Source organism: Paenibacillus thermotolerans (assembly GCF_028745515.1).
GTDB classification, from domain to species: domain Bacteria; phylum Bacillota; class Bacilli; order Paenibacillales; family YIM-B00363; genus Paenibacillus_AE; species Paenibacillus_AE thermotolerans.
Genome location: NZ_JAQZSG010000003.1, coordinates 230,687 through 288,357, shown reverse-complemented (window position 1 = coordinate 288,357; position 57,671 = coordinate 230,687). Strand labels below are relative to the sequence as shown.

At 54.9% G+C, this 57,671-nt stretch carries 50 protein-coding genes (2 of these 50 running past the window's edge); 39 read left to right on the top strand and 11 right to left on the bottom strand.

Annotated features, from left to right (window positions below; genetic code table 11):
- The 4 genes from PT964_RS04750 to PT964_RS04735 all read left to right on the top strand — a co-directional run.
- Positions 1-1,014, top strand: the 3' portion of a protein-coding gene (locus tag PT964_RS04750; RefSeq protein ID WP_274362183.1) for a peptidase. 261 nt of this gene lie to the left of the window's left edge; only the last 1,014 of its 1,275 coding nucleotides appear in the window; its start codon lies beyond the left edge, outside the window; the stop codon is at positions 1,012-1,014.
- Positions 1,011-2,375, top strand: a complete 1,365-nt coding sequence (gabT, locus tag PT964_RS04745) for a 4-aminobutyrate--2-oxoglutarate transaminase (protein WP_274362182.1) — start codon at positions 1,011-1,013, stop codon at positions 2,373-2,375. Before PT964_RS04750 ends, gabT begins: the two co-directional genes overlap by 4 nt.
- A 25-nt stretch (positions 2,376-2,400) precedes the next feature.
- Positions 2,401-3,819, top strand: a complete 1,419-nt coding sequence (locus tag PT964_RS04740; protein WP_274362181.1) for an aldehyde dehydrogenase family protein — start codon at positions 2,401-2,403, stop codon at positions 3,817-3,819.
- 502 nt (positions 3,820-4,321) lie between these two features.
- The gene (locus PT964_RS04735) at positions 4,322-4,696 is read left to right on the top strand and encodes a VOC family protein (RefSeq protein ID WP_274362180.1); all 375 of its coding nucleotides are present in this window, start codon (positions 4,322-4,324) and stop codon (positions 4,694-4,696) included.
- A gap of 70 nt (positions 4,697-4,766) precedes the next feature.
- On the opposite strand, the gene kamA is transcribed toward PT964_RS04735, so the two are convergent.
- Both kamA and PT964_RS04725 read right to left on the bottom strand, forming a co-directional pair.
- Positions 4,767-6,170, bottom strand: a complete 1,404-nt coding sequence (kamA, locus tag PT964_RS04730) for a lysine 2,3-aminomutase (protein ID WP_274362179.1) — start codon at positions 6,168-6,170, stop codon at positions 4,767-4,769.
- An 83-nt stretch (positions 6,171-6,253) separates the two neighbouring features.
- On the bottom strand, positions 6,254-7,705 hold the full coding sequence (locus tag PT964_RS04725; protein WP_274362178.1) for a sigma-54 interaction domain-containing protein: 1,452 nt from the start codon (positions 7,703-7,705) through the stop codon (positions 6,254-6,256).
- Positions 7,706-7,856: 151 nt separating this feature from the next.
- Here PT964_RS04725 and PT964_RS04720 point away from each other — a divergent pair, with 151 nt between their 5' ends.
- The 6 genes from PT964_RS04720 (at position 7,857) to PT964_RS04695 (ending at position 12,707) form a co-directional block, all read left to right on the top strand.
- Positions 7,857-8,630, top strand: coding sequence for a threonine/serine exporter family protein (locus PT964_RS04720; RefSeq protein WP_274362201.1), 774 nt, complete (start codon positions 7,857-7,859; stop codon positions 8,628-8,630).
- A gap of 12 nt (positions 8,631-8,642) precedes the next feature.
- The gene (locus tag PT964_RS04715) at positions 8,643-9,071 is read left to right on the top strand and encodes a threonine/serine exporter family protein (protein WP_274362177.1); all 429 of its coding nucleotides are present in this window, start codon (positions 8,643-8,645) and stop codon (positions 9,069-9,071) included.
- 103 nt (positions 9,072-9,174) lie between these two features.
- Positions 9,175-10,284: a glycosyltransferase family 4 protein gene (locus PT964_RS04710; protein ID WP_274362176.1), complete on the top strand. Its 1,110-nt coding sequence runs from the start codon at positions 9,175-9,177 to the stop codon at positions 10,282-10,284.
- A gap of 42 nt (positions 10,285-10,326) precedes the next feature.
- Positions 10,327-11,337: a phosphotransferase gene (locus tag PT964_RS04705; RefSeq protein ID WP_274362175.1), complete on the top strand. Its 1,011-nt coding sequence runs from the start codon at positions 10,327-10,329 to the stop codon at positions 11,335-11,337.
- 86 nt (positions 11,338-11,423) lie between these two features.
- Complete coding sequence (locus PT964_RS04700) at positions 11,424-12,410, top strand: phosphotransferase family protein (RefSeq protein WP_274362174.1); 987 nt, start codon at positions 11,424-11,426, stop codon at positions 12,408-12,410.
- Positions 12,411-12,476: 66 nt separating this feature from the next.
- Positions 12,477-12,707, top strand: a complete 231-nt coding sequence (locus tag PT964_RS04695) for a hypothetical protein (protein WP_274362173.1) — start codon at positions 12,477-12,479, stop codon at positions 12,705-12,707.
- Positions 12,708-12,756: 49 nt separating this feature from the next.
- Here the strand turns inward: PT964_RS04695 and PT964_RS04690 are convergent, their stop codons facing one another.
- From PT964_RS04690 to PT964_RS04665, 6 genes are all read right to left on the bottom strand, one after another.
- A complete protein-coding gene (locus PT964_RS04690) occupies positions 12,757-13,008 on the bottom strand; it encodes a hypothetical protein (RefSeq protein ID WP_274362172.1) in 252 nt (83 codons plus the stop codon).
- Positions 13,009-13,075: 67 nt separating this feature from the next.
- Positions 13,076-13,615 (bottom strand): hypothetical protein, encoded by a 540-nt coding sequence (locus PT964_RS04685; protein WP_274362171.1) that lies wholly within the window; start codon positions 13,613-13,615, stop codon positions 13,076-13,078.
- A 13-nt stretch (positions 13,616-13,628) separates the two neighbouring features.
- Positions 13,629-13,937 carry a hypothetical protein gene (locus tag PT964_RS04680; RefSeq protein ID WP_337995006.1) on the bottom strand — a complete coding sequence of 103 codons (309 nt, stop codon included), beginning with the start codon at positions 13,935-13,937 and terminating at the stop codon, positions 13,629-13,631.
- Positions 13,938-13,979: 42 nt separating this feature from the next.
- Complete coding sequence (locus PT964_RS04675) at positions 13,980-14,387, bottom strand: hypothetical protein (protein WP_274362170.1); 408 nt, start codon at positions 14,385-14,387, stop codon at positions 13,980-13,982.
- Positions 14,384-14,608 (bottom strand): hypothetical protein, encoded by a 225-nt coding sequence (locus tag PT964_RS04670; RefSeq protein WP_274362169.1) that lies wholly within the window; start codon positions 14,606-14,608, stop codon positions 14,384-14,386. Before PT964_RS04670 ends, PT964_RS04675 begins: the two co-directional genes overlap by 4 nt.
- 37 nt (positions 14,609-14,645) lie before the next feature.
- Positions 14,646-15,089 (bottom strand): Hsp20/alpha crystallin family protein, encoded by a 444-nt coding sequence (locus tag PT964_RS04665; protein ID WP_274362168.1) that lies wholly within the window; start codon positions 15,087-15,089, stop codon positions 14,646-14,648.
- 88 nt (positions 15,090-15,177) lie between these two features.
- On the opposite strand from PT964_RS04665, the gene PT964_RS04660 reads away from it, so the two are divergent.
- Complete coding sequence (locus tag PT964_RS04660) at positions 15,178-16,284, top strand: serine hydrolase domain-containing protein (RefSeq protein ID WP_274362167.1); 1,107 nt, start codon at positions 15,178-15,180, stop codon at positions 16,282-16,284.
- On the opposite strand, the gene PT964_RS04655 is transcribed toward PT964_RS04660, so the two are convergent.
- On the bottom strand, positions 16,281-16,445 hold the full coding sequence (locus PT964_RS04655) for a hypothetical protein (RefSeq protein WP_274362166.1): 165 nt from the start codon (positions 16,443-16,445) through the stop codon (positions 16,281-16,283). The two genes, PT964_RS04660 and PT964_RS04655, sit on opposite strands and share 4 nt — an antisense overlap.
- A gap of 184 nt (positions 16,446-16,629) precedes the next feature.
- Between PT964_RS04655 and PT964_RS04650 the strand changes: the two genes are divergently transcribed.
- The 7 genes from PT964_RS04650 to PT964_RS04620 all read left to right on the top strand — a co-directional run bounded on the left by PT964_RS04650 (position 16,630) and on the right by PT964_RS04620 (position 23,223).
- Positions 16,630-17,247: a 3-keto-disaccharide hydrolase gene (locus PT964_RS04650; protein ID WP_274362165.1), complete on the top strand. Its 618-nt coding sequence runs from the start codon at positions 16,630-16,632 to the stop codon at positions 17,245-17,247.
- A 128-nt stretch (positions 17,248-17,375) separates the two neighbouring features.
- Positions 17,376-18,164: an MgtC/SapB family protein gene (locus PT964_RS04645; protein WP_274362164.1), complete on the top strand. Its 789-nt coding sequence runs from the start codon at positions 17,376-17,378 to the stop codon at positions 18,162-18,164.
- Positions 18,165-18,253: 89 nt separating this feature from the next.
- Positions 18,254-18,985 (top strand): phosphonate ABC transporter ATP-binding protein, encoded by a 732-nt coding sequence (locus PT964_RS04640; protein WP_274362163.1) that lies wholly within the window; start codon positions 18,254-18,256, stop codon positions 18,983-18,985.
- Positions 18,986-19,006: 21 nt separating this feature from the next.
- Positions 19,007-19,657, top strand: coding sequence for an SGNH/GDSL hydrolase family protein (locus PT964_RS04635; RefSeq protein WP_274362162.1), 651 nt, complete (start codon positions 19,007-19,009; stop codon positions 19,655-19,657).
- A 440-nt stretch (positions 19,658-20,097) separates the two neighbouring features.
- On the top strand, positions 20,098-20,568 hold the full coding sequence (locus tag PT964_RS04630; RefSeq protein ID WP_274362161.1) for a DUF3892 domain-containing protein: 471 nt from the start codon (positions 20,098-20,100) through the stop codon (positions 20,566-20,568).
- Between the two features lie 109 nt (positions 20,569-20,677).
- Positions 20,678-21,658, top strand: coding sequence for a hypothetical protein (locus PT964_RS04625; RefSeq protein WP_274362160.1), 981 nt, complete (start codon positions 20,678-20,680; stop codon positions 21,656-21,658).
- A 416-nt stretch (positions 21,659-22,074) separates the two neighbouring features.
- On the top strand, positions 22,075-23,223 hold the full coding sequence (locus PT964_RS04620; RefSeq protein ID WP_274362159.1) for a glycosyltransferase family 61 protein: 1,149 nt from the start codon (positions 22,075-22,077) through the stop codon (positions 23,221-23,223).
- On the opposite strand, the gene PT964_RS04615 is transcribed toward PT964_RS04620, so the two are convergent.
- Positions 23,192-24,178, bottom strand: coding sequence for an NAD-dependent epimerase/dehydratase family protein (locus PT964_RS04615; RefSeq protein WP_274362158.1), 987 nt, complete (start codon positions 24,176-24,178; stop codon positions 23,192-23,194). The two genes, PT964_RS04620 and PT964_RS04615, sit on opposite strands and share 32 nt — an antisense overlap.
- Positions 24,179-24,377: 199 nt before the next feature.
- On the opposite strand from PT964_RS04615, the gene PT964_RS04610 reads away from it, so the two are divergent.
- Positions 24,378-25,736 (top strand): UDP-glucose dehydrogenase family protein, encoded by a 1,359-nt coding sequence (locus PT964_RS04610; RefSeq protein WP_274362157.1) that lies wholly within the window; start codon positions 24,378-24,380, stop codon positions 25,734-25,736.
- 2 nt (positions 25,737-25,738) lie between these two features.
- On the opposite strand, the gene PT964_RS04605 is transcribed toward PT964_RS04610, so the two are convergent.
- On the bottom strand, positions 25,739-26,671 hold the full coding sequence (locus PT964_RS04605; protein WP_274362156.1) for a 1-phosphofructokinase family hexose kinase: 933 nt from the start codon (positions 26,669-26,671) through the stop codon (positions 25,739-25,741).
- 119 nt (positions 26,672-26,790) lie between these two features.
- Here PT964_RS04605 and PT964_RS04600 point away from each other — a divergent pair, with 119 nt between their 5' ends.
- From PT964_RS04600 to PT964_RS04505, 20 genes are all read left to right on the top strand, one after another.
- Positions 26,791-27,399 carry a carbohydrate-binding family 9-like protein gene (locus PT964_RS04600; RefSeq protein WP_274362155.1) on the top strand — a complete coding sequence of 203 codons (609 nt, stop codon included), beginning with the start codon at positions 26,791-26,793 and terminating at the stop codon, positions 27,397-27,399.
- Between the two features lie 35 nt (positions 27,400-27,434).
- Positions 27,435-28,478 (top strand): SGNH/GDSL hydrolase family protein, encoded by a 1,044-nt coding sequence (locus PT964_RS04595; protein ID WP_274362154.1) that lies wholly within the window; start codon positions 27,435-27,437, stop codon positions 28,476-28,478.
- 13 nt (positions 28,479-28,491) lie between these two features.
- Positions 28,492-29,550, top strand: a complete 1,059-nt coding sequence (locus tag PT964_RS04590) for an aldose epimerase family protein (protein ID WP_274362153.1) — start codon at positions 28,492-28,494, stop codon at positions 29,548-29,550.
- Between the two features lie 450 nt (positions 29,551-30,000).
- Complete coding sequence (locus tag PT964_RS04585) at positions 30,001-32,649, top strand: family 78 glycoside hydrolase catalytic domain (protein WP_274362152.1); 2,649 nt, start codon at positions 30,001-30,003, stop codon at positions 32,647-32,649.
- Positions 32,650-32,684: 35 nt separating this feature from the next.
- Positions 32,685-33,701 carry a LacI family DNA-binding transcriptional regulator gene (locus tag PT964_RS04580; protein WP_274362151.1) on the top strand — a complete coding sequence of 339 codons (1,017 nt, stop codon included), beginning with the start codon at positions 32,685-32,687 and terminating at the stop codon, positions 33,699-33,701.
- An 11-nt stretch (positions 33,702-33,712) separates the two neighbouring features.
- Positions 33,713-35,833, top strand: a complete 2,121-nt coding sequence (locus PT964_RS04575) for an alpha-L-rhamnosidase C-terminal domain-containing protein (RefSeq protein WP_274362150.1) — start codon at positions 33,713-33,715, stop codon at positions 35,831-35,833.
- A gap of 129 nt (positions 35,834-35,962) precedes the next feature.
- The gene (locus PT964_RS04570; protein WP_274362149.1) at positions 35,963-37,372 is read left to right on the top strand and encodes an ABC transporter substrate-binding protein; all 1,410 of its coding nucleotides are present in this window, start codon (positions 35,963-35,965) and stop codon (positions 37,370-37,372) included.
- An 86-nt stretch (positions 37,373-37,458) separates the two neighbouring features.
- A complete protein-coding gene (locus tag PT964_RS04565; protein ID WP_274362148.1) occupies positions 37,459-38,580 on the top strand; it encodes an ABC transporter ATP-binding protein in 1,122 nt (373 codons plus the stop codon).
- Entirely contained in the window at positions 38,574-41,501 is a 2,928-nt protein-coding gene (locus PT964_RS04560; RefSeq protein ID WP_274362147.1) for an extracellular solute-binding protein, read from the top strand. Before PT964_RS04565 ends, PT964_RS04560 begins: the two co-directional genes overlap by 7 nt.
- Positions 41,498-42,460, top strand: a complete 963-nt coding sequence (locus tag PT964_RS04555; RefSeq protein ID WP_274362146.1) for a carbohydrate ABC transporter permease — start codon at positions 41,498-41,500, stop codon at positions 42,458-42,460. The genes PT964_RS04560 and PT964_RS04555 overlap by 4 nt, the downstream gene beginning before the upstream one ends.
- The gene (locus tag PT964_RS04550; protein WP_274362145.1) at positions 42,461-43,336 is read left to right on the top strand and encodes a carbohydrate ABC transporter permease; all 876 of its coding nucleotides are present in this window, start codon (positions 42,461-42,463) and stop codon (positions 43,334-43,336) included.
- A gap of 14 nt (positions 43,337-43,350) precedes the next feature.
- A complete protein-coding gene (locus PT964_RS04545) occupies positions 43,351-45,414 on the top strand; it encodes a YIP1 family protein (protein ID WP_274362144.1) in 2,064 nt (687 codons plus the stop codon).
- Entirely contained in the window at positions 45,407-47,692 is a 2,286-nt protein-coding gene (locus tag PT964_RS04540) for a DUF5696 domain-containing protein (protein WP_274362143.1), read from the top strand. Before PT964_RS04545 ends, PT964_RS04540 begins: the two co-directional genes overlap by 8 nt.
- Positions 47,689-48,615 carry a carbohydrate ABC transporter permease gene (locus PT964_RS04535; protein WP_274362142.1) on the top strand — a complete coding sequence of 309 codons (927 nt, stop codon included), beginning with the start codon at positions 47,689-47,691 and terminating at the stop codon, positions 48,613-48,615. Before PT964_RS04540 ends, PT964_RS04535 begins: the two co-directional genes overlap by 4 nt.
- A gap of 6 nt (positions 48,616-48,621) precedes the next feature.
- Positions 48,622-49,611, top strand: coding sequence for a carbohydrate ABC transporter permease (locus PT964_RS04530; protein ID WP_274362141.1), 990 nt, complete (start codon positions 48,622-48,624; stop codon positions 49,609-49,611).
- Positions 49,612-49,662: 51 nt separating this feature from the next.
- The gene (locus tag PT964_RS04525; protein WP_274362140.1) at positions 49,663-50,616 is read left to right on the top strand and encodes a ComEC/Rec2 family competence protein; all 954 of its coding nucleotides are present in this window, start codon (positions 49,663-49,665) and stop codon (positions 50,614-50,616) included.
- Between the two features lie 45 nt (positions 50,617-50,661).
- The gene (locus PT964_RS04520; RefSeq protein WP_274362139.1) at positions 50,662-51,426 is read left to right on the top strand and encodes a glycerophosphodiester phosphodiesterase; all 765 of its coding nucleotides are present in this window, start codon (positions 50,662-50,664) and stop codon (positions 51,424-51,426) included.
- 118 nt (positions 51,427-51,544) lie between these two features.
- Entirely contained in the window at positions 51,545-55,591 is a 4,047-nt protein-coding gene (locus tag PT964_RS04515) for a hypothetical protein (protein WP_274362138.1), read from the top strand.
- A gap of 90 nt (positions 55,592-55,681) precedes the next feature.
- A complete protein-coding gene (locus PT964_RS04510; RefSeq protein WP_274362137.1) occupies positions 55,682-57,376 on the top strand; it encodes a glycoside hydrolase family 71/99 protein in 1,695 nt (564 codons plus the stop codon).
- Between the two features lie 37 nt (positions 57,377-57,413).
- A protein-coding gene (locus PT964_RS04505; RefSeq protein WP_274362136.1) for a sugar phosphate isomerase/epimerase family protein crosses the window boundary here: on the top strand, positions 57,414-57,671 show its start. 504 nt of this gene lie beyond the right edge of the window; 258 of the gene's 762 nt are visible here — the first part of the coding sequence; the start codon lies at positions 57,414-57,416; its stop codon lies beyond the right edge, outside the window.

Sequence of the window (57,671 nt, the reverse complement as noted above, 5' to 3'; positions counted from 1 at the left end):
GGCGGCAGCGGCGGGCGCAGCATGATTCTGAACGGCCATATCGACGTCGTCCCGGAAGGCAATCGAAGCGATTGGCGCGGCGATCCGTACGGAGGGGAAGTGGCGGAAGGAAGGCTGTACGGACGCGGCGCATCGGATATGAAGGGCGGCACCGTGTCTCTGCTGTTGGCGATCCGTGCGATTCAGGCGGCCGGGATTCGATTGAAGGGAGACGTCATTTTTCAAAGCGTCATTGAGGAGGAGAGCGGCGGCGCGGGCACGCTCGCCGCCGTTGCGAGAGGTTATAAAGCGGATGCCGCCCTCATTCCCGAGCCGACGAATATGCGGATTTTCACGAAGCAGCAAGGCTCCATGTGGTTCCGAATCCGCGTGCCGGGCCGTTCCGCGCATGGCGGGACGCGCTATGAGGGCGTCAGCGCGATCGAAAAAAGCATGCTCGTCGTCGAACATATTCGGGAGCTCGAAACGGCTAGAAATGCGAGGGTGAACGATCCGTTATATGCGGGCAATCCGATTCCGCTGCCGATCAATATCGGCGTGATCGAAGGGGGCAGCTGGCCTTCCTCCGTTCCGGACGTCGTGAAGCTGGAGGGGCGGATCGGAGTAGCGCCGGAAGAAACGCTGGATAACGCGAAAGCGGAGATGGAGCGGTGGATGGAAAAGCTGGCGGAGAAGGACCCGTGGTTTTCGGAGCATCCCTCCGTACTGGAATGGTTCGGAGCGCGGTGGGTGCCGGGCGGCTTGGATCCTGGGCATGAGCTGCTGCAGCTGTTGTCGAGCCGTTACCGGGAGGTGCTTGGCGGCGCCCCTGTAATCGAAGCTTCGCCGTGGGGAACGGACGGCGGATTGCTCTCGCGTGCCGGGGGTACGCCTTGCATCGTATTCGGACCGGGGCTGACGCAGGTCGCCCATTACCCGAACGAATACATCGAGCTGGACCGGATGTTCGAAGCTGCGGAAATTATTGCGTTAACGCTGATTGATTGGTGCGAAATGGAGGCGAGCGGGGGATGAATGCAAGGCGGAACGGGAAACAATCCATCGATATGAAAACGGAGCTGCCGGGACCGATCGCAAGAGAGCTGCTGAACAGGCGGATGGAGCATGTTCCTCGAGGACCGTTCAATACGGTTCCGACGTTCGCCGCTAAGGGCGAAGGCGCGATGCTTACGGATGTTGACGGCAACACGTTCATCGATTTTGCCGGCGCGATCGGCAGCTTGAATGCCGGCCATTGTCCGCCGAAGGTGATCGAAGCGTTGAAGTCGCAGCTCGAGCAATATTTGCATCCGTGCTTTCATGTCGTCATGTATGAACCGTACATCGCGCTGGCCGAAAAGCTGAATGAGCTCGCCCCGGGCAGTCATAAGAAAAAGACGTTCTTTCTGAACAGCGGCGCGGAGGCGGTGGAAAACGCGGTCAAAATCGCCCGCAAGTATACGGGCCGCAAAGGAATCGTTTCGTTCGAGCGCGGATTTCACGGCAGAACGTATATGGCGATGTCGCTCACAAGCAAGGTAAAGCCTTATAAAAACGGCTTCGGCCCGTTCGCCCCCGATACGTATCGGCTTCCTTATCCTTATTATTACCGCTCGCCCGTGACGCCGGAGGAAACGGATGCCCGCCTGCTGAGCGCCTATGAAAGCTTCTTTCTGTCGGAGGCGCCGGGCGAGGAGATCGCCGCTTTTATTATGGAGCCGGTTCAGGGAGAAGGCGGCTTCGTCATTCCGTCGGAACGCTTCGTGCGGGGAGTGAAGTCGCTGTGCGAGCGGTACGGCATCCTGTTCATCGCCGACGAGGTACAGACCGGGTTCGGGCGTACCGGGCGATTGTTCGCGATGGAGCGGTTCGGCGTCGTGCCGGATCTGATGACGATGTCCAAGTCGATTGCCGCCGGATTGCCGATTAGCGCCGTTACGGGAAGGGCGGAAATGATGGATGCCCCGGGCATTGGCGAAATCGGCGGCACGTTCGGCGGAAGCCCGCTCGGCTGCGTTGCGGCGCTTGAGGTGATTCGGATGCTCGAGGAGGAAGGGCTGGTCGAGCGAGCGGAGACGATCGGCCGGCGGATTACCGATCGGTGGTTGAAACTTCAGGAGGAAATCGACGCCATCGGAGACGTTCGGGGGCTCGGAGCGATGTGTGCCGTTGAATTCGTGAAAGACCGGCTGACAAAGGAGCCGGATCAAGAGCTGACCGCCAAGGTGTTGAAGGAGGCTCATCGCAGAGGTGTAATACTTATGAGCGCGGGGATTTACGGCAATGTCGTACGGATGCTTTGCCCGCTTGTCATTACCGACGATCAGCTGGAGGAAGGCTTGGATGTGATGGAGCAGGCCGTAAGAGCGTGCATCGGCACAGGACTTCCTTCATAATAAAGTGCGGGGAGATGACGCGCATATGAAAACACATTTATATATCGGCGGGGAATGGGTCGCCGCCAAACGGTATCGTCCGCTGATTGCGCCGTACGGCGGGGATACGATCGCCGAAGTCGCCGTTGCGGAAGCGGCGGAGGTCGAGCTTGCGATCGAAGCGGCGGAGCGCGCTCGGCCCGCCATGTCCCGCATGCCCGCGCATGAACGTGCATCCGTGCTGGAACGCCTTGTTGCTCTACTTCGTGAGAACGCCGACGAGCTGGTGCGGCTGATCGCTCTGGAGGCCGCCAAGCCTATCAAATCGGCAAAGGCGGAAATCGAGCGGACGATCGTGACGTATACGTTCGCGGCCGAGGAGGCGCGGCGAATTCACGGCGAGACGATTCCGATGGACGCCGCGCCTGGCGGCGAGGGCCGTGTCGCTTATACGATGCGCCGGCCGCTCGGCGTCGTCGCCGCGATCACGCCGTTTAATTTTCCGATGAATTTGGTGGCCCACAAAGTGGGCCCCGCCATTGCGGCCGGAAATACGGTCGTGCTGAAGCCGGCGGGACAGACGCCGCTTACCGCGCTAAAGCTGGCGGAGCTGCTCGCGCTGGCCGGACTGCCTGCCGGCGCGCTCAACGTCGTCACGGGCAGCGGCGGCGCGATCGGAGATCTTCTCGTTACGGATCCGAGGGTGAAGGCGGTCACGTTCACCGGTAGTCCGGAGGTGGGGAAAGCGATTCTCGCCAAAGCGGGCTTAAAGAAGGTCACGCTGGAGCTGGGCTCCAATTCCGCGCTGATCGTCGATCAAGGCGTCGACCTCGACGCTATGATCGAGCGCGCGGTGACGGGAGCGTTCTCGTACGCCGGACAGGTTTGCATTTCGCTCCAGCGGATTTACGTGCACGAGTGTTTGTACGAAGAGTTCGTCGAAAAGTTTGCGGCTTGTACGCAGAGGCTGCAGGTCGGCGATCCGCTCGATCCGCAAACCGACCTGTCGGCGGTCATCAGCGCTCATGATGCGGAGCGGGCGATGGAATGGATCGACGAAGCGATCCGGCTCGGAGCCAAGGTGGCGGCGGGCAACCGGCGGGAGGGCGGCATTGTGTACCCGACCGTGCTGCTTCAAGCGGACCCGGCTGCCAAGGTTTCCTGCCGGGAGGCATTCGCTCCCGTCGTCATCATCAACAAGGTAAGCTCGGTGGAGGAAGCGATCCGCGAGGTGAACCGGTCGAAGTACGGCCTCCAAGCGGGCATTTATACGGAAAATATACGCACCGCGCTGTATGCGGCGGAGGAGCTTGAGGTCGGCGGCGTCATGATCAACGACATTCCGACGTTCCGCGTCGACCATATGCCGTACGGCGGCGTGAAGGAAAGCGGCCTCGGCCGGGAAGGGATCAAGTACGCCGTACAGGAGATGACCGAGCTGAAGCTCGTCTGCTTCCGGAAGTGAACTTCAAACCTGCGTAGCTGTCAAAAACTGAGCTTAATTGCTTCAATAGACTCAAAAAGTGAGTTTAGCCGTCTTTTCGATGAGCCAAATACGGTTTCGGGCGGATGATAGGCTCAAAAAGTGACTCTAAATGGGTAGAAGACGTCCGCCTAAACAAAATAAACTCAAAATTTGATCCTAGCTGTTTTTATAAGTTCAGTTTTTGATTGTAGAACGCGGATAGTGAAGTTTCACCGCACTATTTAGGTGAAACTAGCGTCCCGCGGCAGGATAGTGAAGTCATACCGCCTTATTTCGTCGATCTCACAGCAAAAGTGCGAGGAGAAGCGGAGGTAGTGAGGTAGTTAAGAGAAGTGACCAGCGCCAAATAGAGATGCCATACCGCCACTTCGTACAAAGCGGCAAGCCATAAACGGCTTGCCGCTTTATAACGCATGCAGTATTATGAAACTGAGTTTTACCAGACGGAACAATATCACAAATAAAGGAGCGAACCAAAACCATGACCTTCAAATTTTCCGGCATCGATCATATTCAGCTCGCGGCTCCGGAAGGCTGCGAAACCGAAGCGAGGCAATTTTTTTCCGGACTGCTCGGCTGGCCGGAAATTCCGAAGCCGGAAAGCTTGCGGAAGCGCGGCGGCGTTTGGTTCCAATGCGGCGTCCATCAGGTACACATCGGAGTACAAAAGGACTTCGTTCCGGCGACCAAAGCTCATCCGGCGTTTCACATAGAAAACCTGCATGAGCTTCGCGACTTCCTTCTTGCCAAAGGCATCCAAGTCATAGAGGACGACGCGCGCGCGGATGAGGGGGTCAGCCGGTTTTATTTAAACGACCCGTTCGGCAACCGCCTCGAATTTCTCGAATGGCAGTAACCGATTACCGGTAACCTGCAACCTGCAACCTGCAACCGGTAACCGGTAACCGGCAACCTGTAACGGTCAATCAGCTTTCCCGCTGGGCATTCTTCGTACGCTCCGACTCGATCAGACGCTGCTTCATCTCATCCCGCTTCTGCCGGCGGTCCTTCAGCGACGCGTGTTCGGGCGCTTCCTGAAACAGCCGCCTTCTTCCGAGCCGCTGCAAATTTTCCGGCACCAGATTGAACCGCTCATCCTTCATCAATGCGATGATGCCGGTGCTTTCCGGCTGCTTCTCGATGCCGTATATTTCGTTGAAATATTCGTCCGCGCGCCCGGGCACATAGTTTTGCGGCTCCGGGTAGCCGACGATGACGCCTTCGTAATTGCGCAAAATCACTTTATCCTGGCTTTGCGATATCAAATAGTTCGGCTGCAGCGCGATTTTCCCGCCGCCTCCCGGCGCATCGACAACGAAGGTAGGCACCGCATACCCCGACGTATGCCCGCGGAGCGACTCGATAATTTCAAGCCCCTTAGAAACCGGCACGCGAAAATGCCCGATCCCCTCCGACAAGTCGCATTGGTAAATGTAATAAGGGCGGACGCGGATTTTGACCAGCTCGTGCATCAGCTTTTTCATAATGTGCGTGCTGTCGTTAATGCCGGCGAGGATGACGGACTGGTTGCCGAGCGGCACGCCGCTGTCCGTCAGCATTTCGCAGGCTTTCTTCGCTTCCTCCGTAATTTCGAGCGGATGGTTGAAATGCGTATTCAGCCATACCGGGTGGTACATTTTCAAAATCCGGCACAAATTTTCCGTAATGCGCTGCGGAAACACGACCGGCGCCCGAGTGCCGATGCGAATAATTTCGACGTGGGGAATCGCCCGCAAATTTTTCAGAATATACTCCAAAATATGGTCGTTGATGAGCAACCCGTCCCCGCCGGATAGGAGCACATCCCGTACCTCAGGGGTTCGCTCGATATACGCGATGCATTCGTCAAGCTGCTTCTTCGGCACGCCCATACCGATTTGACCGGAAAAACGCCGCCGCGTACAATACCTGCAGTACATCGAGCACTGGTTCGTCACCAGAAACAGAACGCGGTCCGGATAACGGTGAGTCAGTCCCGGAGCGGGAGAGTCTTCATCCTCGTGCAGCGGATCCTCAAGATCGTATTTCGTCTTCATGAGCTCCGCCGATACGGGCACGGACTGCATCCGAATCGGGCATCGCGGATCGTCCGGGTTCATCAGCGACGCGTAGTAGGGCGTAATGTTGAGCGGAATCGTCTGCGTCGATATACGTACGCCTTCTTCCTCATCCGGCGTCAAATTCACAACCTTCTTCAAATCGTCCAACGTCTTGATCGTATGCGTCAACTGCCACAGCCAATCGTTCCACTGCTCGTCGGACACATCCTTCCAAAGCTCGACCTGCTTCCAGTGGCGCTTGCTGCTAAGAGGAACATGCGCTTCATTCATCTAAAAACACCTCCGGCATAAATAGCTTCCCGTTCTTACAGATAATAAGAAGCAAAAAGCGTGCCAAGAGGCGAACTGTCGCGTCAAACAGGCTTCTCGATCCCGTACCGCTGCATCTTGTATTGCAGCGCCTGCCGCTTCATCCCAAGCTGCTGCGCGGCCAGCGTTATATTATAACGATGGCGCCGCAGCGCATCGACGATCGCTTCGCGCTCCAGCTGCCGAAGCATCTCGGCCAGACTTCCCGCAGGTTCCGGTATCGCTTCTTCCTCGCCGCGGCTCGGGCGGGCGGGCGGCTGCAAGCTTTCATTCCGAAGAAATACGGGCAGATGGCGCTCCTCGATGCGTTCGCAATTAATCTCCATCATGTTGTAGGTGGATTCGATCGCATGGCTCAGCTCCCGTACGTTGCCCGGCCAATGATAGGCGAGCAGCCGGTTCATGGCCGCGTCCGAAAAGCCCGATATTTTCATGCCGAACATCGGATTGAACCGGTCGACAAAATGGTGCGCGAGCAGCGCAATGTCGTCCTTGCGATGCGCGAGCGGGGGAAGAAGCACGCTTACGACATTCAACCGATAAAACAAGTCATAACGCAGAATGCCTCGCTCCAGCGCTTCCTTCGGTTCCATATTCATCGCGGCGATAATTCTTACGTCGACATGCTGCTCCGCCATGCCGCCGATGCGGCGGACCATCCCGTCCTGAAGCACGCGCAGCAGCTTCGCCTGCAAAAATAAATCGAGGCTGTTGATCTCATCCAGAAATAAGGTGCCGCCGCGCGCTTGTTCGAACAATCCGGCACGGTCGATCGCGCCGGTAAAGGCGCCCCGGGCGGTTCCGAACATGATGCCCTCCATCAGCTCGGCGGGAACGGCCGCGCAATTTTGCGCGATGAACGGCTTACCTTTGCGCGCGCTCGCATTGTGGATGCTTTGGGCGATCAGCTCCTTCCCCGTGCCCGTCGCACCGCAAATAAAGACGGGCGAGCTCGTTCGGGCCGCTTTTTTGGCGATCGCGACGGCATCCAAGAAACTTGTGCTGCGGCCGATCAAGTCACTGAAGGAATACCGGGCGGTTCCGGCGTTTTTTTTATCTTTGGGCAGCTGCTGCGACTCGTATAACTGGTGCCTGAGATCGAGGATTTGGTCGTGAAGATGAACGATGCCGGTAATATCTTTCGCCACCTCCATGGCGCCGGCGATCGTATCCCCTTCAAAGAGCGGGTAGGTGCGGTTGATGGTCGTGATCCGCTTGCCGAGCACGTTGACATACGTTTGAAGCTTCTCCGGCTGCTCCTTGCCGGTATGAAGCGCCTTGGCGAGCGTGCTCGTTTCGGCCGTCAGCGACGGGTATAGCTGGGGAATTTTCCGGCCGATCACGTCTTCCCGCTGCAATCCGTCGATTTCCGCCATTTTCTCGTTGTAAAAGACGGTCACGCCTTCCCGGTCGATCAAATGGACGCCGATATCGATCATATTCAGCATCCGCTCCAAATCGATTGCCTTGTAGTTTGGGCGCTCCTGTTCGGACAATGATGATCACCTGCCTTCCTAAGAAGCCTCATAATAAAAATATGTGCGTAACGACCAAAAAAGCAGCGGAAAACGACGGTTCATCTTTCATGGCGATAACGTGGTATGATGATGGATGAAAAATATGAAATTTGGCGGAAAGATGATGCGAATGAACCCCGAAACGGACAATCGGAAACAACACGATATGAACGAAGTGATCGATGTATGCATGCTCGCCGGCAAACTGATGCTCCAAAACGGCGCGGAAACGTACAGAGTCGAGGACACGATGGCTCGAATCGCCGGAGCGTTCGGGATGAGCGAGGCTCACAGCTACGTGACTCCGACAGCCGTACTGTTCTCGATCGAAGGAGCGGAGCGGACAAGGCTGGCGCGGGTGTCCGACCGGACGATCCGTCTGGATAAGGTGACGCAGGTGAACGGGATTTCCAGAAATATCGCAAGCGGAGACTTAACGCTCGAAGAAGCGCGCGAATTGCTGAAACAGGTGGAATCCGACCGCAAAAGCTACCCGCTTTGGATAAGCAGCGTCACGGCCGGCATCGCCAGCGGCTGCTTTTTGATTATGTTCGGGGGCATATGGGCCGATTTTTTGCCGGCAACCGTAGCTGGGAGTCTCGGATATGTAACCTTGATCCAAGCTCAGCGATACACTCATATTAAGTTTTTTTCGGAGTTTACCGCTTCGCTGCTAATCGGTTTGCTTGCCGCTCTGTTTGTGAAGGCGGGTGCCGGCATGCAATTCGATAAAATCGTCATCGGGTCCGTCATGCCGCTAGTGCCGGGGTTGCTCATTACGAATGCAGTGAGAGACCTCATCGCGGGACATCTGGTGTCCGGCTTATCGAAGGGGGCGGAGGCGTTTTTGACCGCTTTCGCGATCGGTGCCGGAATTGCGGTTGTCCTGAACTGGTTCGGGTAAGGGGGAAGCGGAATGGATTCGATTGTTGTGCATGCCGTCACCAGCTTTATCGCCTCGGCCGCATTCGGACTTCTTTTTTATGCGCCGCTAAAATCTCTCGTGCATTGCGGGTTTATCGGAATGATGGGGTGGATGACGTACGTTTTTAGTTCGATGGCCATAGACCCGATTTCCTCTACGCTGGCGGCGTCCTTCGTCGTTACGATTATCGGCCATGTATTTTCGAAGGCGTATCGGACACCGATTATCGTCTACAGCGTGTCCGGCATCATTCCGCTCGTGCCCGGCGGCCTAGCTTACGATGCGATGCGCCAGTTCGTGCAGAAGGCGTATTCGGAGGCGCTCGTGACCGCAGCTCAAGCGTTCCTGATCTCCGGATCGATCGCCGTAGGGCTGTTGTGCTCGGAAGTCATTCATCAGGCGCTCAAACATCGCCGCTGACGCTTTACATTTACAATATTTTAACACGGGTAGGCCTTCTCACAGTTGTTAAGTCCCTTACGTACATACGTTATTACACAGTACTGATTGGGAGGCCGTTTCAGTGGTCAATAAAAGTTCGCCGACCGTATGGGTGATGACAACCGAGTACGCGCCTTCGATCATTGGCGGACTCGGTACGGTCGCCACCGAATTGACGAAAACATTAAAGAAGCTGAATGTTAACGTTACGGTAATTTCAAGCAAGAAGGCAGGGAAAGTAAGCTTAACCGGCAGAAACGGGGTCAATATCGTTCGCATCCCGCTACGTCCCCCTTATTTTCATCGGGGGACGAAATCTTTTAACGGAAGCCAAATAGAAAGCATTGCGCAAAAATACGGCCTGAAGAAGCCGGATCTGCTCCATATTCATAGCCTTGAATATGCAAATGCGGCACTGGCCTTAAAACGCAAATATCAAGTTCCGATCGTATATACGTGCCACTCCTTAATCCGGCCCCGCTCTCCACGCAACAGCCTTCAGAACTCGCTAATTCGCAACGCAAAGGTTATCGTCTCGCCGAGCCGCTGGCTAAAGGGCAAAATCCGAAGCAGATATCCCGCTCGCATCGCCGCTAATACCGTTGTCATCCCAAACGGAGTCAGGCCGGTCTCCAGCAGAGCGTCTGCGCCGCCTTATCGCTTGCTGTTTGTCGGAAGACTCATCAAAGAAAAAGGAATTGAGCCGTTAGTACGCTCCATTTCCATACTGGCGAGAAGAGATAAGCGCGTAAAGCTGACGGTCGTCGGAAAAGCTTTGCCGCGGTATCGAAGTCGATTGCAAGCGATCGCCCGAAGAATAGGAATCCGTTCGAGGGTCCGATGGTTAGGTTTTCAGCGGCATGGCAAGGTCCAGCGGCTCTACGCCTCATACGGTTCCGTCGTTGTGCCCAGCAAGGAAGAATCGTTCTGCCTGGTAGCGCTGGAGGCGATGGCGAACGGAATTCCGCTCGTTGCCACCAGAGCCGGAGGGCTCCGGGAATTCGTGAACAGGCGGAATGCGCAGATCATTGAGGCCGTGCAGCCGAATTCGATCGCAAGAGCGGTTCAAGCGATGTGGGATCATCCGGAACGTACCCGCATAAGGGTGATTCGGGCTAGAAATACGGCTAGAAGCTTTAACTGGAGGCTCATGGCTCTTGCATATAAACGGCTTTTTCAAAAGCTGACGTAATATAACCTTCTCAAGCAGCAAAAAAAGGTGAGTGAGGCGGGTGTGAGTACGCTTAAGCGGACGGTTAGGATCGTTAAAGGGTTCGGCGTCAATGCGAAACGGATATCGCACATTCAGAAGGAAGTGTACCGTGTCGTTCTTCGGGATGGTAAATCGTATTGTTTGAAGCGGATGCCCATGTCCGCGCAAAACCTTCAATGGGTGGATCACGCGCTGCAAAGCGTTCGGAGGAACGGTTATCGCCGGATCGCATGGCGTAACGCCCGTACGAAGGAAGGACGCCGAATATCGGTTCGGTCTGGGAGCGCGTCATATGTACTTGTTCCTTGGATATCGGGGAGATGGCCGAACGTTCATTCCAGACGGGAAATGTTTGCTTGCGGGGCCGCCATCGCCAAGTTTCATAACGCCGGAGGAGCATTTCGCCGCCCGAGAAGCGGCGCGATCAATATGCTTGGCAGGTGGTCTGCGATGTTTCGCGGACGATATGCAACCGTGGCAAGGCTTGTGCGAAGAGCGTCCCGCAGCGGAAGCAGTCGGCCGACGGACAAATTTCTAACAAAGCACGGCAAGGAAATATTGTCTTACGCCTCGAAAGCGTCGTCGCTGCTGAGGCAACACCGGTATCGTAACCTGTGCCGGGCCGGAAGCCGAACCGTTGTGTTATGTCATGGAGACGGGGGACCGTCGAACTTCATAAAGAATGCTAAAGGGCTGCACTTGATCGATTTTGAAACGCTCAGAATCGACTTGCGCGCTTACGATCTATATCGTCTTATTTATAATTCGTGTCATACTCATCGATGGAAATTTTCGATCGCCCGGGACATCCTGGACGGATATCAGAGCGTAACGAAGCTCGAACGAGCGGATTTTGCGATGCTGCGCGCTTTGCTGCGGTTCCCGCGCACCGTATTCCTTTCGCTGCTGCACAATGCGAAAGGAAGCAGCCGAACACAAGCGGCAACCGTCAGAGAAATGACGCGGGCGCTGCGAGCGGAACGGGGAATGGAGGCATTTTGCAGGAAACTAGATCGCTACGCACGGAAATAAGAAAATCGTTCTGGACAAGAAGCATCGGATCGGAAACAATGGAAGCAGCTAAACCATTAGGGAGAAAAGACGACGCAGGGGGCCAAATGCAAAGCAACGAATCGTTATTCGCATCGATTGTGGATGAGCATGGCCGGTTGATCGACGGTGCGGTCAGGCTAAGAGAACCGATATATAAGGGACGAAACGGCAAATATGTCGAACGAGTCGTCGTAACCGCCGGAGACCGGCTGCTTCACGCGATTTTTAAACCGCTCACGAATGAGGGAAGCGTCGGCAAAGAGGTTTGGGCGTACCGGCATCTGCTGCCTCATCTGCCTTCCATCCGTTATCCGAAGCTGCTCGCCGCGGCGGACCATCACGAGCCGCAGCGGTACTGGCTGCTGTATGAGGATTTGGGCGAGCTCATCCATAGCTTCGACGTCAGCGTATTGGCGGCCGCGGCAAGGTCGATTCCGGCTTGGCATACGCTTCCTATCGAACGGGCGCCTACGGAGCTGGAAGGGCATACGCCGAAGCTGAGCGACGGCGTGCAGCGAATGCTGCTGGGCGAAGATCGGGGCGCATTCGTCCGCTTATTGTCGGAGCATGGGGTAACAAACGCCGAGATCCAATATTTTTTCGGGGTACATGTACGGAGAGATCCCGAAAGCTATTCGCGTGAAACGGTTGTCAGCCACGGAGATTTAAATCCGCTGAACATTGCCGTTGCGGATGATGGGCTGATTTTTTTGGACTGGGAGTACGTGCACCGCAATAGCGTGTTTTGGGACTTATATAACGTGATGGATATTACTAGCCCTTCCTACCGGCGGCCGGTGCTCGACAGAGCTTCGCGGTTGAGCGTGCTGAACGCATATGTAGAGGGCAGGGAGCGATACGGGAAGCCGATATCCGATATAGCTTGCTTTATCAGGGATTATTATTCTTACTGCTTATCTTACAGCGCTTGGCTTCTGCTGTTAATCGACCGCGATCTGAAAGTCGGAAGGTTCAACCGCGAGGCTCTGCAGCGGCAGCACGAGGAAACGGCCGCCATATTGCTGCACATGCTTCACGAGCTTGCCGAATAGGCGGACATATAGAACCCATCCTGCATATGGTAATATGACTAGGAAAAAGGGGAAGGATGTGCGCCGATGGACGCTGAACGACAGCAGGAGCAGCCGATATTCGATTCGATGCGCAAAATGTTTCCGTACATTACCGACGAATATTGGTCGCTGATTATGGGGATGAGCCATATTCGCGGACATATGGATTGGAATGAATACGGCAAGCTGCTCGCGAATCAACCGTGGATCGGCTCCGACGAAGGAAAAGAGCTGATCGAGAAATACGTGCAGACGATCATGAAGCAGTACTTATAAGAAAACGAAAGCTCCAGATATCGAATCTGGAGCTTTCGTTATTTATTTGCTACAATGCTTGATTTTGCAACGATGTTGACGGTTGCGCTTCGGAAATCGGGCTGTCGACAACGTCATTATCGAACAAGTTTGAAACGTAGCCCGTTGCCAAGTTGTTGCCGAACAATTGGCCGTTTCCGAAATTTGATTTTCCGCTCTGATTCCAGCCGGGTTGAGAGTTTTCTCCAACCGAAATAATGTTGCCTCTATTCATCGCATTGACATTGATTGCCCCTGCCGCTAATGAGATAAAAACAGCCAACGCTGCACCCCCTTGAAAAAGCCTATATCGTAATGTATTCCTCCTATTCGAAGGGGTGACCGCAACTTTACGTTTCCGGAGATTGTCTTTGGCTGCGAATGCGTATGTTTTTATCGGCGCTCCCTGAATGCACGATGTCCCCTTCGAACTCGAACGGGGCGTCCACCAGGTCGTCGTCGAAGACAATGTTTGCAATCTGCGTATACCGGTTGCGGCCGATGCCTTTCCCGTTGCCGTAATTCGTTTTTCGCGAATTATTCCAGCCGGGCTGTTTGTTGTCGCCGATATCGATGGCGGAACCGGATAGGACAGCGTTTGCATTAACAGACTCGAAATCAACGGCGCACTGCTGCGCCATCGGCTGCTCCATTAATTGGATATGCCGCAAATCGTCTATTTTGGTGTCAATGACGTCCGAGTCGTACACCACATTGACGGAACGGGAGAGAGAGGCGTTTGTCAGCGAGCCGAAGCCTTCGTTCGTTTTGCCGATGCTGCTCCAGCCGATCGCTTGATTGGCGCCGATAAATATTCCCGAGCCGTCTTCTACCAAATTTACGTTCAGCTTATTAAATATGACGCACGCTTGCTGGGGGGATACAACCATTTCGGACCCTCCTTTATTCGGCTCCGCCGATCTCAGGCTCGGTTGTAACAGGCTGAGCATTGCCTGCTGATGCTATTAATTTTTGCAGCCACTCGGGCACTTCGGAATCGGAAACGTTGAGCATATCCAGAAAATCCGCATCGTTGAGCAGAGAACGTATACCGGAAACAAAATTGCGGTCCCCGCTGACGGAGCCGAAGCCTTGCGTCAGCTTCTGATGGCTCTCGAAGTTCGTCGGCCAGTTGTTGCCCATATTGATGCAGGCGGCATTTTCAACCGAGCCGATCCGAATCGAACCGATAACAAATTGGGGAGAAAGCAAAGAAGAAATACGGGCCACCTCCGATCGCAGCGAAGCTGCCGGTCATTTTCTAAGCACACGATAGCCAGACGGCGTTTGTTGAACTGCCGGTTCGGCGGAAGGCGTAGGGGAAGAAGCGGCGGTTTTGGAGGCCGGGGCGGACGGTTTTTGATTCGGATACGAAGGTTCCTTCGCATCCCCGGAGCCCATCTTGGTGCCGAAGTTGTTTCCCAAGTTCAATGAGCCGCTAAGCTGCTCAATATCCAAGCTGTCCAAACGATACTCCATCTTCTCTAAGACGGGCTGGTGGATATGTACGTTTTCAATGATGATTTGCGGTGACTTTGCCGCCAGCCGTTCGATCGTCTCTTCGATTCGTTTGTAGTGCGCATCCAAGCTTTGCAGCCGCAGGTCGATTTCCTTCCATTTTTCCGGTTCCGGCTGCCGCTTTTTTCTAAACCAGGATTTCATAAAAGGTCAGACTTTCTCATAAACTGCATATCGATTTGATCGCGGTCATCCAGAACCGAACGTTGCCCCGAAACCCGGCTGTCCTGTCCGCTTACGGTGCCGAAAGCCTGATTGTGCTTGGAAATATGCTTGAAGCCAATCAGCTTGTTGGAACCGGAAAATAAACCGGAGCCGCCCGAGATTTCTTTAATTTGCAGTTCCTGAAACCGTATACGCACCATTTGCCATCACCTTATTGGGCATTTTTTCGCTGGAATCTTAATTAAAGTCGACGATTACGCCGGATGGGTGAACAGGCTCCTCGATTTGCAGCTCGACGGTCAGCAAGCCCCGGCTGTATTTTGCGGCAATGCCGCTGCTGGAAACCGGCTTAGGCATCGGCAGCGTCCGGCGGAAATGTCCGAAGAAGCGCTCGTTTTTCGTTATTCGGTGCTCGGTAACCGGGTATAGGCGCGGAATGTCCCCTTCGATTTCCAGCGTTTGCCCAGCGAGCGAAATTTGCAGCTGATCGGGAGATTCCAGACCCGGAATTTCCGCAATGACATACACCTTGGCCCGCGTGTAATAAATATCGATATTCGGACCTTTGTTCGGAATAAGCTCGGCGATATCGTCCCAAAACTGCTCCCCTAGCACCTCGGCTGCCTCATGATGAAATTTTTTTACGTCGTAAGCCGGCTTCGGCTGTTTTTTTTCCCCCAACGGTCGATCACCACGCTTTTTTGGGTTCCAATACAGTTTATATCCGAATCGGAACGAATAGAATCGGACTTTTCGCGGGGAGCAGGAAATGAACGTTCGGCTAAAGAAAGTACTAATGGAAACGGGAAAGGAAGGCATGTTTATGGATGCGGCATTTCGCCTGATCGACAAAGAAATCGAACGCGGCAACATCCCCGGCGGCGCCGCCGTTATCGGAGCGGGAGGAAAGGTTTATGAATATTCCGCCGGATACGCCGTGTGCACCGAACACGACAACATCGCCGCGGTCATGGACACGATCTACGATTGCGCTTCTTTGACCAAAGTCGTCGTTACGCTGCCGCTGCTGCTCATTTGCTTGGAGAAAGGGCTTGCCAGACTGGACGATCCGGTCGCATATTTTCTTCCGAAGTTTGCGGAGCGCGGGAAGGACGGCATTACACTCAAGCAGCTGGCGACGCACACCTCGGGACTGGCCCCATACTATAACATGCATTCTGAGGGCTGGACGCGGGAGACGATCCTTGATTTTATTTTGGGACTGGAGACGGAATATGTCCCGGGAAGCAGCATGGCATACAGCGATCTCGGTTTCATTTTATTAGGTGAGATCGTTGCGCGTTTGCTTGATATGCCGCTGCATGAAGCGGCCGAGCGGTACGTATTTGAGCCGCTCGGAATGAACGATACGATGTACCGTCCGCAAGCCGGGTTGAAACCGCGAATCGCCGCAACGGAATATGTGGAACGGTTATCGGCCTACCGGTGGGGGAGCGTGCATGACGAGAACGCCGGCGCCATGGGAGGCGTCAGCGGTCATGCGGGGTTGTTTTCGACGGCACGGGATATTGCCCGCTACTGCGAAATTTGGCTGAAGCGGGAGCGGCGCGACGTGCTGTCTCCCGCAAGCAAAGCGGCGGCGGTTGCAAACTGCACCAAGCATATCCCGGGCGCAAGCCGCGGACTCGGCTGGGTGCTGAAGAACGATGTATGGGATGCGTCCGGCGATCTTTATTCCGCCCATAGCTTCGGTCACACAGGCTTTACCGGAACGAGTCTATGGATTGACCCGAACCGCGATCTTTACGCCGTATTGATGACGAACCGAGTGCACTTCGGGCGGGATAAATCAATCGCCAGGCTGCGCGCCTGCTTCCATAATGCGGCCGCAGCCGAATGTGTGCGGAAATGTTAGCGGTTCGGAGTGGAATCGGCCGGTTCTTCTTGCTCCGGCTTTACCAATATCGTTTCTTCGTCAAACGCGGTATGCTTTTTTTCGATTCGCATAAATTGCTCCAGCATGTTCTCTTCCTTCGATTCGTATAATTCCAATACGGCGTCCAAAGTAAGAAACATAGCAGATTCGGCTCCTCTCACCGGGACATTTTCTAGAAAACCCTTACATGCATATTTTGCCGCAGATGAGCTAGTGGCAGCTATGATGATTCTCACAGTCCGATCGGCAAGGCTTCGGCTATTGCCAATCGTTTCTTGAACGCTTACAATCACTTACAAATACATACCGTGGGAGGTTAGCGCCTTGCATAACCGGTTGTCGCAGGAGGAATTGGAGCAAGGGTATAAGCTGTTGTTTGACGGGCAGTCGCTGGAAGGCTGGGGAACAACGAACGGTTCCGACGGCTGGGGCGTGGAGGACGATTGCATCGTTTGCCTTGTAAAAGGCGACGGATACGTTTACACCCGCGAGAAATACGAAAATTTCGTTCTAAAGACGGACTATCGTATCGATCCGGGAGTGAACAGCGGCATCTTCTTCCGATGGTCCGACCTAACCGACCCTGTCAATACGGGCTTGGAGATGCAGGTTCTCGACACCGCGCATAAGGAGGAAGCGGGAATCCACGATTGCGGCGCTTTATACGATTTGGCCGTACCGTCCGCGAATGCCGCACTCCCGGCGGGTGAGTGGAATCATGTGGAGATCGTGTGCGAAGGGAGCCGCATTCGGCTTCATCTGAACGGGACGTGTACCGTGGATGTGGACATCGATCGATGGGCGGAGGTCGGGAAAAACCCGGACGGAACGCCGAACAAGTTCGCCTATGCCTGGAGCGGCATGCCGCGGCTTGGACATATCGGCTTTCAGGATCACGGCGGAAAAGTGTGGTACCGGAATATTAAGCTTTTACCGCTGTAAGAGCGACAAACCGCCGCGACCGTTCGGCGGTTTTCTTATTCGTTATGAACCAAACAACTTTTACCTTATTATGAAAAGTATATAATGTTGGATAACTGCGCTGGCGTAACAGCGTCACACCATACAGCTTGAAGACTGAGGAGGGGATTGCGCTGTTAACTGTAAATCCGGAGGTATGGCAAATCAGCTACTGGGAGCTGACCGTACGCATTTTGTTTGCGCTCGTGATCGGCGGCTTGATCGGGCTTGAACGGGAAATGGGAGATCATGCGGCCGGCTTTCGCACTCACATTCTCGTCTGCCTTGGCTCGGCGCTAATCATTTTACTATCGATCTACGGATTTTCGGAATTTGCAGCCGAGGCGAATGTTCGCATGGATCCTGCGAGGCTGGCGGCGCAAGTTGTCAGCGGGATCGGCTTTCTTGGTGCGGGGACGATATTGCGAACGGGCACTACCGTTTCCGGCTTGACGACGGCGGCGTCGCTGTGGGTTGTCGCCGCGCTCGGCCTGGCGGTCGGCGCCGGCTTTTATTACGGAGCGTTCATAGTGACGGTGCTCGTATTTATCAGTTTGTTTTTGTTGAATAAGCTGGAGCAGTCGTTTACGAAGAAGAAAAAGGAGATTGAAATTACGGTCGCGGTAACGGATTTAACGGCATGCATGAATCCGGTAACGGAAAAGCTGCGGTCCAAGGGCGCGGTAATCGAGCAGTTGGCTGTAGAGGCGGTGCCCTCCATAGACGGCGAGACGGAAGCTTCCTTGCAGCAAATCCGGTTTCACCTGCTGATCGGAAAGCCGAATAAGCTGCCGACGGTCATAACGGAGCTGTACGCCATCGCCGGCGTTCAGCGGGTAGAGTCGCAAATTTTGGAGACGAAAGTGCCGAAGACGGTCAAGCTTCCGTTCTTGAAGTAAAATCATGCATGAAAAACAAGGAAATTTCCCCGGAGCCATCGAATAACTAAAACAAACAAGACGTTTACAAAGACGAAGGAGCTTTACTCATGCTTACTGTAAAAGAGCTGGTTAAAAAATACGAGGACAATACGGTACTTCGACAGATCAGCTTTCAAGCCGATGCCGGCGAATTTGTCGCGATTGTCGGCGGAGGCGGCAGCGGGAAGAGCACGCTGATCCGATGTCTGGCTTTGAAAGAACGCCTGGACGGAGGAGAGCTGATATACAACGGCGTCCATGACTCGGGAAAGTCGTGGTTCACTCGTTGGAAATGGATGAAGGATTGGGCTTATATCGATCCGACTCCGCAGCTGAATCGCAATCAAACGGCTTTCCGCAACGTATTGAGCGGACGGTACCGGCAATTTTCGGCCTGGAGGCTGCTTCTTGGAGGCAAGCCTTCGGAGGACGAATACGAACGGGCGATGGATTACCTCCAGAAGGTAGGGCTGCTTGACCAAGCGTCTCAAAAGCTAGGCACGATGAGCGGCGGCGAGGCGCAGCGCGTAGCGATCGCCCGCGCGCTATGCAGGGGTGCGAAGGTGATCGTGGCGGACGACCCGGTGTCGAATCTCGATCCGCGGTCCGCCGAGCGAGTGCTTGAGGACTTGGGCAAGCTTGCCCGCGAAGAGGGCATTCTCGTGCTGTGCGCCTTGCAAAACATCGAGCTTGCGGAGCGGTATGCGTCACGGATCATCGGCTTGCGCGACGGGAAGGTCGAACTGGATGTCCGCGGGCGAAGACTTACGGGCGGCGAGAAAATCAAATTAGGCTTATAAACGTATGGGGAGGCAAATGGGATGAAACTGGCGAACAACGATAAGCTGTTATTTATCGGAGACTCGATCACCGACTGCGAACGCAAGCGGCCGATTGGGGAGGGCTTGTTCCAAGGGCTTGGCAAAGGCTACGTTTCCTTCGTCGATGCGGTATTGAATACGCTCCATCCGGAGTTGGCGATTCGGGTCGTCAATATGGGAACGAGCGGAAATACGGTCCGCGATCTGAAGGAGCGCTGGAACGCGGATGTCATCGAATTAAAGCCGGATTGGCTCGCGATCATGATCGGGATCAACGACGTATGGCGTCAGTACGATCAACCGTACATTACCGAATCCCATGTTTATATCGAGGAATATGAATCCACCCTCCGCACGTTGATCGAACAAACCCTGCCGCTTGTTAAAGGGATCGTTCTGATGACGCCGTTCTATATCGAGCCGAATAAGGACGACGCGATGCGGGCAACGATGGACCGCTACGGCGCCGTCGTCAAACGGATTGCAGACGAGAAAGCGATCCTTATCGTCGATACGCAGGACGTATTCGACGAGCTGACAAAGCACATGTACGCGGCAACCATCGCATGGGACCGCGTGCATCCGAACGCGACCGGCCATTTCGCCATCGCGCGCGCATTTTTGAACGCGATCGGAGTTGCGTGGAAGTAAGGTAACGTTGGATAATTTTACCCATCGCATGGGTATCCTAAGGGCGATAGCAGACGATTCGCGAAAGGAGTCCAAGCGATGCAGCAGTTTCAACAGTTCNACAACAGCAACAACAGCAACAACAGCAACAACAGCAACAACAGCAACAACAGCAACAACAGCAACAACAGCAACAACAGCAACAACAGCAACAACAGCAACAACAGCAACAACAGCAACAACAGCAACAACAGCAACAACAGCAACAACAGCAACAACAGCAACAACAGCAACAACAGCAACAACAGCAACAACAGCAACAACAGCAACAACAGCAACAACAGCTTCAACAAGGACCCGCCAAACGGTACGAAAACGCAACCGAGCCGACGCATAACGGAAACTTTGCTTGGAACGGGCAGCCGATCCCGCAGATTCAGCCTGTCCAGCAGCAAACGTTCATGCCGCAAGCCCGAAATTACGGCACACAGTCGTTTCAGGGAGGCGGAGGCATGCCTGTCCCCGGCTCGTCCGGCAATCCGTATGCGGAGTACGGCAGGCGCAATACCGGGATCAACAACGCCGATGCCCGTAACGTAGGGTTTCAAGGAGGCTATACCGGTTACGGACCTGAGGGCCAGCCGGTGCAATACGGAACGTTCATGAGGGACGGCACTCAATACGGCGCTGGGCCGCACACGATCGACCCGAACAAGGCGATCATCAGAGCGGTTCATTATGAGAACGGCGGAATCAGCGCCGTTCAGTTCCAAGACGGAACGGTGGTCGGCATCGCGCACGCCATCGCAATGGCGGAAGCGGGGCTCATCGAAGATGTGAATACGGGGAGAAACCGCGAGGGCCAAAAGACGCTCCGGTCGTACCCGGACGGCGATCCGAGCAACAACCTTTCGAATTTGCCGAGGTTTTAGCGATACATAAGACCGTGAGCGGTTTTTGCGCCCGCGGTCTTATTTTTTTGGTATAATTTGAGAGGCTGCACGGCGCCGCCAATCCGCTGAAAAGAAGGTTGTTGCCCTTATGTCAATTCCTATGTTATTCGGGCCTTACGGCTGGAGCCCGGACATACCGGACAATGTGAAGGAATACGGTGTCAATGCCTTATGGTTTCACGGCTTTAACGAAGAAGCGTTCGACCGCTGCAGCCGGCTGGAGCTTGCGGCTTGCGTTGAATTCAAGACGTTCAGGGCAAGCTTCGAGGAGCACCCGGAGCTAATCCCGACCGGACCCGACGGGCGGCGAATCCGATACGGCAGATTAGTTCAAGGTATTTGCATGTCGCAGCGCGACTATTTGCAGCACATCGAAGAGGCGTTGATCGAAGGAGTTCGAAGGTACCGTCCAAGAGGGATATGGCTCGATTATTTAACATATGCCGGCTGGTTCGAAACCTCTGAGCCCGATTTGCAGGAAAGCTGCTTTTGCGGCGAATGTATCCGCGACTTCTGCGAAGCCTCCGGTATTGACGCCGGGACCCCGGATGAAATACTGCAGCGATATGAGAAGGAATGGCATGAGCACAAATGCCGAAAAATAGCCTTTTACGCCGGCCGGTATGCGGAAATCATCCGTACGGCGATTCCCGATTGTGTCGTCGGCGCTTATATGTGCCCTTGGACACCGCAAGAGTTCGGCGGCGCGCTAACGGGCATATTTGCGCAAGATTATGAGCTGCTTGCTCCGTCGATCGATGTTTTCACCCCGTTAATTTATTGCAATAAAAGCGGCAGGAATCCGCATTGGGGCAAGGAGTGGCTGGAGTCAAGCGGGGAATTCATTAGCGGCAGGAAAGCGCAATTGATTCTGGATGCGCTGGATTTTCCCGACAGCCTGCATCAAACCGCCGATTCAAAAGTGCCCTCGTACGGCATTCAGTTGTACGGCGGGGCGCGGATCTTCCATGACTCCCACAGTGCAATGCGGTTTAAGCAGGCAGTTGAGCGAATAACGGAATCCATTGACGAAATTCCGATAGACGTAAATCAAGCGGTCTCCGAATAGGAGGCCGTTGTTCTTTGGGGTTAGGCCGCTCCACGCTACGTCCTGCGGTGCCAACGGACGCCACAGACGCTAAATCGCCATTTTGCCCGCCGCCATCTCGCTAACGGCCACCACAGACGCTAAACCCCGATTTTAGGCGCTTTTCCCGGCTTTTTCGAGTAAATAACTGCTGTGGTGTCCATTAAAGCTGCAAACTCCATTCAAAACGCCGAATAACTTCATCCGTGTCCGTAAGATCGATCCGCGCTAACCATCCCTTTTGCAACGGACGCCGTAAGGCGTGGTTCTTAAAAGGGCATCAGCCCGTTTACGTTGTGCCATGGCAAATGACCAGTTGAAAAGGCGTTTATCCGCATAGCATATCCTAGGCGAATGTGACCGGGAATTGTAATCGGAACCGGGGAAGGAGTGAATCGATGGGAGGCAAAGAAAGAAGCGGGGGAAAGCCCACAGGCAGGATCACGGCCGCGGAGTGGGCCGAGTCGGTGCGGCAAGACAAGCGCAACTATATGAGACGATTCAACTACGGTGAAATCGAAAGCTTCTCCGAAGCTAAGGCATTGGAAGAAACGGAAACGGCCGTTCGGCAGCTGCAAAGCCGCGACGTTCCTTCGCCGCCGGCATTCGTCGTCGTGATGCGGGACGGAAGGGTATGGGGGAAGGACGGGGTCGTCATAACACCGGAAAAACGGGTATTGTTTGACGTATCGTTGGAATTTCGAAGTAATTATTTAATGCGCGGGCGGCATTCGATATTTAAAAAATGGAAGGAGTACGATCTTCAAGAGACGGATGATACGGTAGGGGTCGCGGCCAACGCGGGGAGCGACAATTATTTTCACTGGCTGCTCGACACGCTTCCCAGAATCGAGCTGCTTCGCAAGTGCGACAGAACGATCGATAAATATTTGTTTCGAGGCGAAGGGTGGAAGCCATTCCATAATGAACTGCTTGATCTGCTCGGAATTCCGGCGGAAAAGAGGATGTTTACGAACGATACTTTTTATTTGAAGGCGCGGCGCTTGGTCGTCCCTTCCCTTGCCGGCCGTTTTACGTGGGAGAACGGATATCCGCAGCCGATCGCTTATGCCAAAAGGGCGGTTGATTTTCTTAGAAATGAATTGCTTGGCCGACTGGACATTTCCGAAAGTGAGAAAGGCCGACGTCTCTTTATCAGCCGAGCGAACGCCAGTCGACGAAAACTCGTTAATGAAGACGAGATTTATCGGATTGTCCGCCCGTTAGGCTTCCGGCTCGTAAGCAGCGAAAGCATGCCCGTTGCGGAGCAGATCAAGCTGTTCGCTTCCGCTGAAGCGGTCGTCGCACCGCATGGCGCCGGCCTGGCGAACATCGTATTCTGCAGACCGGGCACCAAGGTGATCGAGCTGTTCTGCCGCAACTATACCCCGGGCTATTTCTGGATGCTCAGCAACCATGCGTCCCTCGATTATTATTATTTAACCGGCGAAGAGGCTCGTTTGCCGAAGCATCGTTGGGAAGGGGCCGTAGATTATCGGATTGACCCTCGGAGGTTCAAGGACGTGTTGAAGAAAGCGGGGCTCTGACGGATGCTCTTTTGGAACGGTAAACTTCAATCGTGAGCCGCAAACCTTCCTCAAGTCCTACGACGGGCGACCATCCGAGCAGCTTTCTTGCTTTCGCGATGGAAGGACACCGCTTCTTGGGGTCGTCCGGCGGAAGCGGGAGATGGACGATCCGGCTTGGACTGCCGGTCAGCTCCTTTACCTTGCGCGCAACCTGCAGCACCGAATATTCGCTCTCATTGCCGATATTAATAATTTCCCCGTTGGCCTCGTCCCGTTCCATCATGAGCCGCAAACCGCGAAGCGTGTCGTCGATGTAACAGAAAGAGCGGGTTTGCGTTCCGTCGCCGTAGACAGTAATATCGCTTTCCGTTAACGCTTGCGTTATGAAGTTGGAAATAACCCTTCCGTCGTCGTTGCGGAGGGCGGCGGAGTACGTGTTGAAAATTCGGGCAACCTTGACCGGAACACCGAACTGCTTGTAATATTCATAGCAAAATACTTCTCCCATCCTTTTCGACTCGTCATAACAAGCTCTCGGACTCCATGTCTTGACATTCCCGCAATAATCCTCGGCTTGCGGATGAACCTCGGGATCTCCGTAAGCCTCGCTCGTGCTCGAAAACAGTATTTTAGCCCCCGTTTTCCGTGCGAGCTCCAGCATGTTTTTCGTTCCCTTCGTATTGGCCGCTACGGTTGCGAAAGGATCCGCTTGGTACAGCTTGGGCGATGCGGGGGAGGCCAGATGGTATATTTGTTGGACGCCGGTCAATATCGGGTTGTGAAGCACCCGGTCCTTTGTAATGTCGCAGTATATGAAACGAAACGAATTGCTCGCGAGAAGGTCCCGGAGATTGTCGATTTTTCCGCTCGACAAATTGTCCGCGCCGACCACCTCGCAGCCCGACGAGACCAGTTCTTTCGCGAGCTGGGAACCTAAAAATCCGGCTACTCCCGTAACAAATACTTTGGTCAACGGAACCGTCTCCTCATTTGTATTTTAACATCAGGGTATGATTCCGCGGTTTCTCCTGTATAAACGATTGTCCCATCGCCTGTAAAAAAGCAGAATTGTTTAGGTAAAAGCTTAATTCGGTTCTTAGTACAAACTTTACAATTTCCGTGCGTATATCGTTATATAATTGAATAGCAGCTAGTTTAAGGGGGGCGACACAATGAATATCGTTTGTATCGGTTCCGGATACGTTGGAACTGTTACGGCTTGCGCATTTGCCTCCTTGGGACATCATACGACCGTTATCGATATCGACAAGCGGAAGGTTGACATGATCAATCAAGGGAAAAGCCCGGTCTACGAGCCGTTTCTTAATATGTTATTAGCAAAGTCCATACCGGAATATTTACAGGCCTCCGTCGCCTTCGATGCCGTTAAGCGGGCCGATCTCGTCTTTATTTGCGTCGGTACGCCGGCGGGAGAAGACGGATCGGCCGATTTGTCGTTCATCCGCTCCGCCGCGGAGAGCTTGGCCGCAAATCTCGATCCCGGTAGGTTTACGGTCATCGCTACAAAGTCGACGGTTCCCGTCGGCACCGGGGAGCTTGTGTCCTCCATCGTGGGGCGCGTGTCCGGGCTGAAGGAAGGAACGCATTTTGCGATTGCCGGCAACCCCGAGTTTTTGCGGGAAGGGCGGGCGGTAGAGGATGTGTTTTTCCCGGACCGCATCGTAGTGGGGACGAAGGATACAAGGGCCGGCGAGCTGCTTCGCACAGCGTATCGACCGTTTGTAAGCCGTAGCTACCCTTCGTTTATCATGGAGCTGTTCGAGGGGAAGAGTCGGGAGACGGTTTATTTTGAGACGGACCCCAAGAGCGCCGAATTGATCAAATATGTATCCAATGCGTATCTTGCCGTTAAGGTGAGCTATATCAACGAAGTCGCAAGGCTGTGCGACGCGCTCGGAGCGAATGTCGCGGACGTGAGCAGAGGGATGGGGCTGGACGCTAGAATCGGCGAACAATTTTTGCAAGTATCGCCAGGGTGGGGCGGAAGCTGCTTTCCGAAGGATACGCAAGAGCTGCTCGCATCCAGCGTCCGCTGCGGGAGGCCGATGGAAATCGTGAAAGCCGCCATCGATTCGAACGAACGGATGCGGCAGTACTGCGTAGAGAAGCTGAAGTCGAAGCTGGGCGCGCTGAACGGGAAGATGATCGGCATCCTTGGGTTAACCTTTAAGCCGGGCACCGACGACGTTCGGATGTCCCAGTCCTTTTCAATCATAAGTCAGTTGCAGGAGGCGGGGGCTCAAGTATCCGTCCACGATCCGCTTGGCATGGAGCCGTTTCGCAAGAGCTACGGGCAGCTTCCGGTCGTATATTGCCATGACGCGGAAGCGGCGGCGGCCGGGGCGGACGCGCTGGTGCTCGTTACGCATTGGGATATGTACCGCAGTCTGAACTGGAGCGCGCTGCGGGAGTCGATGAACCGCGCTTATGTGCTCGACACCCGCAATTTTTTGGACGGCGAGAAGCTTCGGGCGCTCGGATTCGAATACGAAGGAGTCGGCATACCGTAATATTATACCGGCTCGACCGCTGCGAGCGGCAGCAGCTTCGCCAACATATCCAAGCTGACTTGTCCGGCTTGCTCGGACAAGGCGTTGGCCGCCGCTGCAGCGCTCGCTTGCCGGAATACGTCCGCGAATGGCGCCGTCCGCTCGAAGCCGACCGCTGCGGCGGCCGTAAAAGCGTCTCCGCAGCCGACCGTGTTGACGGCGTTCACCTTCGGCGTTCGAACGCGATAGCACGAACCGCGGTAGCCGATGATCGATCCGGCGGCGCCGAGCGTGACTGCTGCGCATTCGATGCCGAGGTCCATCAGCATATGAACGCCGCGTATGACGGCATCTTCGGTGAGCTGCGCGTCCTTCACCAAGATTTTGATTTCGTCTTCATTCGGTTTTATGAAATACGGCTTGGCCTCGATCGCCTTGAGCAACGGGACGTTGCTCGTATCTACAAACGCAGCCCGGCCTTGTTTTTTTACGATGGCGACGAGCTCGGCGTAAAAATCGTCCGGGACGCCTTTGGGGATGCTTCCGGACATGACGACGATTTCGGATTGTCCCGCTGCCGCTTCGATCTTCTCCCGCATCAGCTGCAGCTCGCCGCTTGAAATAACCGGCCCCGCCTCGAGAATTTCGGTGGATGTGCCTTCGGCGCCGGAGATAATATTCAAGCAAAGCCTCGATTCTCCGCCCTCGGTTCGAACGAAGTCGCTGCGAATGCCGAGCTTTTCGACTTCCTCCGCGATGAACTCTCCGTTCTTGCCTCCGACGAAGCCTGTGGCGGTCACTTGAGCGCCTAACGCAAGCGCAACCTTCGCCACATTAATCCCTTTGCCGCCGGGCACCGAATGCATCGTTCGCGTCCGGTTCACTTTGCCGAGCTGAAAATCGTCGATATAGTACGTTTTGTCGATTGCGGCGTTCAACGTTACGGTTGTTATCATTCCGTTCCCTCGTTCCTCAATTCATATAATGACAATTATACACTTCTGAGGGAAAATAGAGATTCAAGGAATGAAAATAATGGGTTGCGAATGGAATAGTCGGGGAACGGAGGCGAAGTATGGAGTTAAAAAGCTATTCGTGCACTCTGGTGGAGCCGTTGGAAGGCGGAGTGCCGTGGGGGCGGATCGAACCGATGGCGCTATCGGGAGTCGTAGCGGGAGAGAGCCCCAGGCTGCGCACGGGGGTCAAAGCGTGCTGGACTAGAGATGCGCTGCATATTCGATTCGAATGCGAGGACGATCATATCGTCGCCGGCATGACGAATCGCGACGACCCGCTGTACGACGAGGACGTCGTCGAAATTTTCATCGACGAGCGGGGGACCGGGGAGCGGTATATGGAGCTGGAAATCAGCCCTAGGAACACGATATTCGACGCAATGATTTCGAACGATTTGAAGGGCAGCATCCAGGTCGATACGGGCTGGGACGCGGAAGGGCTTGAAACGTCCGTTACCGTGGATAACGATATATATGTGTATGACGTTGTCATTCCGTTCGTCAATTTTCATGCGAAGCCGGACGTCGGAACGAGCTGGCGTTGGAACGTATACCGCATCGATGCGGATCCGCAGGGTCGGCGGCATTTCTGGGCGTGGGCGCCTACAGGCGCAATCGATTATCATTTGACTTCGTTTTTCGGGCGCCTATTTTTTGTTTCCGCTTAATAGAGCGGTAGAAAAATAAGAAGGGAAGTGAGTGTATGACCGATTCGGCGGATGTCGTGTGGTATTCCCCTAAGGAGAAGCCGTTTCGAATATCCGGGTTTGCATGGTTCGAGCAAGAGAAGGCGTACCGAAGACTTCCGCGCGAGCCGAAGGAAGCGCTTCCGGCAGCCGTGGATTTTTTGGCGAATTGCACTGCAGGCGGGCAAATCCGGTTTCAAACGAATTCCAGCCGGCTCTCCGTGAAGGTTCGGCTCAGCGGCGCCGCGGACATGAATCACATGCCCGCCACCGGGCAATGCGGCTTTGATTGCTACATAGGAGCAATTGGGGAAAAAATGTATTGCAATACGACCAAGTACGACCATACCCAGAAAAGCTACGAGTTTATCATGTTTCAAAACATGGACCGGGGATTGCAGCCCGTTACGCTGTACTTCCCGCTGTATATGGGAGTCGAAGAGGTGCTTGTCGGACTTGACGCGGGCGCGGAGGTCGCGCCGCCGCCGCCCTATGCTTCCGACAAGCGGGTTGTGATTTACGGCACCTCGATTACGCAAGGAGGCTGCGCCTCCCGGCCGGGCATGGCGTATTCAAATATACTTAGCCGCAAGCTTCCCGTTGAGTTCATTAATTTGGGCTTTTCCGGCAGCGGCAAAGGGGAGGCGGAAGTCGCCCGCACGATTGCGGACATCCCGAATCCGTCGCTGCTGGTGCTGGATTACGAAGCGAACTGCGTCAGTCCGGAATTGTTCCAAAGCACGCTGCCGGAATTTGTCCGAATTTACCGGGAGAAGCATCCGGATGTGCCGATTATTGTGCTTTCTCAAATTCGCTTCGGCGGGGAGGCGTTTGACAGCGGCGTGCGCGAGCTTCGTTTGAAGCGAAAGCAAATTCAACTCGAGACTGTCGGAGCATACCGCGAGCGGGGAGACGCGAACGTGTTCTTCGTCGACGGCGAGCCGATGCTGGGCGACAGCTACAATGAATGCACCGTTGACGGCGTGCACCCGACCGACTTGGGGTTCTTCCGGATGGCGGAATATTTGGAGCCGGTGCTTCAAAGCCATTTAAAACGATAAGGAGAGTGTACTCATGGGTATTACAGTGAGAAATTTCGGAACGACACCGGACGGACGGCAAATACATATTTACAGACTTACGAATCGTGCCGGAACTTCGGCGGAAATTGCAACGGTCGGAGGAGCGATCGTCACCCTTCATGTGCCCGATCGGAACGGTAGGCTTGACGATGTGACGCTGGGCTTCGACAACGGCGCCGATTACGTCCGCAACGGACCGTACCTTGGCGCATTGGTCGGACGCCATGCCAACCGGATTGAGGATGCGGTCTTCGAACTGAACGGCGTAGAATACAATCTCGCCAAAAACGACGGCAACAACCATCTGCACGGCGGGCTGACCGGCTTCAACAAAGCGGTGTGGGAGGCGGAAATCGTCGAGGCGGAGCAGGGGGAAGCGCTTCAACTGAAATATCGCAGCGTCGATATGGAGGAAGGGTATCCCGGAAACCTTGACGTGAAGGTGACGTATGCGCTGACAGACGAGCATGCGCTGATCATCGATTACGAGGCGGTTTCGGATCGGGATACGGTAATCAATTTGACGAACCATGCTTATTTCAATTTAGCCGGGCACGCTTCGGGGACGATCGAAAACCACGAGCTGGCGATTGACGCGGATCGGTTTACGCCTGTGAACGATGAATGCATTCCGACCGGAGAAATAAGAGACGTGGCGGGTACGCCGATGGATTTCAGAACGCCGAAGCGGATCGGTCCGGGTCTATCCAGCGACGATGAGCAAATTAAAAACGGCGGTGGCTATGACCATAACTGGGTACTGAAAGTAAACGGCGCGAGGCCGGAAAAGTTTGCGGAGCTATATGAGCCGGGTTCCGGTCGCGTAATGGAAGTTTTTACGACGAAGCCCGGAGTACAGTTTTATTCCGGAAACTTTCTGGACGGCTCCGAGACCGGCAAGGACGGGGCCGTTTACGGAAAGCGCAGCGGTCTGTGCCTCGAGACGCAATTTTTTCCGAATGCTATGAAGCACAAGCATTTCCCTTCGCCGATCTTGCGTGCGGGAGAGCTTTACAAGCATACGACGATTTATAAATTCGGAGTGAAGTGATTTAGGAAGCCGGGTCCGCGTACGGGCCCGGCTTTCCGCTTGTTCCATCGCGCACAAGGCGAAAGCTTTGTCAGCAACATTGACTCATTTGACAGCCTGCAGCGACTCATTTGTCAATATCGCTGACAATCGGCTCCGTTTGTCAATGTCGGTGACAATTTCTGGTCCGGTTTTTGTATACAAAACGTTTTTGGTCATTAACAATCGGTGACGACGTTATGCGGCGATCCAAGCTGTGATATTTTTTACATTTTTATTTCTCCAGCGTATTGACAACGCTTTCACTTTGGTAGTATCTTCTAATCGTAAACAAAAACGTTTTTGTAGAACGTTTTGTTTGCAGTGCAACCCTCTTACTACACCCCAGACCCCGCAGCTTGATCCGTATTTTAATTCAAATTTTCCTTTTTTTGATATCAAAAACGTTTTTGTAAATTTGGAGGAACATTCATGGATGCTAATCGCACGGCGCGAATTCTTTCCTTGCGGGTCAACGACCACACCGCCCCTATGGGGGTCGACGGAGAACGCATCCGATTTTCCTGGCTGCCGGACGGCGTGCCGAACGGAGTCTCGATTCGCTGCTCGCGCATCGTCGTCGCATCTTCGGAAGATCGACTGCATTCCGGGGAAGCCGACGTTTGGGACGGGGGCGAACGCCCGGGAAGCTTCGTGCATCTGGATTACTCGGGTCCGCGATTGCGAAGCCGCACCCGGTATTGGTGGAAGGTTTATGTCTCGCTTTCTTCCGGAGAGGTGCTTGAATCAGAAGCGGCGCGTTTTGATACCGGCTTGGACTCCGACGACTGGACGGCCGAGTGGATTTGGAGCTCCGAAAGTGTCGGCATCAACGACCACGCTTATATACGCAAAGAGTTTGTCTTGGAGAAGCCCGTTGCAAGGGCGAAGCTGTATTACTCGGCACACAATACGGCCCAGGTGTTCATTGACGGCATCCGAATCAACGGCTACGGCTCTCCGGCGCCGACGAATCCGTACAAGCGAAAGTATTATCTGGCATATGACGTAACCGCCCTTTTACATCACTCATCTTTCTGTATTTCGGCAGTGGCTCAATATCTCGGTGGCAGCGGCCAAAACTATGTGAACGGACTGCCGGGCTTTCGGCTCCAGCTGGAAATCGAATATGCGGACGGCACCGAAACCAGCTTAGGGACGGACGCTTCTTGGGAAACGCTGATCGACATCCCGCACCGGAACGCAACGCCTTATCAGCAAAACCGGCGCATTTCAGCCATGGAGGACTATGATGCGAATCTGGCAGACCGGGCTTGGCAGCAGGTAGGCTTCGACAAGACGAAGTGCAGACCGGCTTTGCCGGCCCGCGTGAAGCGCAACGACTGGCCGATGATTTGGCAAGCCGTACCTGAAGGAGCCGCCGCCGAGCTGCTCGTCCCGGCCGACATTACTCCCTCGAAGGCACGAAGCGGCTTGAATGAAACGGAGCCGTATCGCCAAGTGTTCGACGGCGGCAAAATCGTATCCGGCTGGGTGCGGATCGCGCTGAAAGGAATCCCCGGCGCTGCGGTGCGGATTCGTTATTCCGAGGACCTCGACGAGCAAGGCTTCGTGAAACATCACGTCTGCAACGAACCGCAGTCGATGCATTACGATCAATACACGATGCGCGGAGACGAGGAAGAGATTTGGCAAGCCGACTTGTCTTATAAAGCGTTTCGATATGCGGAAATATCCGGGTATCCGGAGGCGATCGTTCCCGGCGTGAACGTTTGGTTCGTATCCGCCCATACGGATATGGAGTCGCCGGGTTCGTTCGGCAGCTCGAGCGGCCTTCTTAACGATCTGTATGCGGCGGCCATACAAACCCAGATAAACAATACGCTGGGTCAAACGGTCGACTGCCCGCATCGGGAGCAGGCGCAATATTTGGCCGATACGGATCTTCAAGCGGAGACGCTGTTATATAACTTCGAAGCCCGAAACGTCCTGGCAAAAACGCTGGAGGATTTTGCGGACGGACAGCTCGACGACGGTACGTTCCCGTTCGTATATCCTTCCAATTACGAAGACCCCGCATTTCACCTGCAAATCCCGGAATGGGATTTACATTACTGCACGCTGCTTTGGAAGACGTATTTTATGTATGAAGACGAGGGTCTGCTTGAAAGATGTTACCCGGCGGCAAGGCGGATGGTCGACTACTATCTCGGCATCGTCGATGAAGAAGTCGGGCTCGTCCCGCTGGATAAAGGGTGGCATATCAGCGACTGGCCTTACCCGACGGTCGACCACGAGTGCCGGTTTTTAACGGTTCAAAACATCAAGCTGTACGAGGCCGTCCGAATCGTTGCGGATATCGCCGGCATCCTGGGAGCTGCGAATGAACGAGACAAGTACCGGGAACGTGCGGCGCGACTGAAAGAAAGCATCGTCGCACACCTGTACGACCCGACCCAGAAGCGGTTCCGCGACGGCTACGACTCTCGGCACACGCATCAAGGCGTGAACGCGATCGCTTTGTATTACGATCTGGCGCCTGAGGAAGACCGCAATCAGCTTATCGATTTTGTAGCGAACGCTCCGTGGGAAAGCAAAACGGTGCTCTCGCTCCCGCTCCTCCGCGTTCTGTTCGAGAACGGGAAGGAGGAAGCCGCGTACCGGTTAATCCATAAAGTGACCTATCCGGGCTGGGGCTACATGATATCGCAAGGCGCCAAGACGATGTGGGAGGGCTGGGACGACATCGAGTCCCACTGCCATGCATGGAACGGCTATCCGGCCAGGCTGCTGCAGGAATATGTGACAGGCATACGGCCGCTGGCACCGGGATTTTCCAAAGTGCTGATCAAGCCGTTTGTGCCGGACGATCTGGACTATGCGGCATCGGAAGTGCCGACCGTACGCGGGCCGATCCGCGTACGCTGGGAGAAGAGCGCGGGAGAGATTCGGCTCACGGTCCGTATTCCGCCTGCGAGCGAAGCGGCGATCGTCTTAGGCGGCGAGGCGGATGCGGCAAGCTTTGCGAATGGAATCAAGGGAATCCGGCAAACCGGTTCCGGCACCCGCATCGACGTTCAGCCCGGACATTACGAGATTTCATATAGAAAGAAACAATAAAGCCGACATTTCCAAGTTGGGGAAGGGATAGAAACATGGCTGTAACGATCAGAGACGTGGCGAAGGAAGCCGGCGTCGCGGTATGCACCGTTTCTTTTGCGATGAACGGCTCCGCCCACGTGGCTGAAGAGACGAAGAAACGAATTTTCGAAGCGGTCGAAAAATTGAATTACAGACCGAACCAATCCGCAAGAGGTTTAGTCACCAAAAAGACGAACAACATCGGTCTCGTCGTGTCGGAAACGGCCGGCGGGCTGGAAAACAGCATTTTGCTGGATGTCATTAAAGGGCTCGGACAGGCGGCCAGCGAGAAAAACTACGATTTGCTGCTGTCGTTTTTAAAGCCTCACGCGAGCAGGCTGGACGACCATTTAATGGAGGTTTATCAAAAGCAATCCGCCGACGGTCTCATTCTGATGGGAACGAAAATGGGCGAGCGGCCGTACGAGGAGCTTGTGAAAAAGCGGTTCCCGTTCGTGCTGCTGGGAAGGCCTTATAAGGAGAGCGTCTGCCACAGCGTGAACGCCGACAACGAGCAAGGCGCGTATCAGGCGGTTGAATATTTGGCGAGCAAGGGGCATAAGAGAATCGGGTTCATCACGCCGTGCTCCATCGATGTCGACGCGTCGCTCGACCGGTTGAACGGATATAAGAAGGCGGTTGCGGACCTAGGATTGGAAGCGGACGAGAAGCTGATCGCTTTCGGAAGCTTTGAGCCGGATAGCGGGTATAAGGAAACCGAGATGCTACTGAGCTTGAAGCAGCGTCCGACCGCTATTTTGGCCGGGCGGGACGTGATCGCTTCACGGGTGATCGAAAGGGCGGTGCAGCTCGGTTACCAGGTTCCGGACGATTTGGCCGTCGCAGGCTTCGATAATTCTGCGGTTACGCAAGTGTCGAGACCGTCCATCACCGCCGTCGAGCTTCCGATGCTTCAAATGGGCTACGAGGCCGGAAAGCTGCTGATCGAGCTCGTTGAAGGAGAAGTCGGGTATGACGATGTCCGGCGCGTCGTGCTTCCTTGCAATATTTTGGAGAGAGAATCTACCTAAGGAGACTATGGATGAGAACTCATACGCAAACGTTAGAAACCGGCAAGCTGCCGGCGTGGATCTGGCATCCGAAGCGAGAGCAGCGAAAGAGCATCCGATTGAGCAAACGATTCGTTGTTGAACGGGACGCGGAGCGTCCCGAGCTCAGCGTCGCATGCACCGGATCCGTCCGGTTTGAATTGGACGGCGTCGCCATCGGCGGCATTGAGGATCATCCGAGGCACGCCACATTGTTTACGAAAATACCGGGGATGCCGGAGTCGTTATCCGAAGGAAGCCATACGATCGCCGCGGTCATCGAGTGCAGCGAGCCAATGCCGGTCGGACCGATCAATATTCATCTGTTCGACCGGACCGTCGGCTTTATTGCGTATCTTCAAGCGGACGGAGTTTGGCTGCCGACCGATGAGACGTGGGATGCGGAAGAGGAGAAGGCCGCAGTCGTTTGCCGGCTTGGCGATGAGCCGTACGGCGATTTGGACAACGGCCCTGAATGGTTTGTGCGAGGCGGCTACGGCGATATTGCAGTTTCCCCGATTGCGAATGCGGCCGTCCTTTCCGCCTCCGGCACGGAGGTGCAAGCGAGCGGCGGCATGCTCGTTCTGGAAGGGACTGCGGTTAAGCCGCTGCAATTTACGCCGGAACGCAATGAAAAGCATGTGTTTTATCACCTGCTAAAGCAGAACGAATGGAAAGCGTATCGGACTTGGCAGAAGCAGAACGATTTGCGGGCGGTGCCGCAGACGGTCGTCGATTTGCGGCGGGAAGACAACGTACGGTTCAAAGTGCGAAACAAGGGGCATACGGACGTATCGCTGCTCTGGAGCGGCGCGGAGTCGCTGTATGAGCTTGAGCATTACGACTCCTGCATAACCGAGCTGATTGCCGTACCCGCGGGGAAAACAGCCGTTACGCTCCCGCAAGGGTATCGATATTTGCAGCTGTTTGTCGGAGGCGAAAGCGATGCGCCGTTCCGCCTGGAGCTTGAGTTCGAAGCGGCGGGCGTGCCGCTCGCGCAAATCGGAACGGTGGAAACCGACCTGCCGCTGCTTGACCGAATCTACGACGTGGCTGTGCATACGAACAAGGTTTGTCATCAAATCGGGCTGTGGGACGGCATTAAACGGGATCGTCTCAATTGGGCGTACGACTTTTATATGGCTGCGAAGGCGGACTTTGTCCTATGGAACGACTTTACCGTGCTGAAGCGCGCCATGTCCGAATTGGGGAAAACTCCATACGGCTATTGGATGAATTCCATCCCATCTTATACGCTCTGGTGGATTATCGGCCTGTGGGAGTACTACCTGCATACCGGGGATAAACCGTTTATTGTTGCGACCAAAAACGATTTTGTAACGCACTTGCGGTGGGTGAGAGAAAACAGCGACCGGCAAACCGGCTGGCTGACGAACCCGCACCAAGCGTTCATCGAATGGGTGCCCATGAAGCAGGAAGAATCCTGGGCGGCGCTCAACGCGATTTTGAAACTCATGAACGAAAGCGTGAGGCTGCTCGATCGATACGTTCCCGAGCTCGAGCTGGGCGAGCTGGCGGATTGGCCGGATCCGGAGATCGAAGAATCCGTCTTCCTGCAAGAAGGCAATGCGTTCATCACTCCTTTAATCGGCATTGTAAGCGGTTTATTGCCGGAGCGCAGCGCCGAACGATTTTTGTCGGGCTGCGAGCTCCGCGATCCGATCACGCCGCTCTCCGCTTTTTGGCTGGCCGAATGTTACTCCAAGTACGGCTTTCATGACAAAGCATGGAACGTCATTTCCACCGTATGGGGAAGCATGCTCGAGCAAGGGGCGACTACGTTCTGGGAGAGCTCGGTGCTGATGCACGGGAGCGACTTTCATCAAGCGCAGACGACTTACACCGCGTACGATTCGTACCGAATGAGCCTGTGCCACAGCTGGGCCAGCACGCCGGTGCAATGGATCAGCAGATATGTTTTAGGGGTAAAGCCGCTCGAGCCGGGATACGAAAGCTTCAGCTTCGAGCCGGTGCCCCTGCCGGGAATGAGCCGTTGCAGCGGAATCGTCAATACACCAAGAGGCCCTTTACATATTCAGTGGAAAGCGGAGGAGGGGGAGTTGAATAAAAAAGTATTTTTTGCTCCGTTATGAATCCGGTTCTCATTATGTAGGGGGTGATGCCGGCGCGGTCAAGCAGGCGAAGCTTGAACTCATTGATATGGTTTTCTGAAGCAAGATCGGCTTTATTCGGTTCCTAAATTTCCTTTGAGGGGGAGAAGTATGTTTCGGAATGCTGCAGTTCAAAAATGTTTGCTCATCGCATGTGTGTTTATGCTTGTATTGCTCGCCGCATGCGGCGGCGGGGGCTCGGGCTCCGGGAACGGAAATGCAAATACGGATACGCCTTCGAACACGACTTCAGAGACGAGCAATGGGGATCAGCCTGCCGACAACGCCGGCAGCTCGGGGGAAAAAATCAAGCTGAAGGTGGCGGCATGGGTCGATCCGAACTCGCCGTTTAAGCAAATCGGCGACGCATTTACGAAAACACATCCGAATATCGAGGTGGAAATCGTCAATATCGGCCATGCGGGTATGATGGACGCCTTGACGCAAGCGATTGCGGCCGACGATCCGATCGATTTGTTTTGGCACAACACGTTTATGACCGCCGTTTCACAAGGGTTTGCGGAGGATTTGACGCCTTACATCGAGAAAGACCAAGAATTCCAAAAATATGAATTCAGCTCGGGCCGGCTGGAACAGTTCCAGTGGAAAGGCAAGCAGTACGCGCTGTCTCGCGGCAACGACTCGTTCCTTATTTTCTATAATAAGGATCTGCTTCACAAATACGGCTTGAACCCGCCGAGCAACGATTGGACGTTCGACGACATGGTCGAAATGGCTAAGAAAGCGACCAACCCCGCGGAGAAAAACTGGGGCTTTGACGCAAGCTCCTTCTTCCTTCAGTTTTTTGCCACCGCCGTACCCGTCGCCAACGGCCATACGCCGAACACAGTCATGATGAACGAGGATTATACCGAGTTTTTAGGCAACGATCCGGCCGTGCTCGACGATTTGCAGTCGGTGCTCGATTGGATTTCGAAAGACGGAACGATGCTGAACGGGAAAAAGAAGGTAGAGCAAGGTTTGGCGGAAGATTACGATCTGTGGAGCAACGGCAACGCCTTGTTTACGATTCACGTTTCCCCGCTCATCGGCGGCTGGAAGGAAGCGCTGAAGTTTAACTGGGATATCGCGCCGTTCCCGAAAGGGACCGCAAAGCAAGTCGGCATGGTGTTCGACAACCCGATGTTTATGAGCAAAGCCGGCAAGCACAAAGATGCGGCATGGGAGTTTTTGAAGTTCTGGACGGCAACGGCGGAAGGTCAAAAGATTTTGATCGACATCGGGGGCACGTTCCCGAATACGCCGAACGAGGAAATCGTAAACCATTTCAAAAATGCGCCGGTATACCAAGGATTGAATGTCGACGCGCTCGCTCATGCATCCCGAATCGGGCAAATTCACGGCATCATTCCGATGGTCGGCGGAAACCTCGTGGAGGAGTTCGTGAACGGCTGGGTGGATAAAGGCTTTAATGAGGAAGTGACCGCGCACGATTACTTCCCGGCCGGAACGGATGATTTGAACGCAAAATTGAAAGAGCTGCGCGACCAGCTGCAGTAAGATCAAGCTTGGATCGGTTCGGCCTCGGAGGTGTCCGGGGCCCGGCCGATTGAAACGCAACAACCGTTTGGAGAGGGGCAAATATCATGGGAAGCGTATCGTTCCAGCATGTAAAGAAAAAATATGCCGGCGAACGCCGTTATTCCGTAGACGATTTTCATCTCGAGGTGGAAGACGGCGAGTTTCTCGTGCTGGTCGGACCTTCGGGCTGCGGGAAATCGACGCTGCTGCGGATGCTGGCCGGTCTCGAGGAAATCAGCGAAGGCGAAATATATATCGGCGACCAAATGGTCAATTACGTTTCATCCAAAGACCGGAACATCGCCATGGTCTTCCAAAACTACGCTCTGTATCCTCACATGACGGTATATGAAAACATTGCGTTCGGTTTGCGGCTGCGCAAGATGGCCAAACACGAAATTCACGAGCATGTGATCCGCGCCGCCAAGGTGCTGGAAATCGAGCCGCTCCTTACCAAGCTGCCGAGGCAAATGTCGGGCGGACAGCGGCAGAGAGTCGCCTTGGGACGGGCGATCGTGCGCGAGCCGGAAGTGTTTCTGATGGACGAACCGCTATCCAATCTGGATGCGAAGCTGCGGGTGCAAATGCGCGAGGAAATTACGAAGCTGCATCGCAAGCTGAAAACAACGATGATCTACGTAACGCACGACCAAATCGAAGCGATGACGATGGGGACGAGAATCGTCGTCATGCGCGGGGGCGTCATTCAGCAGGTGGGGACGCCGAAGGAAATATACACTTCTCCGAAAAATATGTTTGTAGCCGGTTTTATCGGCACGCCGCCGATGAATTTCATTCAAGGAAAAATTATGCAGCATGAGAACGGCGTGTTTTTCGAGACGCGCAAAGCCTCCTTGCTGATCCCGACGAAGAAAGCGAAGGTGCTGCTGGATAGGCACTATTATGATAAATCGGTCGTTCTCGGAGTGCGCGCGGAACAAATCGCCTGCAAAGCTTCGGACGACGGCGATTGGAAATATTCGCAAAGCCGGTTTGCCGCTATCGTAGAGCTGCAGGAATTTATGGGCTCGGATACGTTTCTGCACGTGAGCAACGGCGAGCATTCGGTTACGGTGCGAATGGATCCGTTCGGCTTCGATGTTCGCGAAGGGGAAGCGGTTACGATCGGGCTGGACATGAACAACGTGCATTTCTTCGACCCGCAAACGGAGGAAGTCATATGCTAAGCGGGCAAAAAGTCAAGTGGCTTATGTTTACGTTAGGCTTTGCCGTCCTCGTCTGGTCCGTCTGGTCCGCTTTGCAGCCAAGCGCCGAGGGGAAGGCGGCTCAGCCGGTATTGAACCGGATTGCGGGGAGTGAAGACAGCGCCTATGCAAAGCTGCTTTCCGAATTCGTTCCGTCCGCTTCCTCCGAGGACGTGAAGGAAATCGTCATTCCGGCTTCCTCTTATCGCGAGGTGTCCGATCCGAAGCAATTTGAGACGGAAGGCGATGCGGTCGCTTGGAACTCGGAGGAAGGCTGGATCGAATGGAACGTGACGATTCCCGAAGACGGCCTTTACCGGATCGGTCTCGTTTACGACGGGGCGGGGAACTATGGGGCGGATATCGTGCGCGGCTTGCAAATTGACGGGGCGTACCCGTTTCCCGAAGCGGAACGGCTCCCGTTGAAGCTTAGTTTCACCCATCGGCCTTATCCGCCGCAGCGGGATGAATTCGGCAACGACAGCAGGCCGCAATCGGTCGCAGCTTCCGGGTGGAAAAGCGAATGGCTTGCGGACTACAGTATCGACGTATCTCCGCTGAAATGGCCGATGAAGAAAGGGAGCCACACGATACGCCTGGTGGGAGAAAGTCAGCCGATGAATCTTCAGTCGCTGAGGATCGCGGGAAATAAGCGGCTTGAGCCATATGCAGGCGGCGGCAACGGCGCTTCACGGAACGGCTCATGGATTTCGTTGATCGAGGCCGAAAGCATAACCCGGAAATCGAATACGTCGATTCAGCTTCAATCGTCGGATTATCCGAAAATATCGCCGGACACGGAAGGCTTCATCCGATTCAATTCATTGGGAGGCGAGCAATTTAAGCGGAGCGGAGAATGGGTGGAGTGGGAGTTTGAGGTTCCGGCCGACGGCGTCTACAAAATCGGCTTTAAATACTTTCAGTCGTATTTAAACAATTTCTACGCTTATCGGACCGTTTCCATCGATGGAGCTCCATTGTTTCCGGAGATGGAGCAGGTGGCTTTCCCGTATGATACCTCTTGGCACAACTTGACGTTGTCCGACGCCGAAGGCAAGCCGATGGGGATTCCGCTCAAAGCGGGCAAGCATACGCTTCGCATGACGGCAACGGCCGCTCCGATCAAGCCCGTTTACGACGGAATCGTCCGGAATATCGAGCGCATCTCGAATATGGACGCCGCCATTCGGAGAATTACCGGCAACTTCGACAAATCGCTGACGGGCAACGGCAACATCGATTTGAACCGCGACTGGGAATTGAAAAAATATATGCCGGATTATGAAGAACGCATGAACGTCATGATAGACGATCTTCTGGCGCTTGCGGAGCTGTTGCAGTCCGTCTCTACCGGAGGCCGCTCCGATCCGGAGAACGCGCTTCGGCTGGCCGCATCCGACTTAAGGGACATGCGCGACAATCCGCGGGAGGTACCGAACGAGCTCGGCAAGTTTTCGACGATGCAGAGCAGCTTGAGCACTTGGCTGTTTCGGATGCTGGATCAGCCGCTCCTCCTCGATTATATCTACGTAGCGGATATGACCGTGAGCGTCCCGAAGGCGGAAGCGAACGTTTGGGAAAGCCTTTCGCATTCCGTCACGTCGTTCTTTCGAACGTTCTGGATCGATTACGACTTCCGGCGGAAGGACCCCGAAGCGATCGACGTATGGGTAAACCGCGGAAGGGACTACGTAAACCTGATTCAGCAGCTGGCCGATGAAACGTTTACGCCGGAAACGGGCATTACGGTGAACGTCAACATCGTTCCCGATCCGCAAATGTTCATCCTTGGCAACGCAGCAGGCATTCAGCCGGACGTGGCGCTCGGCATCGACGCCGCGATGCCGGCGGACTTCGCTATGCGGGGAGCTTTGCTCGATTTGTCGACCTTTGACGATTACGAGAAAAGCGCATCGCAATTTCATCCCGGCGCGCTGCGAATGTTCCATTACGACGGCGGACAGTATGCGCTGCCCGAGGTGCAGGGCTTCAACGTATTGGCGTACCGGACGGATATTATGGAGGAGCTCGGCCTAACGCCGCCGGATACGTGGGAAGACATGTACAGGATGCTTTCTACCCTGCAGCAGAACGGTTACGATTTTTATTTGCCGCCGAAGGACTTTAATACGTTCCTGTTCCAGAACGGGGCGGAGCTGTACTCGGAGGACGGGATGAAATCCGGGCTCGATACGGAGGAAGCGTACAAAGGCTTCCTTCAGCTGACGGAAATGTTCACGCTGTATCAGCTGCCGCGCGACGTGCCGAGCTTCTTCAACCATTTCCGCCTCGGCGACATGCCGATCGGCGTCGTCGATTTCAACAACTATTTGCAGACGCAATTCGCCGCGCCGGAAATTGCGGGCAAATGGACGATCGCGCCGCTGCCGGGCGTCCGTAACGGCAGCGGGGTCGTCGAGCGATGGTCGGGCGGCCCGATGCAGGCGGGAGTCATTTTTAAGAAAACGAAGAAGCCGGAGCAAGCTTGGAAGTTTTTGCAATGGTGGACGTCCGCCGCCACGCAAGAGAGGTTCGGCAACGATATCGAAGCGGTGTTCGGTCCGGAATACCGATGGAATACGGCGAATATGGAAGCGTTCAAGAGGCTTCCGTGGCCGGAAGAGCACTTGAAGGTCATTCAAGAGCAGCGCAGATGGTATAAAGAAGCGCCGCAGGTGCCGGGAGGCTATTTCACCGCCAGACAGCTCGATTTCGCTTGGAACAAGGCGGTCGTGCAAAAGCTGAACGTGAGAGAAGCGCTGGAGCAAGCGGTCATCGATACGAACCGGGAAATGCAGCGGAAACAAATTGAGTTCGGGCTGAGAGAGAAGCACGGCGCGGTTAAGCGGACGCTTCATGTTCCGCGCGTGACGGAGCCTTGGGACGGGGAGGAAGGGCCATGAGTACGGCAACCGACATACGTGCAGACATGCGTGCGCAGGCTAAACCGAAACGGCCGGGCTTGGCCGCCCGAATATGGGAGAACCGGTTATCTTATTTGTTTATCGCGCCGTTCCTGATTACGTTCCTGCTGTTCATCCTGATCCCCGTGCTTGTCGCCATCGGGCTGTCTTTCTTCAGCTTTAACGCGATTTCGCCTCCGAAGTTTCTCGGCTGGGACAATTTTTTGGCGATTATGACGCAGGATCGGATCTTTCTGCAGAACGCCATACCGAACACGTTCAAGTTTGCGATTATCGTAGGGCCGGGCGGGTACATGCTTTCCTTCGCGCTCGCCTGGCTCATTCACCAGCTGCCGCGCTCGATCCGCGACTACTTCACGCTCGCGATTTATGCGCCGTCGCTTGCTTCCGGCGTCGCCTTCGCGGTCGTGTGGCCGGTCATCTTCAGCGGCGACAGAGTCGGCTATTTGAACAACCTGCTGCTGAAATGGGGACTGTTGAACCAGCCTGTCCTTTGGCTGCAGGATCCGAAGTATTTCATGACCATCATGATCGGCATTTCGCTGTGGGCCAGCATGGGCGTCGGGTTTCTCGCCATGCTTGCCGGGCTGCAGACGGTGAACCGGGAAATGTACGAAGCGGGAGCGATCGACGGGATTTCGAACCGGCTGCAGGAAATTTTTTATATTACGATACCGGCGATCAAGCCGCAGCTGCTGTTCGGCGCCGTCATGTCGGTCGTCGGGACGCTGAAGGCGGGGGCGATCGGCGCGATATTGGCCGGATCGCCGATCACGCCGCAATATTCCGGACATCTCATCATCAATCATATCGACGATTTTGCCATTATCCGCTACGAACTGGGATATGCCGCGGCGCTGTCCTTCCTTCTGCTGCTACTGGTGTACGGGGCGACGAAGCTGTCTTTCCTGCTGTTCGGCGAGAAGGAGGAGATGTAAGTGAAGCGGTTCAAACTGCTATGGGCAGCATGGAAGCGGATCGACGCTTTCCAAAAAATATCGCTCATCTTTCTCGTCCTCCTCGGGCTGTTTATGGCGCTGCCGATCATCTTTATCGTCAATCATGCGTTCAAGCCGATCAACGAGCTGTTTTTGTATCCTCCGAGGTTTATCGTGCAGGATCCGACGCTGGAAAACTTCCGCGAGCTGTTTTTAAAGACGCAAACGCTCGTGATCCCGTTTACGCGCTATTTGTTTAACAGCTTGCTGACCACGTCGGTGACGATGGTTTGCGTCATCGTCGTGAGCTCGTTGGCGGCTTACGCCTTTTCGAAGCATCGGTTTCCGGGAAGCAAGCTGTTTTTTTCGATGACGATTTTCGCGCTCATGTTCGCGCCGGAAGCCGTCGCGATTCCGCGCTATCTCGTCATCGCCAACATCGGCATTATGAATACGTATTTGGCGCATATCGTGCCGCTGATCGCCGCACCGACGAGCGTGTTTCTTATGAAGCAGTTCGTGGACCAAATTCCGAACGAGCTGTTGGAAGCCGCAAAGATCGACGGCGCCAAAGAATTCACGATGTTTTTCCGCATCGTCATGCCGGTCTGCATGCCGGCCGTCGCGACGGTCGCGATCTTGACCTTCCAGGCATCGTGGTCGCAGGCGGAAACGTCCAACCTGTACGTGCAGATGGAGTCGCTGAAGACGTTGCCGTACTACGTCATGACGCTTACGAACGGTCTGGCCAACAACGTCGTCGGGCAGGGCGTCGCCGCTGCGGTAGGTCTCGTGATGTTCGTGCCGAACCTCATCATTTTCTTGATATCGCAGAGGAAGGTGCTTGCAACGATGGCACACTCCGGTATCAAATGAGGGGGCTGAAGACGATGAACCGTAAATACCGCCGATTATTGTTGAGCTTGATCGCCGCCGCCTTGCTGATTGCCGGTTTGCCTGCACAGCGTTCGGAGGCTTCCATTCCGTACTTCACGTCGTCGACGGATGCGAACGGCCGCTGGATTCCCGCGCCGTACGCGTTCGTGCCGTGGAAGCTGTGGGAGGGCTTTAAAGATCCCGCAGATTTGTTCATTATGCCGAACGACGACATTTACGTGGCGGACCGCGGGAACGACCGGATCGTTCATCTTGCCCCGGACGGGCGGGTCATCCGAACGATTCCCGAAGAAGGGACGGAGGATCGGACGAATACGCTGCGTACGCCCGAAGGCGTATTCGTAACCGATGACGGTTTTATTTATGTGGCCGATACCGGGAACAAGCGAATCGCCGTCTTTGATCCGAACGGTCAATTTGTGAGAGAGGTGAAGGCGCCTCAGTCCGAATACATCCCTAAAAATTATTTGTACGTCCCCGTCAAGGTCGTCGTCGATAACCGCGGGTTTATATACGTCGCGAACAAAGGCGGTTATCAAGGGCTGCTGCAGATGTCGCCCGAAGGAGAATTTGCGGGCTTCTTCGGCGCCAACAAAGTTCCTTCGAATTGGATCGATACGCTGAAGCGAAGGTTTTACACGGAGGAGCAGCTTGCCGAGGAGCAAAAAAATTTGCCGGGCTCGATCTCGAACATGACGATGGACGACCGCGGCTTTATTTTCACCGTCAACCAGGGCTTGAAGAGCGGCCAGCTGAAGCGGCTGAACGCGGGCGGCATCGATTTGTTAAGCGACAAAAACTTTGCGCCTTGGGTCGGTCCGATGGACCGGTTTTCGTTCACGGACGTTTCGGTGGACCGAAGCGGCTTTATGACGGTCATCGAAAGCGCCGGGGGCCGCGTTTATCAGTACGATTGGCAAGGGAATATGATATTCCGCTTCGGCAACGACACTTCGGTCTCGCCCAGGTACGGGCTGTTCAAGCGCCCGACCAGCGTCGTTACGGATTCCTCCGGAAATATTTACGTATCCGACGGCGAGCTCAATATGATCCAAATTTTTAAGCGTACGGAATTCGGAACGATGGTGCATGAAGCGCTCGCACTGTATAAGGACGGCAAATACGAGGAAGGCGAGAAGCTGTGGAAGGAAATTCTCGTGCGCCACGGCACGTTCGACAAAGCTTATCAAGCGCTGGCGAAGAGCGAATATAAGCGGGAAAATTACGAGCAGTCGCGAAGCTTTTTCGAGCTCGCTTACGACAAAACCGGCTACTCGGAGTCGTATTGGCAAATTCGCATGAACTGGCTGCTCGATTATTTCGGGATCGCTATGACCGTGATCGTTTCATTATGGGCGCTTCTGTTCCTATGGTCCAAGTTCGGAAAGCGCATGCTGAAGCAGCGCCGAACCAAAGCGCAGAAGAGGGAAAAAGGCCCGTGGAAGTACTCGTTCTACATGCTGTTTGCCGTGCTTAGACATCCGATGAACGGCATGTACGATATCGCGGCTAGCAGCATGATCCGAGGATGGTTCGCCTTCATCGTGCTCATTGCCGGCTTTGTCGTTACGATTGCCGGAAAGGCGGCCGTTAGCTTCGTTTTTGCAGAGGCGCGGTTTGAAGAGTTGAATCTATGGATGGAAGCGGCGAAATATTTTCTGCTTTGGTTCGCCTGGCTTTTCGCCAACTATTTGATCGGCTCGGTCATGAAAGGCGAAGGCACCTTGAAGAAAGTGTTCATTGTGAACGCCTATGCGCTTGCGCCTCTCGTCCTGTTTACGCTGCCGGTGCAGCTGCTGTCCAATGTGCTGACGCAGCAGGAGGCCGTTATTTACGACGCTGCCATGAACGCCATTCAGCTGTGGGTGCTCATTCTGATCTTCATCGGAACGCAGACGGTGCATAATTACAATGTCAAAGAGACGCTCGGCATGTCGGCCGTCTCCGTATTTACGCTGCTCTGTTTGGGACTGTTCGGCTTCGTCACGGTCGGGCTCGTCTACCAGGCGGCGGACTTCTTTATCCAGCTGGGAAGGGAGCTGATGAACCGTGCTTAAGAGGCTGCTGCGCTTGTCTCTCTTTCCGGCCGTGCTGTTGATTGTGCTCGGGGGCTTGGCTCTATATATCGTTTGGTCGGGGGACAGCAGCGTAACGACGGGCAATTATACGCCGGATAAGGCGAAGGATTACTTCGAGAGTCTTCCGTTCGAGACCGGCCTCCCGGATGGAGCGAAGCAAACGATCGACGGAACGGCGTGGTATTTGGTGAGCGGCGGCGATCGGGAGACGTCCCTTTGGCTGGAGCCGGAATCCGGCCGGATCGCCGTGAAGGATGCACATGGAACGATGTGGTACGGCAACCCGACCTCCTCCGATATGGAGCGGGAGGAGGTTCAAGGGCTGTGGCGCGCGAACCTGCAATCCCCGTTCTTATTTCGGTACTTGAAGCCGCAGCAAAATTCGCCGGAGCTGAGCAACGCCGTGGAGCATAATGCCGCGGTCGCGTGGCGGAAAATCAATGGCGGCGTAGGCGTTCGTTACGTGCTCGACGATTTGGGCTTTTCCTTCTATTTCGAGTATCGCTTGAATAACGGAGAGCTTCAGGTGCATATGCCGGAGCTGGGATTGCTGGAGACGAAGGAAAACAAAATCGTCACCGTGGAATTGCTGCCGTTCATGGGGGCGGCACCGTCCGGAACGGAAGGATATTTATTCGTGCCGGACGGTCCGGGAGGCTTGATTTATTTTAATAAAACGCGTTCCCCGCTTGTGACGGCGTACGATTTCCCGGTGTACGGAATCGACCCTTCCATTCCGCCGAACGGTCAATTTTTCCCTAGGGATTCGATCGCGTATCCCGTATTCGGATTGAAGCGCGGCGATGCGGGCTTCCTGGCCGTTATCGAAGAAGGCCAATATAAATCGAACGTATATGCGGCGCCTTCCGGCATTCACACCGGCTTCAACCAAATATTCGCCAGATTTCATGTCAGAAGGCCCTTTAAGCAGCCGATCAGCTTGACGAAGTCGATCGACGCTTACGAAAAGAACATGACGGTGGAGCCGATTACCGTCAAGTACATGTTCCTCAAAGGCGAGGAAGCGAATTACGTCGGCATGGCGAAGGCGTATCGGAATTATTTGCAGAAGGAAGCCGGCGCAGCCAAGCTGCAAGGCGGCTCGAAGGAGCCCCCGGCCTATTTCGAATTTATTATGGCGGCGACGGAGCCGAATCCTTTCAATACGAAGACGGTCGTTTCCACTACGTTCGAACAGGTCGAACAAATCGTGGAAAAGCTACGGGGCCGCGGCGTCGGAAATATGATTGTCGGGGTCACCGGCTGGAACCGGGGCGGCTTGCAGGGCTCGCTGCCGAAACGGTTCCCGATTGAAGAGGGGATCGGAGGAGCGGACGGACTGAAGCGGCTGTCCGGGAAGCTGGAAGCGATGGGAGACGCCAAGCTGGTGATGCAGGACGTGTTCACGCAATCGACGAACGCTTTCGGCAACGGCTTCTCGCCGCTCGAAGACGCGGCTCGTATGGTTGACGGCACGGCATACCGGGAGATGTTCTGGAGCGATTGGTACAGCAAGGAAACGTATTACTATCGTCCGAATGCCGAAAATATCCGAATTAACGTCGAACAAGCGCTGGAGCAGTACAAACGATTGCCGGTAGACGGGATCGGCATAGCGGAATTCGGGGGCTTGCTGTACAGCGATTTCAGCAGAAAGCATCCGCAGGATCGGAAGACGATGGCGAACATGTACGCGGAGCTGCTCGACACGACGCGCCGAACGGTCGGTTATGCCATGACGAGCGGCGCGGGCGCCTATGTGCTCGGACATGTCGACTATATTCAGTTGTTTCCGACCGTGTACAACTACGACTTAATCATCGACGAGGAAGTCCCGTTCTATCCGATCGCCGTTCACGGCTTGGCGACATATTCGGCGGCGCCAGGCAACGTAAGAACGAATCCCGAAGTGGAGTACTTGCGGGCGATCGAATACGGGGAGATTCCTTACTTTATGCTTACTTATGAAGACCCTCGCGTTCTCAAGCGAACGATGTTCGCCTATTTGTTCAGCTCGAAGTTTGACGCGCTGGAGGATCGGGTGCTGGAAGAATACGAAGCGTTCGTCGACGCCTCCGAGGGCGTATGGAATTTATTTATCGAGAACCACCGCAAAGTGGCGGACGGAGTTTACGAGACGACCTACGAGAACGGGCGGAAAATTTGGGTGAATTACAATCAAGTGCCGTACAGCGGCGAAGGGCATACGATGGACGCCCATTCGTTCGCGGTCATTGAACGGGGAGTGAGCGGATGAATGCTGTGAATCGGCAAGAGACGGCGACGGGTTTAAGCCTCAAAGAGCACGCGCGCCGCAAAAGAGCGATGTCGGCCCGGTCGGCGTTAACCGCTTACGCTTTCCTGCTGCCTTGGATCGTCGGCGTGCTGCTCTTCATGGCGTATCCGCTGCTGTATTCTTTGTTTTTAAGCTTTCACAAGCTGGTCGTTTCACCGGACGGCAGCGGGCTTGATTACATTTATGTCGGCATGGACAACTTTAAATACGCGTTTTTGCGGGACAACGTATTTCCGATCGAAATGCTTCTTTTTTGGCGCGAGTCGCTGCTGATCATCCCGATTACGGTGCTGTTCGCTCTGCTCGTCTCGCTGCTGCTGAACCAGAAGTTTCCCGGAAGAATGATTTTTCGCGCGATCTTTTTCCTTCCGGTCATCTTTGCTACCGGCAAAGTGCTGATGGAGCTGTTCGCGCAAGGGCAAGGGGATTTGCCGTTCGCGGAGCAGTACGATCTGGCGGGGATGATATACGATACGTTCCCGCCCGTGCTTGCGGACCCGATCGTCAGCCTGTTGAGGAAATTCATTATCGTGCTTTGGTATTCCGGCGTGCAGGTGATTATTTTCCTTGCCGCGTTCCGCACCGTGCCGCCTTCGACGTACGAGGCGGCGCAAATCGACGGCGTAACGCCGTGGGAATCGTTCTGGAAAATCACCTTTCCTTCGATCGTTCCGTTCATTTTTCTCAACTTGATTTATACGCTTGTGGATTTGTCCACGTACTCGTTTAACCCGATCATCAATCACATATTAGGAAATATGAGCAATTTGAAGACGGGCTACGGTTATGCGAGCGCGCTCGGATGGATTTATTTCGCGTTCATTTTTGTACTGGTTGCGATTTTGGCGCGGATCTCGCTGCGTTTCAACCGAAGGGAGGTGTAGCAAGGCATGACGACCCATTACGATTACGAACGGACGGCTTCCAAGCCGAAACGAAAACGCTTGCGGGTATGGGGGAACGAGCGTCTAAAGCTATGGTTGCTCGGCCAACGGATGAACGACGGGATCATTTTCAAATGCCTTACTTACGTCATGCTCATTTCCATCTCCGTGCTGTATCTTTCGCCGCTGTTTTACATGCTGTCTACGTCCTTTAAGGATATCAGCGACTTGATCGACCCCGCGGTTCGCTGGATTCCGAGGCAGCTGAAGTTCGAAAACTACGCGGACGCCTTCAAAGGTCTCTATTATTTGAAATCGTTGAGCCATACGCTGTTTATGGCTTCTGCGGCCGCGCTGCTCCAAATGCTCTCGTGCGCCATAACGGGATATACGTTCGCCCGAATGAACTTCCCGCTCAAGAACGCTTTATTTTTCATCGTGCTCATTACGTTCATCATCCCGACGCAAACGATGGCGATTCCGCTGTTCGTCATGTTTTCGAAGCTCGGATGGCTGAATTCGCCGCTGCCGTTCATTGTGCCCGCAGTTTTCGCGCAAGGGATCAAGGGAGCGCTGTTCATCATCATCTTCCGGCAATTTTTCGCCACGCTGCCGAAGGAGATGGAGGAATCGGCAAGGATGGACGGGGCGGGCGCTTTCCGGACGTATTGGAAAATCATGCTTCCGCTCGCGAAGCCGGCGCTCTTAATCGTCTTTCTGTTTTCCTTCGTTTGGCACTGGAACACTTATTTCGAAGCGGCGCTATATTTGAAGAACGAGAAGTTCCTGGCCATGGCGCTGCAGATGGATTGGATGCAGGGCCGATTGAACGACATGTCGCTCAGCAACAACGGCTTGCTGGCCGGGCAGTTCGATATGAACGAGCCGATCAAAATGGCAGGCGCATTGCTCATCATTTTGCCGCCGCTGATTCTCTATATGTTTACGCAGCGGCATTTCGTCGAAGGCATCGAGCGTACGGGGTTAGTGGAGTAAACGACGAGCTTACAGGGTTCGTAGAGTAAAAACGAGGCGGAGGGATGCACGGTGGAGGAACGTGTTTCAAGCGGCGGGTTAAGCGGGTATATCGTCAGCATGATGCTGTTCGATGTAAACCGGCTGGAAACGGATGCGTTAGGCGATCCGCACAAGTGTCCCGCGGACAGCTTTCTGATTCGCGTTCAAGGGAGCGACGGGGAGATCAACATATTGCTCGACGGGGCCAAGAAAGGGCAAGGGCGGCAAATCGTCATACCGTATTTGCTCGAACAAGGAATTACGACGCTCGATTGCGTCATATTGTCGCATGCTCACAGCGACCATTTCGGCGGGCTTGTCGATTTGCTGAACGACCCGCGATTTACGGTGCGGCAGTTCGTGTATTCCCCCATCGACGACGAAATCGTTAGGCAATCGGACGACGGCGACAATTACTCGTTCTGGATGGAGCTTCGGGAGCGGCTTCGTACTCATCCTAACGTGCTGGAGCTGAACGAGAACGATGTCGGGACGTCGCTGCGATTCGGCTCCAAACTGTCGTTCGACGTCGTGTCGACCCCCGATCGGGAATATTTGGGCCGTCACAGCCATGTGGATCTCAACGATTTCAACATTGTCCTCCGGCTCCGGTACGGCCGGTTTACCGCGTTAATGACGGGAGATTGCGGCGTATATCAAGCGAATCGTATTTTGAATTCGCCGCAGAAGGAAATGATTCGGTCCGTCACGATGCTGAAAGCGGCGCACCATGGGGGAGACGCCTCCACGACCGAGGAGTTCATCCGCGAATGCGGCGCCCCGATCGTGGTCGTACCTTGCAACGAGACGGTCGTTGAGCATCGTCCGTCCTTTATCCGCAACATGCACTTGTTCGGCAGGCTCGGCGCCAAGGTGCTCAGGGCCGATTGGTCGAAGCGAATTCAGGTGAACACCGACGGGAATGCGGTGGAATGCGTTCTTGAGACCGAATGGTTTACGGAAAAGACGTTTATGAAGCTGTAAACGTCGTGCAGAAGCTTTCAAAAGATGAGGAGTGGGATCATGGGCATGAAGACGGGAAATGAAGCGGCGCGCGGCGTAAAGGCGATTAATGTCGCGCACCGGGGGGCGGCGGGGTACGCTCCCGAAAATACGATGGCCTCGTTCGAGCTGGCGCTTACTATGAATGCCGATTGGATCGAGCTTGACGTGCATTTGTCCAAGGACGGGGAGCTCGTCGTCATTCACGACGAGACGGTCGACCGGACGACGGACGGCACCGGCTTGATCAAAGATTTGACGGTTGCCGAGCTGCAGGCGCTTGATGCCGGGCGCTGGTTCTCCGAGAAGTATGCGGGTGAGCGCATACCGCTGCTCCGCGACGTGATGGAGCTGTGCCGCGGACGGATGGGGGCGTTGATTGAAATCAAGATGCCGTGGCTGTATCCGGGAATCGAGCGGAAGCTTGCCAGGGAGCTTCATTCGCTTCGAATGCCGGAGCCGGAGCATCCCGGCATGATCGTCCAATCGTTCGACCGCGATTCGATGCGGCGCTTCCGCGAGGCCGACGCCGATGCGGCGGTCGGCATCCTCGTCGGAAGGCCGGAGGACGTAACCGATGAGCTTCTTGCGGAATACGCGGCGTTCGCTAATTACGTGAACCCGTGCATTCCTCTCGTCTCGGAGGAGAGCGTCTCCCGGATTCATTCGTGCGGGTTCAAGGCGTTTGCTTGGACGGTGCGGTCGCCGGGCGAGGTCGGGCCGCTTCTCGAGGCAGGAGTGGACGGCATCATCACCGATTATCCGGACTATGTGAGATCAAGGAAGGTGTGACGACTTTAGAGAATACCGGCGAACGTTCCGGGTGAAAGGAGGTGATTCATAACGAAGAGGACGGCTTAGCAGTCATCATGATGCGGCATCTAAAAACCATGACGGGAGGAAGGTTTGAATGAAGCTTGCAGTAATGAGAACGAAGCTAATTTGGGCAATCGTCGGCGCGATGTTGTTCGCATGCATTCCGGCGACGAAATCGCCGGCGCTAGCGGCAGGTACCGATTTTATTCAGTACGATTTTAACGAGGACGGCAATTTGGAAGGCTGGATGGGCATCCGCAACGGAGTCGAAAGCTACAAAGTGGAAGGCGGTGCGCTTCAGCTGAAATTAAACGGAATCGATCCGTTTTGGTACGCCCCTAGACCGCTCGGCTTGACGACGACGACGGAACAGGCGGTTACGATCCGCATGAAGTCGAATAACGGGACTTCGGTCGCCGTATATTTTGATACGGACGTATATCCGGGCTTGTCGCAGGCGAAACGGCTTGTCATTCCGATTGTGGCCGACGGCGAATACCACGAGTATTCGATCAAAGCGGGGGGGCACGCAAACTGGAAGGGCACCGTGCAAAACTTGAGACTCGACTTGGAGCCGGCCGAAAGCGTTCCGGCGGAGGTAAGTATCGACTACATAAAGATCGGTGATTATTCGGTGTTCAGTTACGAATTTAATAATTCCACGAACGGCTGGAGTTCTGAAAGCGGTTTATCCGAGCTGCAAGCCGGAGCTGCCAGCGTCAGCGCTTCGGTATACGGCACGGGTGCTATGACTATGGTTTCCGGGCCGGTCGGTCAGACGTCCGAAACGATCGGCGAAATGAAAATACGTACCCGTATTGATGGCGGTCAAGCACAATCCATTAAGGTGGGCTTCACCACGGATACGTCTTCGGAGTTTTCGGAGGATAAACAGCTGATCGTCCCGGTCGTCTCCGACGGAGCGTTCCATGAATATACGATACAGCTGTGGGAGCACCCGCTTTGGGAAGGAACGATCGGGCAGCTGAGCCTAACGCTGGATTCCGCCAATGAGGGCACTGTGTGGGAAACCGACTTTATCCGTTTCCAGAGCGTCGCTCTACCAAACTATCAATGGAATACGGACGGAAACGCGCAAGGATGGATCCCGATTCATAACTTGGCCGATTTCAAAGTGGCCGGCGGAGTGATGAGCGCTCGAGTTACGGGCGGCGACCCCCACTTGGGCAACGATAATGTCGAGGGTGTAATCGGCGAGCGGGACAAAACGTTAACCGTACGCATGAGCGCGACGGCAGGCAGCTATGTCTCCGTTTTCTTCGGGACGGAGCAGGCGCCGTATTATGCGGAGGCAAGAAGGTTCGACTTCGTCATTACGGCGGACGGAAATATGCACGAATACACGGTTTCGGTCGGCGATCATCCGGAGTGGAAAGGGAAAATTACGAAGCTCCGCATGGACTTGGAAGGCGGAGACCGAACGAATGCGATCTGGGCGCTAGACGAGGTCGGCTTCATTTCCTCTCCGGTTGCCGCAGACCTCAATATTAAGCGCTCCAAGCCTGCACTGCATGCCGGGGAGGAAGCCGAGCTTTCCGTCGAAATTGCAAATACCGGCGGGAAAGCGTTCTTCGAGCCTCGGGCCGAGCTGGTGCTGTCCGAAGGTCTTGAAGTGGTTGACGCAAGTGCCCAAGCGGACCTCACCGATTTGCATCCGGGACAAAAAGCGAACGTAACTTGGAAAGTAAGAGCGACGTCCGAAAGCCCATCTTCGGCTGAGGTACGGCTGCAAACGGCCGGCTATGCCATGAGCCGTTCCGTTGCGCTCCCTGTCCTTAAGGAAGCTTCCGCCGCCCTGCCGCCATCGAAGCCGCAGAACGCCGTCGCTTCCGTAGATCCGGCGACCGGAGATGCAGTGCTTGAAAACGGCCAAACTCGCGTCGTATCGCCGAAATCCGCTTTCGGCTACGGTCAATATCAAATCTTTACTTGGGACGACGCTTCACAAGGCTGGCAGCTGATGGCAACCGTTCAGCCGTTCGCTTCGTCCGTCGTCAGGTCTCCGGACAATGCGATCGAAACGGTTTCCTTCTATCCTTCCGCGGCCGCCGCACATACAGGAGACGGAGAAGCCTCGTTAGCGTTCCATGGCGCGACCGTCGATTCAGCCGGCAGACAATGGACGTATGACTTTGATTTTTCGTTGGAAGACGGAGCGAAGCAAGTCAAGACGAAGCAAAACGTGCAATCCGACAGCGCCGCCGAGCTGCTGAATATGACCGGCCCCGTTCTGACCGTCGGGGAGGGAAGCTTCGGCAGCGCGAAGGACGAAGCGTTGTTCCCCGGCTTGGAGTGGTTAGTTGGAGATGAGGTTTCTTCCAGCAAGCTTGACGTTACGACTCCCGACCACTTGCGCCTTGTGCCGCATCCGTACAAAATAACCGTTCCGCTCATGGCAGTAAGGCAAGGCGGACATTTGATCAGCCTCAGCTGGGACCCGCATCAAAAGTGGGACGGAGTGAATGAACTGCCGGCGGCCAAATTCGCTTCGCCGAACTGGGCGGAAGGGCAGAACAACCATGTCATGGGTATATCCGCATTAAGCGTGCCGACTTGGGTGAAAGAAAACAGTGAGCTCGCGCACACGGCTTATTCGCTGGCGGCCGGACAATCGATCGGGCTTGAAGCGGGCATAACGACCGCAGAAGCCTCATCCGTTGCGGAAGCCGTAAGCTTGTATATTAAGGAAGTGCCGCTTCCGGAGGTGCCCGAGGTTCATTCCTTCGAGAAGCGGGTGGATCTCGGACTGGACGCTTATTTACGCACCTATTGGGATGCCGCCACGAAGGGCTGGCGTCACGTCAATATTCCGTCGTGGGGGACAAATCAATTTCCTTCGGATATGGCAAACCTGAAGCTGCTCGCCATGGCGGATCCGACGCGCAAGGCCGAAGCGGAGCAAGTGCTCTCGGAAGCTCTGTCCGCAATGCAGGACAAGAAGCAGCTCGGCAAGCCGGATTTGCACATTCCGCAATATCAGGCAGCCTTTCATGTCGGATATATGACGGAGGCGCTGGCCGGATTGACGGAACAAATGACGGGGATTATGAATGCGCAAGCCGCATCGGGCGCATGGCTGTACGAGGAAGCCATTCGATACGATCCGCCGCTCGGCGAGAAAGGTGCGCCGCTCGTCGGACAAACGGCGCTTAACGCCAAACAGCTGCTGAAATATGCGCTCATGACGGGCAGCAAAGAAGCGGAGGTTGCAGGCTTTAAGGGGCTTGCCGCATTCGAAGCGATGGGCAGCGTCCCTCGTTCCAGCCAGCCTTGGGAAGTTCCGCTGCACACGCCGGACATTCTCGCGGCGGGCCATGCGGTAGGCGCTTACGTGCAAGCGTACAAGATTACGGGCGACGAGAGCTACATCGAAAAAGCGGCGTTTTGGGCGCAGGCGGGAATGCCGTTCGTATACACGTGGGGAGTCGACGACCGCCCGGTGATGAAATACGGAACGATCCCGATTTTCGGCGCTTCCGCTTACATTAACCCGTGGTTCGCCGTGCCGGTGCAATGGAACGGGCTCGTATACGCTTATGAGCTGCTCGAGCTGGCGAGATACGACAGCGCCGGGCCATGGAAGCAACTGGGTGACGGCATATTGGCAAGTGCCGAAATCCAGCAAGCTTCCGAAGATGACGAACCGTGGAGAGGCGGCTACCCGGATAATCGGAAATTGATTTCCAACAGCCGTTCGGATACGGTGATGCTAAACCCGGAAGAAATCGTCAAGACGGTCTTTATGCAGCGTTTCGTTGAAGGTAAAGGCCCGAACCCGGATATCGAGACGACCGTAATTAAAGGCTGCCCGAGCTCGGCAACGAGCGAGTCGCCTTGCAAAGCAGCGAGCGTGACGTCGCTTTCGAAGGTGACGAATACGTCGCCGGCCGATACGCGGCATCTCGTTTCGTTCCGTCTGGCGTATCCGGCGGGAGAGACGACGTATGTACTTGTCGCCCGGCGCGAGCAGCCGCGAAAAGTTACAGTGAACGATTCGAATCTGCCGCCGAGCGATACGCTGAACGATGCGGCAGCCGGCTGGAGCTACAACGCGGATCAAGGTTATCTCATTCTTAAAATCCCGCATTCGGGCAACGATGAAGTGAAAATTCATTATTAATACGTCATGTAAAGATCAGGAGACAAACCCAGTACCGCTTTCGTGCTGGGTTTGTTTCCATCATCGGCGGAAAGGAGCGTGTTTGCTGCAATGGTACACCATCGAAATGGCGAGTCTGCGGTAACGGACGTGCTGCTCGCGGGGGCGGACGAATACGGAAGAGCGCTTCCGGCATACGGGGAGGTAAGCGAACCGCGGCGGGACAGTTTTGTTGGCATTTTTTATTTTTTATGGCTGGGCCAGCACGGGACGGACGGCCCATACGACAACACGAACATTTTGGAGCAGGCTCCCGAGGCTGTCTTTGACCCGGACCACCCGCTTTGGGGACCGCCGAACGCGTTTCATTTTTGGGGAGAACCGCTTTACGGCTATTATTTGAACAACGATGCGTGGGTTCTGCGCAGGCACGTGCAGCTGCTGACGAACGCCGGGATCGATTTTCTCGTCTTCGATACGACGAATGCGGTAACGTACAAGAACGTATACGACACATTGTTTGCCGTAATGGATGAAGTCAGGAGCCAAGGCTTCAACGTTCCGAAAATCGTGTTTTACACGAATACCCGATCCGGGGAAACCGTAACCAAGCTTTACGACGACCTATATAAACCGGGCCGTTACCGCGAGCTGTGGTTTCATTGGAAGGGAAAACCGCTCATGATCGGCGATCCGGAGGAATGCAGCGAGGAAATACGGGAATTTTTCACCTTCCGTCTTAACCAATGGCCGTTCGACGAACAGAAGACGAACGGGTTTCCGTGGATCGAATTTGTCCGTCCGCAGCGGGTGTACTATAACGACGAAGGCGAGAAGGAGGTGATCAGCGTAGCCGTGGCGCAGCACCCGACGTGTTCGATGAGCGATACGCCTTTCTACGGCTTCGGGGACAATTGGGGCAGGAGCTATCATGACGGCAGCAACGACGACCGTCCGGGCGCGGCTTATATGGGCTATAACATAGCCGAGCAATGGGAGTTCGCGCTGAAGGAGGATCCGAGCATCGTGTTTATTACAGGCTGGAACGAATGGATCGCCATGCGGCTGAAGGGAGCGCCGGAGCGTCCGATTTTGTTTGTCGATCAAGCGACGCTGCACTTTTCGCGGGACATCGAAATGATGAAGGGCGGTTATAACGACAGCTACTACATGCAAATGATCGGTTATATCCGCAAATTCAAAGGGTTGGGGCCGCCGGCGCGCGGAGGGAAGAAAACGATGGCGATCGGCGGCGATTTCAGCGGGTGGGCGGACGTTTCGGCGGTTTATAAAGATTTTGCCGGAGACACGAAGCCCAGGCATCATAGCGGGTACGGAGATGTTGTATATATCAATGAGACGGGCCGAAACGATTTTGAGACGCTGAAGGTTGCGCATGACGACGAGTTTCTGTATTTTTACGCCCGCACCGTCGAACCGGTCAGCCCGCGCACCGGAAAGCATTGGATGATGCTGCTTATTAACGTATCCGGCGGCGCGAATCAAGGCTGGAACGGCTTCAGCTTCATCGTCAACCGGAACGTGCTCGACGAAACGACGACAGCTGTAGAATACAGCGACGCAGGCTGGAATTGGGTGCGTAAGGGGACGGCCCGCTACGCCGTTTCCGGCAACGAGCTACAGCTGGCCGTCAACAGAGAACTGCTCTGCCTGCCGGAAGGAAGCCCGCTTCGCTTCGAATTCAAATGGATTGACAATATGCAAAGCGAAGGGGATATGATGGATTTGTACATAAACGGCGATACGGCGCCGGACGGCAGGTTGAGTTTTTTGTATGCGGAATGAGATTTTTAATTTGGGAGCGGGAAGCGGGGAGATCACAATGGACAAAACGAAAATTGCGGCTCAGCTGTACACGGTCAGAGATTTTTGTCAAACGGAGCAGGAATTGGAAAGCAGCTTGCGGAAAATCAAATCGATCGGATACGCCGCGGTGCAGCTTTCCGGCATCGGGCCGATCGAGCCCGAAAGAGTAAAGCAGCTTTGCGACGATAACGGATTGTCGATCTGCGCCATCCACACGGGCTATGACCGGTTGAAGCATGATTTGGACGGCGTGCTGGCCGAAAACCGGATGTAT

Excerpts from the sequence above, each read along its gene's own strand:
- gabT (WP_274362182.1), top strand. The coding sequence starts at position 1,011 with ATGAATGCAAGGCGGAACGGGAAACAATCCATCGATATGAAAACGGAG.
- PT964_RS04740 (WP_274362181.1), top strand. The coding sequence starts at position 2,401 with ATGAAAACACATTTATATATCGGCGGGGAATGGGTCGCCGCCAAACGG.
- PT964_RS04735 (WP_274362180.1), top strand. The coding sequence starts at position 4,322 with ATGACCTTCAAATTTTCCGGCATCGATCATATTCAGCTCGCGGCTCCG.
- kamA (WP_274362179.1), bottom strand. The coding sequence starts at position 6,170 with ATGAATGAAGCGCATGTTCCTCTTAGCAGCAAGCGCCACTGGAAGCAG.
- PT964_RS04720 (WP_274362201.1), top strand. The coding sequence starts at position 7,857 with ATGAACCCCGAAACGGACAATCGGAAACAACACGATATGAACGAAGTG.
- PT964_RS04715 (WP_274362177.1), top strand. The coding sequence starts at position 8,643 with ATGGATTCGATTGTTGTGCATGCCGTCACCAGCTTTATCGCCTCGGCC.
- PT964_RS04700 (WP_274362174.1), top strand. The coding sequence starts at position 11,424 with ATGCAAAGCAACGAATCGTTATTCGCATCGATTGTGGATGAGCATGGC.
- PT964_RS04695 (WP_274362173.1), top strand. The coding sequence starts at position 12,477 with ATGGACGCTGAACGACAGCAGGAGCAGCCGATATTCGATTCGATGCGC.
- PT964_RS04685 (WP_274362171.1), bottom strand. The coding sequence starts at position 13,615 with ATGGTTGTATCCCCCCAGCAAGCGTGCGTCATATTTAATAAGCTGAAC.
- PT964_RS04675 (WP_274362170.1), bottom strand. The coding sequence starts at position 14,387 with ATGAAATCCTGGTTTAGAAAAAAGCGGCAGCCGGAACCGGAAAAATGG.
- PT964_RS04670 (WP_274362169.1), bottom strand. The coding sequence starts at position 14,608 with ATGGTGCGTATACGGTTTCAGGAACTGCAAATTAAAGAAATCTCGGGC.
- PT964_RS04660 (WP_274362167.1), top strand. The coding sequence starts at position 15,178 with ATGAACGTTCGGCTAAAGAAAGTACTAATGGAAACGGGAAAGGAAGGC.
- PT964_RS04655 (WP_274362166.1), bottom strand. The coding sequence starts at position 16,445 with ATGTTTCTTACTTTGGACGCCGTATTGGAATTATACGAATCGAAGGAA.
- PT964_RS04640 (WP_274362163.1), top strand. The coding sequence starts at position 18,254 with ATGCTTACTGTAAAAGAGCTGGTTAAAAAATACGAGGACAATACGGTA.
- PT964_RS04635 (WP_274362162.1), top strand. The coding sequence starts at position 19,007 with ATGAAACTGGCGAACAACGATAAGCTGTTATTTATCGGAGACTCGATC.
- PT964_RS04630 (WP_274362161.1), top strand. The coding sequence starts at position 20,098 with ATGCCGCAAGCCCGAAATTACGGCACACAGTCGTTTCAGGGAGGCGGA.
- PT964_RS04625 (WP_274362160.1), top strand. The coding sequence starts at position 20,678 with ATGTCAATTCCTATGTTATTCGGGCCTTACGGCTGGAGCCCGGACATA.
- PT964_RS04620 (WP_274362159.1), top strand. The coding sequence starts at position 22,075 with ATGGGAGGCAAAGAAAGAAGCGGGGGAAAGCCCACAGGCAGGATCACG.
- PT964_RS04610 (WP_274362157.1), top strand. The coding sequence starts at position 24,378 with ATGAATATCGTTTGTATCGGTTCCGGATACGTTGGAACTGTTACGGCT.
- PT964_RS04605 (WP_274362156.1), bottom strand. The coding sequence starts at position 26,671 with ATGATAACAACCGTAACGTTGAACGCCGCAATCGACAAAACGTACTAT.
- PT964_RS04600 (WP_274362155.1), top strand. The coding sequence starts at position 26,791 with ATGGAGTTAAAAAGCTATTCGTGCACTCTGGTGGAGCCGTTGGAAGGC.
- PT964_RS04595 (WP_274362154.1), top strand. The coding sequence starts at position 27,435 with ATGACCGATTCGGCGGATGTCGTGTGGTATTCCCCTAAGGAGAAGCCG.
- PT964_RS04590 (WP_274362153.1), top strand. The coding sequence starts at position 28,492 with ATGGGTATTACAGTGAGAAATTTCGGAACGACACCGGACGGACGGCAA.
- PT964_RS04585 (WP_274362152.1), top strand. The coding sequence starts at position 30,001 with ATGGATGCTAATCGCACGGCGCGAATTCTTTCCTTGCGGGTCAACGAC.
- PT964_RS04580 (WP_274362151.1), top strand. The coding sequence starts at position 32,685 with ATGGCTGTAACGATCAGAGACGTGGCGAAGGAAGCCGGCGTCGCGGTA.
- PT964_RS04575 (WP_274362150.1), top strand. The coding sequence starts at position 33,713 with ATGAGAACTCATACGCAAACGTTAGAAACCGGCAAGCTGCCGGCGTGG.
- PT964_RS04570 (WP_274362149.1), top strand. The coding sequence starts at position 35,963 with ATGTTTCGGAATGCTGCAGTTCAAAAATGTTTGCTCATCGCATGTGTG.
- PT964_RS04565 (WP_274362148.1), top strand. The coding sequence starts at position 37,459 with ATGGGAAGCGTATCGTTCCAGCATGTAAAGAAAAAATATGCCGGCGAA.
- PT964_RS04560 (WP_274362147.1), top strand. The coding sequence starts at position 38,574 with ATGCTAAGCGGGCAAAAAGTCAAGTGGCTTATGTTTACGTTAGGCTTT.
- PT964_RS04555 (WP_274362146.1), top strand. The coding sequence starts at position 41,498 with ATGAGTACGGCAACCGACATACGTGCAGACATGCGTGCGCAGGCTAAA.
- PT964_RS04545 (WP_274362144.1), top strand. The coding sequence starts at position 43,351 with ATGAACCGTAAATACCGCCGATTATTGTTGAGCTTGATCGCCGCCGCC.
- PT964_RS04535 (WP_274362142.1), top strand. The coding sequence starts at position 47,689 with ATGAATGCTGTGAATCGGCAAGAGACGGCGACGGGTTTAAGCCTCAAA.
- PT964_RS04530 (WP_274362141.1), top strand. The coding sequence starts at position 48,622 with ATGACGACCCATTACGATTACGAACGGACGGCTTCCAAGCCGAAACGA.
- PT964_RS04520 (WP_274362139.1), top strand. The coding sequence starts at position 50,662 with ATGAAGACGGGAAATGAAGCGGCGCGCGGCGTAAAGGCGATTAATGTC.
- PT964_RS04515 (WP_274362138.1), top strand. The coding sequence starts at position 51,545 with ATGAAGCTTGCAGTAATGAGAACGAAGCTAATTTGGGCAATCGTCGGC.
- PT964_RS04510 (WP_274362137.1), top strand. The coding sequence starts at position 55,682 with ATGGTACACCATCGAAATGGCGAGTCTGCGGTAACGGACGTGCTGCTC.